Annotated in this window: 51 protein-coding genes; 34 read left to right on the top strand and 17 right to left on the bottom strand. The window is 67.5% G+C overall.

What is annotated here, in order from left to right; genetic code table 11:
• Positions 1-123 precede the first annotated feature (123 nt).
• Positions 124-1,230 carry an endonuclease/exonuclease/phosphatase family protein gene (locus ACAX67_RS10875; protein ID WP_370703866.1) on the top strand — a complete coding sequence of 369 codons (1,107 nt, stop codon included), beginning with the start codon at positions 124-126 and terminating at the stop codon, positions 1,228-1,230.
• 727 nt (positions 1,231-1,957) lie between these two features.
• Entirely contained in the window at positions 1,958-2,344 is a 387-nt protein-coding gene (locus tag ACAX67_RS10880; protein WP_370703867.1) for a GIY-YIG nuclease family protein, read from the top strand.
• 296 nt (positions 2,345-2,640) lie between these two features.
• Here ACAX67_RS10880 and glf read toward each other — a convergent pair whose 3' ends face one another.
• Entirely contained in the window at positions 2,641-3,837 is a 1,197-nt protein-coding gene (gene glf / locus ACAX67_RS10885) for a UDP-galactopyranose mutase (RefSeq protein WP_370703868.1), read from the bottom strand.
• Between the two features lie 68 nt (positions 3,838-3,905).
• Here glf and ACAX67_RS10890 point away from each other — a divergent pair, with 68 nt between their 5' ends.
• Positions 3,906-5,036 (top strand): phosphatase PAP2 family protein, encoded by a 1,131-nt coding sequence (locus ACAX67_RS10890; RefSeq protein ID WP_370703869.1) that lies wholly within the window; start codon positions 3,906-3,908, stop codon positions 5,034-5,036.
• Here ACAX67_RS10890 and ACAX67_RS10895 read toward each other — a convergent pair.
• Both ACAX67_RS10895 and ACAX67_RS10900 read right to left on the bottom strand, forming a co-directional pair.
• Positions 4,936-5,838: a glycosyltransferase family 2 protein gene (locus tag ACAX67_RS10895; RefSeq protein ID WP_370703870.1), complete on the bottom strand. Its 903-nt coding sequence runs from the start codon at positions 5,836-5,838 to the stop codon at positions 4,936-4,938. The genes ACAX67_RS10890 and ACAX67_RS10895 overlap by 101 nt on opposite strands.
• Positions 5,835-6,728 (bottom strand): glycosyltransferase family 2 protein, encoded by an 894-nt coding sequence (locus tag ACAX67_RS10900; RefSeq protein ID WP_370703871.1) that lies wholly within the window; start codon positions 6,726-6,728, stop codon positions 5,835-5,837. The genes ACAX67_RS10895 and ACAX67_RS10900 overlap by 4 nt, the downstream gene beginning before the upstream one ends.
• A gap of 55 nt (positions 6,729-6,783) precedes the next feature.
• Between ACAX67_RS10900 and ACAX67_RS10905 the strand changes: the two genes are divergently transcribed.
• Positions 6,784-7,557, top strand: coding sequence for an inositol monophosphatase family protein (locus ACAX67_RS10905; RefSeq protein WP_370703872.1), 774 nt, complete (start codon positions 6,784-6,786; stop codon positions 7,555-7,557).
• A gap of 16 nt (positions 7,558-7,573) precedes the next feature.
• Here ACAX67_RS10905 and ACAX67_RS10910 read toward each other — a convergent pair whose 3' ends face one another.
• Both ACAX67_RS10910 and ACAX67_RS10915 read right to left on the bottom strand, forming a co-directional pair.
• Positions 7,574-8,998, bottom strand: a complete 1,425-nt coding sequence (locus ACAX67_RS10910; RefSeq protein WP_370703873.1) for an LCP family protein — start codon at positions 8,996-8,998, stop codon at positions 7,574-7,576.
• 102 nt (positions 8,999-9,100) lie between these two features.
• Positions 9,101-10,069: a threonine ammonia-lyase gene (locus tag ACAX67_RS10915; protein WP_370704530.1), complete on the bottom strand. Its 969-nt coding sequence runs from the start codon at positions 10,067-10,069 to the stop codon at positions 9,101-9,103.
• 73 nt (positions 10,070-10,142) lie between these two features.
• Here ACAX67_RS10915 and ACAX67_RS10920 point away from each other — a divergent pair, with 73 nt between their 5' ends.
• A complete protein-coding gene (locus ACAX67_RS10920) occupies positions 10,143-11,030 on the top strand; it encodes a LysR family transcriptional regulator (protein WP_370703874.1) in 888 nt (295 codons plus the stop codon).
• On the opposite strand, the gene ACAX67_RS10925 is transcribed toward ACAX67_RS10920, so the two are convergent.
• Positions 11,022-11,528 (bottom strand): acyl-CoA thioesterase, encoded by a 507-nt coding sequence (locus tag ACAX67_RS10925; RefSeq protein ID WP_370703875.1) that lies wholly within the window; start codon positions 11,526-11,528, stop codon positions 11,022-11,024. The genes ACAX67_RS10920 and ACAX67_RS10925 overlap by 9 nt on opposite strands.
• 24 nt (positions 11,529-11,552) lie before the next feature.
• Here ACAX67_RS10925 and ACAX67_RS10930 point away from each other — a divergent pair, with 24 nt between their 5' ends.
• The gene (locus ACAX67_RS10930) at positions 11,553-12,788 is read left to right on the top strand and encodes an LCP family protein (RefSeq protein ID WP_370703876.1); all 1,236 of its coding nucleotides are present in this window, start codon (positions 11,553-11,555) and stop codon (positions 12,786-12,788) included.
• Positions 12,785-13,660 carry a crotonase/enoyl-CoA hydratase family protein gene (locus ACAX67_RS10935; RefSeq protein ID WP_370703877.1) on the top strand — a complete coding sequence of 292 codons (876 nt, stop codon included), beginning with the start codon at positions 12,785-12,787 and terminating at the stop codon, positions 13,658-13,660. The genes ACAX67_RS10930 and ACAX67_RS10935 overlap by 4 nt, the downstream gene beginning before the upstream one ends.
• 12 nt (positions 13,661-13,672) lie before the next feature.
• Here the strand turns inward: ACAX67_RS10935 and ACAX67_RS10940 are convergent, their stop codons facing one another.
• The 5 genes from ACAX67_RS10940 to ACAX67_RS10960 form a co-directional block, all read right to left on the bottom strand.
• Positions 13,673-13,816: a DUF1059 domain-containing protein gene (locus tag ACAX67_RS10940; RefSeq protein ID WP_370703878.1), complete on the bottom strand. Its 144-nt coding sequence runs from the start codon at positions 13,814-13,816 to the stop codon at positions 13,673-13,675.
• Positions 13,817-13,818: 2 nt separating this feature from the next.
• Entirely contained in the window at positions 13,819-14,283 is a 465-nt protein-coding gene (locus ACAX67_RS10945) for a hypothetical protein (protein WP_370703879.1), read from the bottom strand.
• 306 nt (positions 14,284-14,589) lie between these two features.
• A complete protein-coding gene (locus ACAX67_RS10950; RefSeq protein WP_370703880.1) occupies positions 14,590-15,204 on the bottom strand; it encodes a hypothetical protein in 615 nt (204 codons plus the stop codon).
• 101 nt (positions 15,205-15,305) lie between these two features.
• Complete coding sequence (locus ACAX67_RS10955; protein ID WP_370703881.1) at positions 15,306-16,070, bottom strand: class E sortase; 765 nt, start codon at positions 16,068-16,070, stop codon at positions 15,306-15,308.
• Between the two features lie 20 nt (positions 16,071-16,090).
• A complete protein-coding gene (locus tag ACAX67_RS10960) occupies positions 16,091-16,945 on the bottom strand; it encodes an SDR family NAD(P)-dependent oxidoreductase (RefSeq protein WP_370703882.1) in 855 nt (284 codons plus the stop codon).
• 183 nt (positions 16,946-17,128) lie between these two features.
• Here ACAX67_RS10960 and ACAX67_RS10965 point away from each other — a divergent pair, with 183 nt between their 5' ends.
• From ACAX67_RS10965 to ACAX67_RS11020, 12 genes are all read left to right on the top strand, one after another.
• Complete coding sequence (locus ACAX67_RS10965; protein ID WP_370703883.1) at positions 17,129-18,124, top strand: hypothetical protein; 996 nt, start codon at positions 17,129-17,131, stop codon at positions 18,122-18,124.
• 1,333 nt (positions 18,125-19,457) lie between these two features.
• Entirely contained in the window at positions 19,458-19,838 is a 381-nt protein-coding gene (locus ACAX67_RS10970; protein ID WP_370703884.1) for a hypothetical protein, read from the top strand.
• Positions 19,835-20,779 carry a hypothetical protein gene (locus ACAX67_RS10975; RefSeq protein ID WP_370703885.1) on the top strand — a complete coding sequence of 315 codons (945 nt, stop codon included), beginning with the start codon at positions 19,835-19,837 and terminating at the stop codon, positions 20,777-20,779. The genes ACAX67_RS10970 and ACAX67_RS10975 overlap by 4 nt, the downstream gene beginning before the upstream one ends.
• On the top strand, positions 20,769-21,719 hold the full coding sequence (locus ACAX67_RS10980; protein WP_370703886.1) for a hypothetical protein: 951 nt from the start codon (positions 20,769-20,771) through the stop codon (positions 21,717-21,719). Before ACAX67_RS10975 ends, ACAX67_RS10980 begins: the two co-directional genes overlap by 11 nt.
• A complete protein-coding gene (locus ACAX67_RS10985; protein ID WP_370703887.1) occupies positions 21,712-23,544 on the top strand; it encodes an AAA family ATPase in 1,833 nt (610 codons plus the stop codon). Before ACAX67_RS10980 ends, ACAX67_RS10985 begins: the two co-directional genes overlap by 8 nt.
• 149 nt (positions 23,545-23,693) lie before the next feature.
• Complete coding sequence (locus ACAX67_RS10990) at positions 23,694-23,957, top strand: DUF2604 domain-containing protein (protein ID WP_370703888.1); 264 nt, start codon at positions 23,694-23,696, stop codon at positions 23,955-23,957.
• Positions 23,958-23,961: 4 nt separating this feature from the next.
• Positions 23,962-24,864, top strand: a complete 903-nt coding sequence (locus ACAX67_RS10995) for a putative metal-binding protein (RefSeq protein ID WP_370703889.1) — start codon at positions 23,962-23,964, stop codon at positions 24,862-24,864.
• 13 nt (positions 24,865-24,877) lie between these two features.
• Positions 24,878-25,372: a hypothetical protein gene (locus tag ACAX67_RS11000; protein WP_370703890.1), complete on the top strand. Its 495-nt coding sequence runs from the start codon at positions 24,878-24,880 to the stop codon at positions 25,370-25,372.
• Positions 25,373-25,376: 4 nt separating this feature from the next.
• Entirely contained in the window at positions 25,377-27,059 is a 1,683-nt protein-coding gene (locus tag ACAX67_RS11005) for a ThiF family adenylyltransferase (protein WP_370703891.1), read from the top strand.
• A 436-nt stretch (positions 27,060-27,495) separates the two neighbouring features.
• Positions 27,496-27,771 carry a hypothetical protein gene (locus tag ACAX67_RS11010; protein ID WP_370703892.1) on the top strand — a complete coding sequence of 92 codons (276 nt, stop codon included), beginning with the start codon at positions 27,496-27,498 and terminating at the stop codon, positions 27,769-27,771.
• 214 nt (positions 27,772-27,985) lie between these two features.
• A complete protein-coding gene (locus ACAX67_RS11015) occupies positions 27,986-28,975 on the top strand; it encodes a tyrosine-type recombinase/integrase (RefSeq protein ID WP_370703893.1) in 990 nt (329 codons plus the stop codon).
• A 402-nt stretch (positions 28,976-29,377) separates the two neighbouring features.
• Positions 29,378-30,346 (top strand): sce7725 family protein, encoded by a 969-nt coding sequence (locus tag ACAX67_RS11020; RefSeq protein ID WP_370703894.1) that lies wholly within the window; start codon positions 29,378-29,380, stop codon positions 30,344-30,346.
• 59 nt (positions 30,347-30,405) lie between these two features.
• Here ACAX67_RS11020 and ACAX67_RS11025 read toward each other — a convergent pair whose 3' ends face one another.
• The 4 genes from ACAX67_RS11025 to ACAX67_RS11040 form a co-directional block, all read right to left on the bottom strand.
• Positions 30,406-31,293, bottom strand: coding sequence for a sce7726 family protein (locus ACAX67_RS11025; RefSeq protein WP_370704531.1), 888 nt, complete (start codon positions 31,291-31,293; stop codon positions 30,406-30,408).
• A gap of 282 nt (positions 31,294-31,575) precedes the next feature.
• Positions 31,576-31,851 (bottom strand): CRISPR-associated protein Cas2, encoded by a 276-nt coding sequence (locus ACAX67_RS11030; protein WP_370703895.1) that lies wholly within the window; start codon positions 31,849-31,851, stop codon positions 31,576-31,578.
• Positions 31,852-31,959: 108 nt separating this feature from the next.
• The gene (locus ACAX67_RS11035) at positions 31,960-33,321 is read right to left on the bottom strand and encodes an amidohydrolase family protein (protein WP_370704532.1); all 1,362 of its coding nucleotides are present in this window, start codon (positions 33,319-33,321) and stop codon (positions 31,960-31,962) included.
• On the bottom strand, positions 33,321-33,842 hold the full coding sequence (locus ACAX67_RS11040; protein ID WP_370703896.1) for a hypothetical protein: 522 nt from the start codon (positions 33,840-33,842) through the stop codon (positions 33,321-33,323). The genes ACAX67_RS11035 and ACAX67_RS11040 overlap by 1 nt, the downstream gene beginning before the upstream one ends.
• A 389-nt stretch (positions 33,843-34,231) precedes the next feature.
• Here ACAX67_RS11040 and ACAX67_RS11045 point away from each other — a divergent pair, with 389 nt between their 5' ends.
• From ACAX67_RS11045 to ACAX67_RS11065, 5 genes are all read left to right on the top strand, one after another.
• On the top strand, positions 34,232-35,032 hold the full coding sequence (locus tag ACAX67_RS11045; protein ID WP_370703897.1) for a hypothetical protein: 801 nt from the start codon (positions 34,232-34,234) through the stop codon (positions 35,030-35,032).
• The gene (locus tag ACAX67_RS11050) at positions 35,029-35,682 is read left to right on the top strand and encodes an RNA polymerase sigma factor (RefSeq protein ID WP_370703898.1); all 654 of its coding nucleotides are present in this window, start codon (positions 35,029-35,031) and stop codon (positions 35,680-35,682) included. The genes ACAX67_RS11045 and ACAX67_RS11050 overlap by 4 nt, the downstream gene beginning before the upstream one ends.
• A 113-nt stretch (positions 35,683-35,795) precedes the next feature.
• Complete coding sequence (locus ACAX67_RS11055) at positions 35,796-36,506, top strand: hypothetical protein (protein WP_370703899.1); 711 nt, start codon at positions 35,796-35,798, stop codon at positions 36,504-36,506.
• A complete protein-coding gene (locus ACAX67_RS11060; RefSeq protein ID WP_370703900.1) occupies positions 36,503-41,869 on the top strand; it encodes a hypothetical protein in 5,367 nt (1,788 codons plus the stop codon). The genes ACAX67_RS11055 and ACAX67_RS11060 overlap by 4 nt, the downstream gene beginning before the upstream one ends.
• A 613-nt stretch (positions 41,870-42,482) precedes the next feature.
• Entirely contained in the window at positions 42,483-43,841 is a 1,359-nt protein-coding gene (locus ACAX67_RS11065; protein WP_370703901.1) for a cytochrome P450, read from the top strand.
• On the opposite strand, the gene ACAX67_RS11070 is transcribed toward ACAX67_RS11065, so the two are convergent.
• Both ACAX67_RS11070 and ACAX67_RS11075 read right to left on the bottom strand, forming a co-directional pair.
• On the bottom strand, positions 43,802-44,197 hold the full coding sequence (locus ACAX67_RS11070; RefSeq protein ID WP_370703902.1) for a ClpX C4-type zinc finger protein: 396 nt from the start codon (positions 44,195-44,197) through the stop codon (positions 43,802-43,804). The two genes, ACAX67_RS11065 and ACAX67_RS11070, sit on opposite strands and share 40 nt — an antisense overlap.
• Before the next feature lie 57 nt (positions 44,198-44,254).
• Positions 44,255-44,455 carry a hypothetical protein gene (locus tag ACAX67_RS11075; RefSeq protein WP_370703903.1) on the bottom strand — a complete coding sequence of 67 codons (201 nt, stop codon included), beginning with the start codon at positions 44,453-44,455 and terminating at the stop codon, positions 44,255-44,257.
• A gap of 1,551 nt (positions 44,456-46,006) precedes the next feature.
• On the opposite strand from ACAX67_RS11075, the gene ACAX67_RS11080 reads away from it, so the two are divergent.
• The 10 genes from ACAX67_RS11080 (at position 46,007) to ACAX67_RS11125 (ending at position 56,361) form a co-directional block, all read left to right on the top strand.
• On the top strand, positions 46,007-46,459 hold the full coding sequence (locus ACAX67_RS11080) for a hypothetical protein (protein WP_370703904.1): 453 nt from the start codon (positions 46,007-46,009) through the stop codon (positions 46,457-46,459).
• A 129-nt stretch (positions 46,460-46,588) separates the two neighbouring features.
• Positions 46,589-48,001, top strand: coding sequence for an ATP-binding protein (locus ACAX67_RS11085; RefSeq protein WP_370703905.1), 1,413 nt, complete (start codon positions 46,589-46,591; stop codon positions 47,999-48,001).
• A gap of 932 nt (positions 48,002-48,933) precedes the next feature.
• Entirely contained in the window at positions 48,934-49,254 is a 321-nt protein-coding gene (locus tag ACAX67_RS11090) for a hypothetical protein (RefSeq protein ID WP_370703906.1), read from the top strand.
• Between the two features lie 653 nt (positions 49,255-49,907).
• Positions 49,908-50,390: a TIR domain-containing protein gene (locus ACAX67_RS11095; RefSeq protein ID WP_370703907.1), complete on the top strand. Its 483-nt coding sequence runs from the start codon at positions 49,908-49,910 to the stop codon at positions 50,388-50,390.
• A gap of 14 nt (positions 50,391-50,404) precedes the next feature.
• Positions 50,405-50,848, top strand: coding sequence for an HIT family protein (locus ACAX67_RS11100; RefSeq protein WP_370703908.1), 444 nt, complete (start codon positions 50,405-50,407; stop codon positions 50,846-50,848).
• Positions 50,841-51,413, top strand: a complete 573-nt coding sequence (locus ACAX67_RS11105) for a hypothetical protein (protein WP_370703909.1) — start codon at positions 50,841-50,843, stop codon at positions 51,411-51,413. The genes ACAX67_RS11100 and ACAX67_RS11105 overlap by 8 nt, the downstream gene beginning before the upstream one ends.
• 22 nt (positions 51,414-51,435) lie before the next feature.
• The gene (locus ACAX67_RS11110; protein ID WP_370703910.1) at positions 51,436-51,978 is read left to right on the top strand and encodes a toll/interleukin-1 receptor domain-containing protein; all 543 of its coding nucleotides are present in this window, start codon (positions 51,436-51,438) and stop codon (positions 51,976-51,978) included.
• A 595-nt stretch (positions 51,979-52,573) separates the two neighbouring features.
• Positions 52,574-53,974 (top strand): hypothetical protein, encoded by a 1,401-nt coding sequence (locus ACAX67_RS11115; RefSeq protein ID WP_370703911.1) that lies wholly within the window; start codon positions 52,574-52,576, stop codon positions 53,972-53,974.
• Between the two features lie 761 nt (positions 53,975-54,735).
• Entirely contained in the window at positions 54,736-55,608 is an 873-nt protein-coding gene (locus ACAX67_RS11120) for a hypothetical protein (protein ID WP_370703912.1), read from the top strand.
• 474 nt (positions 55,609-56,082) lie between these two features.
• Positions 56,083-56,361 carry a hypothetical protein gene (locus ACAX67_RS11125; RefSeq protein WP_370703913.1) on the top strand — a complete coding sequence of 93 codons (279 nt, stop codon included), beginning with the start codon at positions 56,083-56,085 and terminating at the stop codon, positions 56,359-56,361.
• Positions 56,362-57,671: the final 1,310 nt, after the last annotated feature.

Consider the following 57,671-nt stretch of genomic DNA (forward strand, 5'->3'; position numbering starts at 1 on the left):
CGCCCCGGCCTCCGCCACGCGATCTCGATCGCGCAGGATTCCGCCGTAGCCCCCTGATGCCGAGTAAGGTTGGTCACTGCACCGCAGCACGACGGTGTGACCACGGGAGGGAAGCCGGGAGAAGTGGGCAAGCACGAACTACCGCGTCGCGCACGCCTGCTCCCTGTCCTCGGCGTCTTCGCGCTCGTCGCGGCGCTGCTGACCGTGGGTCGCTTCGCGATGGCCGACAACCAGCCGGTCGCCAAGGACACCACCGAGGCCTCCCAGCCGTCGGCGAGCGCGTCGGACAAGACCGACGGCACCGACGGCACCGGCGACGACAAGACGAAGCCCCGCGACAAGAACAAGCACGCGACCGACCACAAGACCGACCGCAAGAAGGACCGGCGGCGCTCGCGCGACCTGCGCGACAAGGTCCAGCTCGCGGCCGACGGCCTCGCGGCCGACGACGCCACGTTCCGGATCGCCAGCTTCAACGTGCTCGGCGCCTCGCACACCGCTCCCGGTGGCAACAAGCGCGGCTACGCCCTCGGCGCCTCGCGGATGGGCTGGGCGACCCAGCTGATCCGCGGCAACAACATCAGCGTCGTCGGGCTCCAGGAGTTCGAGTCCGCGCAGCACAGCACGTTCGCGCGGCTCACCGGCAGCGGCTGGGGGCTCTACCCGGGCATGCAGCTGGGCAACCTCGGGGTGCGCAACTCCATCGGCTGGGACACCAGCGTGTGGGAGCTCGTCGAGGCGCACACCCTGCAGATCCCCTACTTCCACGGCAAGCCCGTCCCGATCCCCTACGTGCTGCTCAAGCACAAGGGCACCGGTCGGCTCGCCTGGTTCATCAACACGCACAACCCCGCGAGCACCCGTGGTCCGGCGCAGCACTGGCGCGACATCGCGACCAGCAAGGAGATCGCGCTGATGAACGACCTCCAGGAGCCGCAGACCTCCAACCAGCTCGGCATCCCCACGTTCCTGACGGGCGACTTCAACGAGAAGGCCGACGCGTTCTGCGCCGTCACGGTCCGCGCCAACGCCCAGGCCGCCAACGGCGGCACCGCGAGCCCGTGCCGACTGCCCGCCAACAACGGCATCGACTGGATCTTCGGCTCCCGGCCGGGCGTGTCGTTCTCCCACTACGTCCGCCTCGACGGCGGCCTCGTCAACCGGGTGTCCGACCACCCGATGGTCTACTCCGACGTGACCCTCACCGGCGAAGCCCCCTACGTCGAGTAGACCCACCCCTCGCTCGCTGTCGCCCGTCCCCGCTGGTCGAGGAGGTCGCGCTAGCGACCGTCACGAGACCCCGCGACGTACGCGCCGCCTCATCCCGCCGGTCGCGCGCCCCGCTGGTCGAGGAGGTCGCGCTAGCGACCGTCACGAGACCCGGTGACGTACCCCCGGCCTCACCCCCGCCGGTCGCGCGCCCCGCTGGTCGAGGAGGTCGCGCTAGCGACCGTCACGAGACCCCGCGACATACCCGCAGCCTCACCCCGCCGGTCGCGCGTCCCCGTTGGTCGAGGAGGTCGCGCCCTCCGTTGGTCGAGGAGGTCGCGCTAGCGACCGTCACGAGACCCCGCGACATACCCGCAACCTCACCCCGCCGGTCGCGCGCCCCGCTGGTCGAGGAGGTCGCGCCTCCGCTGGTCGAGGAGGTCGCGCTAGCGACCGTCACGAGACCCCGCGACATACCCCCGGCCTCACCCCCGCCGGTCGCGCGCCCCGCTGGTCGAGGAGGTCGCGCTAGCGACCGTCACGAGACCCCGCGACATACCCGCAGCCTCACCCCGCCGGTCGCGCGCCCCGCTGGTCGAGGAGGTCGCGCCCTCCGTTGGTCGAGGAGGTCGCGCTAGCGACCGTCACGAGACCCCGCGACATACCCGCAACCTCACCCCCGCCAGGCTGTCCACAGGTCCGAAATCCCTCCTGTCGTCCATGCGCCCGGCAACCGATCCTGGCTCGCATGCCCTTCACCTACATCCTCGAGTGCGCCGACGGCTCGTTCTACGTCGGCAGCACATGGGACCTCAACCGACGAGTGTGGCTGCACAACGAGGGGCTCGGTGCTGCCTATACGCGGCGCCGCCGTCCGGTCAGGCTCGTCTGGTCGGCCGAGCTCGCACGCATCGATGATGCGTACGCCCTCGAGAAGCGGCTCCAGAACTGGAGCCGCGCGAAGAGGATCGCTCTGATCGAGGGCAGGCTCGACGACCTGCCAGATCTCTCGAGCCGCAGTTGGAGCGCGCGCCGGGATCGCGGCGCTCTCCGACCGGGCGAGGTGGGGTACGACGCCCAGGAGGCGACGACCGGCGGGGCGCAGGATGAGGAGAAGGAGAACGGGGTCTCGTGACGGTCGCTAGCGCGACCTCCTCGACCAGCGAGGGCTCGCGACCTCCTCGACCAGCGAGGGGCTCGCGACCTCCTCGACCAGCGGGGTCAGGGCGGCGGGTACGTCACCGGGTCTCGTGACGGTCGCTAGCGCGACCTCCTCGACCAACGAGGGGCTCGCGAGCTCCTCGACCAACGGACGCCTCGCGAGCTCCTCGACCTACGGACGCCTCGCGACCTGCTCGACCAGCGAGGGGCTCGCGACCTGCTCGACCGACGGACGTCTCGCGACGTCCTTGGCCAACGAAGGGGGCTGGCTCAGGTCTCGTCGACACCGCCGCTGGCGAACGGGGCGCCCTCGGCGAAGTGCGGCTTGATCTTGTTGTCGTACATCGACAGCGCGGAGCCGATGGCCATGTGCATGTCGAGGTACTTGTAGGTGCCGAGGCGGCCGCCGAAGAGGACCATGGGCTCCTTCTTCGCGAGGTCGCGGTACTTGAGGAGCTTCTCGCGGTCCTCGGCGGTGTTGATCGGGTAGTAGGGCTCGTCGCCCTCCTCGGCGAAGCGGCTGAACTCCCGTACGACGACCGTGCGGCCCGGCTTGTAGGACGCCGCCCGCTCGGGGTGGAGGTGCTTGAACTCCAGCTCGCGGGTGAAGGGGACGTCGGGGTCGTTGGCGTTGACCACACCGGTGCCCTGGTAGTCGTCGACGTCGAGGACCTCGGTCTTCAGGTCGACGGTGCGCCAGGACAGGCGGCCCTCGGAGTTGTGGAAGTACTCGTCGACGGGGCCGGTGTAGACGATCGGCACCTTGCCCTTGTACTCGTCGGCCACGTCGAAGAAGTCCGTGTCGACCCGGACCTCGATGTTGGGGTGGTCGGCCATCCGGGTCAGCCACGCGGTGTAGCCGTCCTTGGGGAGGCCTTCGTACTTGTCGTTGAAGTAGCGGTTGTCGAAGTTGTAGCGGACCGGGAGGCGCGTGATGATGTCCGCGCTCAGCTCCTTTGGGTCGGTCTGCCACTGCTTGGCGGTGTAGCCCTTGATGAACGCCTCGTAGAGCGGACGCCCGATGAGGCTGATCGCCTTCTCCTCGAGGTTCCTGGCGTCGGCGGTGTCGATCTCGCTCGACTGCTCCGCGATCAGCGCGCGGGCCTCGTCGGGGGTGTGGGCCTTGCCGAAGAAGCTGTTGATGAGCGCCAGGTTCATCGGCAGCGAGTAGACCTGGCCCTGGTACTTGCCGAAGACCCGGTGCTGGTAGTTCGTGAACTCGGTGAACCGGTTGACGTACTCCCAGACCCGCTCGTTGGAGGTGTGGAAGAGGTGCGTGCCGTACTTGTGCACCTCGATCCCCGTCTCGGGCTCGAACTCGCTGTAGGCGTTGCCACCGAGGTGGTAGCGCCGCTCCAGGACGAGCACCTTCAGGTCGAGCTCCGCGGCACACCGCTCGGCGATGGTGAGGCCGAAGAAACCGGAGCCGACGACCACGAGGTCAGGGACGAGATCAGGGGTGGACACGGGGCCGGATATTACCGTGCGGTCACCCGGTGCCGAATTCTCTGGCGTTGTCGAATTATCCTGTCTGGGTGGAGAACACGTACGGCGCGCGGCGGGCGGCCCAGCACTTCGGCCTCGCGTGGCTCGCGGGCATCGCGCTGGCGGTCGCCGCTGTCGTCATGTCGGTGACCCAGGACCTTCCCATCCGGGAGCCCGACGGCGTGCTGCCCAGCTACGTCACCTTCCCCGGCGTGCTGCTGCTGACGATCCTCATCGACGTGGTGCCACGAGTGGTCCACCGGGCGAGCCGGAGCCGGGCCTGGTCGCGACCGGGACTGCGCGGCGTGTTCCGCGAGGTGATGGCCGAACGGTGGCCGGCCTCGCACTGGTGGTTCGCGCTGACCGGCCTGGCCGCGTGGTACCTCAGCTATGCCGCGTTCCGCAACGTCAAGAGCATGGCGCCGTTCGTCAACGAGCACCTCTTCGACGACGACCTGGAGAGCTTCGACAAGTTCCTCTTCGCCGGCCACGAGCCCGCGGCCGTGCTGCACGCCTGGCTCGGCGAGGGCGTCGCCGCCCACCTGCTGTCGGGCGTCTACATCCTCTGGATCGGGCTGGTCCCGGTCTCGATCGCGATCGCACTGGTCTGGACCCGGCACACCAACGCGGGCGCCTGGTACGTCACGGCCGTCGCGCTGGACTGGTGCTTCGGCGCGGCCATCTACGTGATGGTGCCGACGCTGGGCCCGATCTACTCCGACCCGGGCACCTTCGCGGGCCTTCCTCACACCTACGTCAGCGACCTGCAGGAGACGCTCTGGACGGATCGGGTGGCGGTGATGGCCGACCCGCGCGGCGCCGACACCCTGCAGACGATCGCGGCGTTCGCGTCGCTGCACGTCGGCATCATGATCACGATCTGCCTGATCGCCCAGCTGATCGGTCTCCCCCGCTGGATCCGGACGTGCAGCTGGGTCTTCCTCGTGCTCACCATCCTGTCCACGGTCTACCTCGGCTGGCACTTCGCTGCCGACGTGCTGGGCGGCCTGGCGATGGGCAGCTTCTCGGTGTGGGTCGCGGGCCTCGCGACCGGCAACCGGTCCGGCTGGCGGGTGCGCCTCAGGTCGCTGACGGAGGAGGAAGCGCTCGCATCCGGCGGGCATCCCGGAGCGCTCGTGTCGCGTTCCGCGCCTCTGCCCGACCACCCCGCAGCGGACTGAGCAGCACCACACCCAGCACGATCAGCCAGGGCTTGAGACGGACCGGCAGGTTGGCGCCGTAGCGGAAGTGCACCGCGAACAGGTTGCGGTACATGTAGTAGCCCTTCCAGCCCGCCAGGTCGTGCTGCTGGTCGAAGTCCAGCTGCCGCACGAGCACGGCGTCGCGCACCGCGAGGATGCGGAAGCCCGCGCGGCGGGCCCGGATGGCGTAGTCGCAGTCGTCGTAGAAGATGAAGAACGACTCGTCGGGCAGCCCGATCGCGGCCACGACGGTGCGGCGGACCAGGAAGCCCTCGAACGCGACGTTCTCGAGCTCGACCGTCGGCGGCATGTCGGCCCGCGTCGGGTAGCTGCTCACGATGCTGGCGGTCTTGGGCTTGACGACCCAGGCGTGGTCGAGGTCGAACCGGGTGGCGGCGTACTCCGCCAGGTTGCCGCGGGTGTCCTCGCGCACCGCCATCAGGCAGTCCTCGTCGTAGGACAGCAGCACGCCGAGACAGTCGGGTGCGGGCACGACGTCGTCGTCCATCAGCCAGATCCGGTCGAAGCCCTCGTCGTACGCCGCCTCGACGCCCATCCGGAAGCCGCCGGCGCCGCCGAGGTTGACGTTCGACACGATCGGAACGAGGCGTGGCAAGGTCGCCGCCGCGATGACCGCGGGCGTGCGGTCCGTGCTGGCGTTGTCGACCACGAAGACCGCGTCGGGGGCCGGGTCGAGGCGACCCAGTCCGGCGAGCATCCCTTCGAGGAGGTCCGCCCGGTTGTAGGTGACGACGACGACCGCCACGCGTTCGGTGGTCACTCCAGGTACCTCTCGTGGCCGGTGAAGTCGCCGCGCAGGCCGGATGCGGCGGCCCGTGCGCTCATCACGATGCGACGCGGTCGCGGCTTGGTCAGCAGGTAGAACCACACGGTCTTGAGCCAGAAGAGCAGCACGTGCGGCCACCCGCGGTAGGCGCGGAGGTTGAGCGTGTTGTTGCGCGCCATGCAGTAGTGCTTGAGGTCGCTGGGCGTGTGGTTGTACGTCGTGCGCCCGAACATCATCGGCGTGCCGAGGTCGCCGACCGACGGGTGGTGGACCACCGCGTCCACCACGGTCGCGATGCGCGCGCCCGCCGCCTCGGCGCGCAGTCGGTACTCGTGGTCGTCGCCCCAGATGAAGAACTCAGCGCGGGGACAGCCGATCTCCTCGACCAGCGCGCGCGTCACCAGCACACCGTTGAACGGGATCACGATCCCCTCCAGCCGCCCGTGGACGGCCGCCGCACGCGCCGTGGCGAGGTCGTGCACCACCCGGGTGCCTCCGGGGAGCCGGATCGGGAAGACCAGCCGCTCCGGGTCGCCCTCGTCGACGACGAGCGGTCCCCAGAAGTCCAGGTCGGTCTCCTCCAGCAGCCGGCCGAGGCACTCGGGGTCCGGCAGGCCGTCGTCGTCCATCAGCCAGACGAGGTCGGCGTCGAGCTCCTCGACGGCCGCGCGGAGGCCGGCGTGGAAACCACCCGCACCGCCGCGGTTGCGGTCGAGGGTGCGGTGGTCGACGCCCGCGGCGGCGAGCCACTCCCCCGTGCCGTCGGTGGAGGCGTTGTCGACGACGTGGATCAGTGCGACCTCCGACACCTCCCGGAGCCGCGCGACGAGGCGCTTCAGCAGGGTCAGGCGGTTGTACGTCACCACCACCGCCACGATCCGCACGGCGGCAACCCTACGGGTTGCGCGGGTCCGACCCGCACACCGATAGCGTGGGCGCGTGGACACCGACGCCGTGCTCGAGCTGATGCAGGACGTCGCGGAGCAGGTGATCAATCCCCGTTTCCGGTCGCTGACCGAGAGTCAGATCTCCGAGAAGAACCCGGGCGACCTCGTCACCGTCGCCGACCACGAGTCCGAAGTGCTGCTCACCGCCGCCCTCCGCGAGGCCTATCCCGACGCCGTCATCCTCGGTGAGGAGGCCCACGCCCAGGACCCGGCCCTCCTCCACCGGTTCGAGGCCGCGGAGCACGGCTTCACCGTCGATCCCGTCGACGGCACGAAGAACTTCGTCCACGGCTCCCCCGACCACGCGGTGATGATCGGCGAGGTGCGCTCCGGCGAGGTCGTGCGCGGCTGGATCTGGCAGCCGCAGCACCACGCCGCCTACGTCGCCGAGCGCGGCGCCGGCGCGTTCCTCAACGGCCGGCGCCTGGACTGGTCGCCGCTCGCGGAGCCGCCGCCGCCGTACCGCACGGCCCGCAGGGCGTGGGTCGGCCGGGAGCTGCCCGGCCTCGGGGTCCTCGAGCTGACCTGGGCCTGCTGCGGCGTCGACTACCCGCGGCTGATCGAGGGGCACGCCCGGGCCATCGTCTACAACCACAGCAAGCCGTGGGACCACCTCGCCGGCTCGCTGCTGGTGCAGGAGTCCGGCGGTTGGATCGGCGCGAGCGACGGCGGCCCGTTCCGGCCGCAGGACCTCGGCGGTGGCCTGGTGAGCGCGCCCGAGAAGGCGACGTACGACGCCGTGGTGGCCGCGCTCGCCGCTGGGTGAGGCCGGAGCGGACCGATCAGCAGGAAGCGCTGAGGTCGTCGGACTCGTTGGCGGCGTAGCCGTCGCTGAGCGAGCCGACCGAGCCGCCGGTCACGACGCCCTTCTTCTTGTGCTTCTTCGCCGGCGGCGCGTCCCCCTCGGAGCGGTCGATGGCGAGCTGGATGTTACGCTGGACCAGGTCGATGTCGGGGTCGGCGGTGTTGATCATCGGAGGCACGAGCGAGAGCGTCGAGACCTTCTGGCTGCGCGCCTTGAGGGCGAGGTCGATGAAGCGGCTCGCCTCGGACGCCGGCATGCTCGTCGAGAACATGTCGCTCGAGGCCTTCGCCAGGTCGGAGAAGTGCGTCAGCACGGTCTCCGGACTCAGCTGGTGGAGCATCGCGTTGAGCACGCACTTCTGGCGCGCCATCCGCGAGTAGTCGTCGGAGCCGTCGCGGGCGCGGGCGAACCAGAGCGCCTCGAAGCCGTTGAGCTTCTTCTTGCCGGGCTGGACGTAGCCGGTCACGTCGTCGCCGAGACCGCCGATCGGGATCGGCTGGCGCACGTTGAGGGTCACGCCGCCGACCGCGTCCACGAGCTGCTTGAAGCCGGCCAGGTTCACCATCGCCCAGTAGTTGATCTTGAGGTCGGTGATGCCCTGGATGGCCGAGATCGTGGCGTCGATGCCGGGGTTGTCGGAGTCGGGGAACAGGTCGGTGTGGTCGCCGGCCCAGGTGCTCACGCCGTTGAGGTAGCAGCCGTCGCAGTCGAAGCCGTGCGGGAACTGCTTGGCCATGACGCTCCCCTTCTCGAAGGGGAAGTTCGCCATGTTGCGCGGCAGCCCGATCAGGACGGTGCGGCCGGTCTTGGCGTCGATCGATGCGATCGTCATGGAGTCGGGGCGCAGGCCCCACCGGCCCGCACCGGAGTCACCGCCGAGGAGGAGCACGTTGTAGCGGCCGTCGTGGGCACCGGTCACCTTGCCGTCGCCGAAGACGGCGATGACCCAGTCGCGGTGGATGTCGACCAGGTGCGCACCGAAGAGGAGGGTGCCGGCGACCCCGAAGCAAAGCACGCCGTTGAGGCCGATCATCGCGCGCCGGTGCTGGATGCGCAGGCTGAGCGGGTTGCCGATCCGCCAGGCGTCGACGAAGAGGGCGGCCCATCCGATCGCACCGCCGATCATGGCCAGCCAGAGCACCAGGAGCAGGTTGGTGTCGGTCGCCATCCGGAACGCGATCCGCCGGTCGAGCACGACAGCGACGAGGACGACCGCGCCCACCAGGAGCGAGCCCAGCCAGATGCGCAGCGCGATCCGGCCGACCTTGCGGTTGCCGGCGACCAGCTGGGCGGAGCCCGGCGCGACCAACGTCATCGCCATCAGCGCGAGCGCCCGCCGGAACCGCACGCGGGCAGCCCGCTCGGCCACGCTCGCCTGGGGCGGCGCCATGAGATCGACCATGCGGGTGTCTCTCCTGCTGGGGGAAGTCGGCAGACGGACTCGCCCAGTATCACCAGTCACACGGGTCACACCCGTCGCGCCACGCCGACGCTTTCGCGACGGTCAGGCGGCGAGGCGCGCGATCTCGTCGGCCGAGGCGTTGCCGCCGGTGCACATCACGGCGACCCGTCGGGGCCGATCGTCGGCGGCGATGGCGAGCAGGCCGGCCAGCGCTGCGGCACCGGCGCCCTCGGCAAGGGTGTGGGCGTGCGTGGCGAGCAGCCGAGCGGCCACGTCGATGTCGTCGTCCTCGACCAGCACGAAGTCCTGGAGACCCGCCCGGAGCAGGTCGTGCGTCGCCGGGTAGCCGTTCGACGTGGCCAGGCCGGAGGCGCGGGTCGCGGCTGCCGCCTGCTGGATCGTGCCCGAGCGCCAGGAGCGCCAGACCGCGGGCGCCGCCGCCGACTGGACCCCCACGACCCGGCAGGTCGGCGCGAGCGCGTCGCGCACGAGGCAGGCCCCGACCGCGCCCGTACCACTGCCGATCGGCACGAAGACCGCGTCGAGCCCCTGGCTCTGGCCGAACAGCTCGAGGTAGGCCGTCGCGTGGCCGAGGATGATCCGCTCGTCCGTCGTGTCGACGTACGCCGGCGTGCCCGGTCCGTCCGCGATCGCGCGCGCCCGCGCCGCCGCCTCCCCCAGGCTGTCGCCGTGGATGATGACCTCCGCGCCGAGGGCGGCAACGGCGTCACGCTTGCCCTGGGGCGCGCAGCGGGGCATCACGACGGTCGCTGAGGTGCCGGCGAGCCGGGCGCCGTACGCCACCGACTGGGCGTGGTTGCCGGTCGAGCAGGTGACCAGTCCGCGGTCCCGCTCGGCGTCGCTGAGGCGCGCCGCCAGGTGCACCCCGCCGCGCACCTTGAACGAACCGGTCGGCAGCACGTGCTCGTGCTTGACGAGCACCTCCGCGCCCACGGCCCGGTCGAGCAACGGGTGGGCGACCACCGGCGTCTCGGGCAGCTCGCGCGCGACGATCGCACCCGCGGCACGGACCGCGTCGAAGGTGAGCGAACGGGGGGCGTCGAGGGTCATCGTCAGCACCCCACCAGGGTCGCCCGCGCACCACCCATCGGTCCAATAGATGTTTTTGGGCATAATCATCGACATGATCGATGTACGACGCCTGGAGGCCCTGGTCGCGCTCCACCGGACCGGCACGGTCTCCGCCGCCGCGGCCGAGCTGCACTACGGGCAGCCGACGATCTCCCACCACCTTCGTCGCCTGGAGGCCGAGACCGGCAGCGTGCTGCTCCAGCGGGTGGGTCGCGGGCTCCGCCTGACCCCCGACGGAGAGCGTCTCGCGATCCGCGGCGCGGAGGTCCTCGCCCTGCTCGCCCGCGCCGAGGCGGAGCTCACCGCGTCCACCAGCCTCCAGGCGGGCCAGGTCCGGCTCGCGGCGTTCCCGTCGGCGGCAGCCACCCTGGTGCCGGCGGCCGTCGCGCTGCTCGCCGAGCGCCACCCCGGCCTGGGCCTCGACCTCGTCGAGGCGGAACCGCCGGAGGCGGCCGCCCTGCTCCGCGCCGGCACCGTCGACCTGGCGCTCACGTTCGCCTACCCCGGCCAGACCGACACCGAGGGCGTGACGTCGGTCGCGGTCCACGACGACCGGCTCTCCCTCGTCGTCCCCCACGAGCTGGATCCCGGTGGGCCGGTGGACGCCCCGGTCGACCTCGCCCGGTTCGCCGGGACCCGCTGGGTGACCGGGTGCGAGCGCTGCCGTGGCGAGCTGATGGCCCTGTGTGCCGAGGCCGGCTTCGAGCCGCGCATCGCCTTCGCCAGCGACGACTACGTGGCCGTGCAGTCGCTGGTCGCGAGCGGCCTCGGCGTGACGGTGCTGCCGGGCCTCGCCCTCCGGGCCCACCTCAATCCCGATGTGGTGTGCCGGCCGATCCCGGGCGCGGCCCGCACGATCCAGGTGACGACCTACGGGGCGCCGCCCCACCCCGCGGCCGTCGACGCGGTCGCTGCCGTGCTCGCCGAGGTCTCAGGCTGAGCGCCCGGCCTCGATCTCGGCGCGCTTCGCCAGCCGGTGGGCGCGCCTGATCTCCGCCTCGCGCAGTCGCCGCTCATCCTCGGCCGTCTCGGGCCGGACCGACGGCACCCTGCGCGCCTGGCCGGCACCGTCGATGGCGACGAAGACGAAGTACGCCGAGCCGACGTGCAGGCTGGCGCTCGTCGCGTCGTCCCACGGCTGGGTCTCCACCCGCACGCCGATCTCCATCGACGAACGACCCGCCCAGTTGATCTGCGCGAAGGTGCGCACGATGTCACCGACCCGGACCGGTTCGAGGAAGGCCATCTCGTCGAGCGCCGCGGTGACGGCGGGCCCGCCGCTGTGCCGCTGCGCCACGACCCCGGCCGCGGAGTCGGCCAGCTTCACGATCTCCCCGCCGTGGATGTTGCCCAGCAGATTGGCCTGCGCCCGGGACGTCACGGTGGCCAGCTCGATCCGCGAGTATCCAGGAGTACGAGCCTCAGACGTTGTGCTCACCCCCAGACGGTAGCGTCGGGCACCATGGCAGAGGGTCCCAGAAACACCGGGGGAAGTTCCGGGGGTCGCGGCGACGACTTCGACTGGATGTACGGCGACAAGTCGGGACCGCGGCAACCGGGCGGCTCCAACGAGCCCGAGCCCACCCGGAGGCTGCCCGTGCAGCCGCCTCCCAGCACCCGGCCGAGCGGGCAGCAGCCGCCCGGCACGCAGCCCCGCACGCAGCCCAGCGCGCCGGCGCCGTACTCCCCACCGCCGCCGCGACCGCCGGCCGGCGGATCCGGTGGCGGCGCCGGCCGCACCGGCGGCCGGAGTGTCTGGTCGCGGCCCAGGACCTGGGTCCGGATCGTGCTCGCGCTCGTGCTGCTCTGGGTGGTCTACCTCGTGGCCGTGCCCGCCATCACGTGGTCGAAGGTCGACAAGATCGCGTTCGAGCCGGACGGCAAGCGTCCTGACGACCAGCCCGGCACGACGTACCTGATGGTCGGCAACGACTCCCGGTCCAACCTGACCGAGGAGCAGCGCAAGGAGTACCACACCGGCAACCCGTCGAGCAGCCTCGCAGACACGATCCTGATGCTCCACACCGGCGACGGTCCCGACGTGCTGTTGTCCTTCCCCCGCGACCTGATGATCGACGGGCACAAGATCAACGGCCTGTGGGACCCCGACGACCCGACGGGACTGGTCAAGGCGCTGGAGGACCTCACCGGGATCCGGATCGACGAGTACGTCGAGATCGGGCTCGGCGGCGTCGCCGGGGTGGTCGACGCCGTCGGTGGCATCCAGATCTGTCCGAAGGAGGACCTCAAGGACAAGCTGGCCGGACTGGACGTCAAGAAGGGCTGCCAGGAGGCCGACGGACAGGTCGCGCTCGCCTACGCGCGGTCGCGCCACTCCTCCGCGCTCAGCGACCTCGACCGCGTCCAGCGGCAGCGCGAGGTCGTCGCCGCGATCGGCAAGAAGGTGCTCTCGCCGTGGTCGGTCGTCAACCCGATCCGCTACTGGCGTCTCAACCAGGCGGTCCCGGACTTCTTCGCCTTCGGCGAGGGCACCGGGCCGGTGGCCATCGCCAAGTGGGCGCTGGCGATGAGCAAGGTCGGCAAGGACGGGAAGTCCTGCACGCTGCCCGTGACCGACGCCAGTGCCGGCAGCGTCGACCACGATCGCGCCGACCCGCTCTTCAAGTCGATCATCGACGACCACACCGACGACATCACCAAGAAGCAGTGCTCGAAGGCAGGAGTACCCGGGACGTGAGCACCTACCAGACCCTCGACTGGACCGTCGGCGAGGATGGCGTCGCCGTGCTCACCCTGAGCCGGCCGGACGCCCTCAACGCCTTCGACCTGACGATGGCCCGCGAGCTCGAGCAGGTCTTCTCGACCGACGCCCGCGACGACGCGGTCCGCGCGGTCGTGGTGACCGGCGCAGGACGCGCCTTCTGCGCGGGCATGGACCTCTCGGCGGAGGGCAACGTCTTCGGCCTCGACGAGTCCCTGACGCCCACCCCCGAGGAGTTCCGGGCGTCCTACGACCAGGAGCCCTTCGACACCGGAGTCCGCGACACCGGCGGCAAGGTCAGCCTCGCGATCCACGCCCTCCCGAAGCCTGTGATCGCCGCCATCAACGGCCCCGCCGTCGGCATCGGCGCGACGATGACGCTCGCCATGGACATCCGGATGGCGTCGACCAGGGCGCGCATCGGCTTCGTCTTCGGCCGGCTGGGCATCGTGCCCGAGGCGTGCTCGACCTGGTTCCTGCCGCGCATCGTCGGCATCCAGCAGGCGCTGGAGTGGGTCTACTCCGCCGACATCCTCACCGCCCAGCAGGCGTACGACGGCCGGCTGGTCCGCAGCCTGCACGAACCCGACGACCTGCTGCCCGCGGCCCTGGAGCTCGCGCGCTCGTTCGTGACCGACCGGTCGCCGGTCGCGCTCGGGCTCGCCAAGCAGATGCTCTACCGCAACGGCGCGGCCGACCATCCGCTCGAGGCGCACCTGTCCGACTCGCTGGCGATGTACGCCACCTCGATCGCCGACGGCAAGGAGGGCGTGTCCGCCTTCCTCGAGAAGCGCTCGCCCGAGTTCACCGGCCGCGCGAGCGAGCTCCCGCGGATCTACCCCGCGTGATGCGGGACGGGCTCACATCGCCATGAAGAGGATCTCGTCGCGGGAGTACTCGCGACCGGGGTGCTCCGCGGCGAGGTGAGCCTGGACCTTCTCGACCAGCTCGTCGTCGTCCTCGCCACGGATCGTGACGTCGCAGGGGCAGCGCAGGGAGGGCATCCTCACACGGTAGCGGGCACGGTGCGGCGACGGCGGGCGTAGACCACCGAGCCGGTGCCGCCACCGACGAGACCCACCCCGAGCAGCAGCCACAGCAGGGCCGGACCACCGGTGTCGGGCAGCAGCCCGCCGGGACCGCCGCCACCGTTGTGCTGGTGGTCGTTGACCGCCTCGACGGCGAAGAGCGCAGCGGCGCTGCACTTGCGGAACGTGTCGTCGCTCGGGTGGAACTTCATGGCCACCTTGTAGTGCTGCGCCGCCTGGAGGGCCGGACCAATCACGGTCTTGGTGCCTCCGCTGTAGTGCACCGTCCTCGACCAGATCTCGGAGAGGTCGACCCGCGCCACGCCGCCGGCGGGGCCGGCGAGGAGCACGAGCGTCACCGAGCCGGTCGGCGGGGTCGGGCTGTTGGCGTCGACCGAGAGCTTGATGTGGACCTTCTGGCCCGCCTCCAGGCTCGTGGACACGGAGATGCTGCAGTCGGTCGTGATCCCCCCGGAGTAGGGGTCCGGCGCTGCTGCCACCGCGGTGGCAGGCGCGCCGAGGAGTGTCGTGGCCCCGAGAATGGCACCGACGAGTAGGGCGGTTCCGCGCATTGGCATCCCTTTCGCTCACTCGGACAACGCCGCCGGGTGAGTCAGGTCACGTGAATTGCGAGAAATGATAATTCACGGGACGCAGGTGATGGTGCCCCCTGACGCAGAAGTCGCCGACCGTCTCACGAGACGGTCGGCGACTTCGTTGCTTCGAGTCCCCCGCAGGGGGTCGTGGCGTCAGGCCGAGGCGGGCTCCGAGGCGCGACGCCGGGCCACCACGACAGCGCCCGCGCCGCCGCCGACCAGGCACACGCCGAGCAGCAGCCACATCAGGGCAGGACCACCAGTGTCGGGCAGGAGGCCGTTGTGGTCGTCGTCGCCGTTGTGGTCGTTGCCGCCGTCGTCGCCGGCGATGACGTCGAACACCCAGCCGTCGCGCGAGCCGCGGAAGTGGTGGTCGTCCGGGGTGAACCGGGCGGAGATCAGCCAGGTGCCGACCTTCGGGAAGGCCGGACCCTTGAGGTGCGTGGTGCCGCCGTCGTAGTTGATCGTCCTGGTCCACCCGGCGGGGCCGGCCGCGGCGACGCGCGCCTGGCCCGCCTTGCCCGTGGCGGTCGTCAGGGTCAGGGTCACCGTGCCGGTCGGCTGGGTCGGGCTGTTGGCCGTGACCTTCACCGAGATGTCGACGCGGGTGTGGGTCTTGATGGGGTCGGGGGTGCGGACCGTCGTGTGGGTCGTCACCCTCCCCGAGTAGGGGTCGGGGGCCGAGGCCGCCGACGCGGCACCGACGGACACGGTCGCCATCGCGACCGAGGCCACCATGGCAGCAGAGAGCCGGCTGAAGAAGCTCATGTCAAAGGTCCCCTTTGGGAGATAAGGAAAGCGACGTCCAGCGTAGCGAAACAGCCGCTCCGGCGCGCGTCCGGGTCGGGAAAGCGATCTCACATGCGATATCAACGCTGGATCGGCTCGGTCGCCACCAGGTGACCGAACACCACCGAGCGCTGCTCGGTGTGGAAGATCTCGGCGCACGTCAGCAGCGTGATCAGGTGCTTGCCCACGTCGGCCGGCGGCTGCACGCCACCGTCCGGGTTCTGCGGGAAGGGCTGGACGACCCACTCGTCGGTGAACGGCACCTCGAGGTCGGTGCCGCCGAAGTCGAGCTGGTAGACGTAGGTCGCCGTGCGGGTCTCGACGAAGACCTTGTCGCCGGAGCGCAGCTCGGGGAAGTCGGCGAACGGCTCGCCGTGCGTCACCCGGTGCGCGGCGAGGACGTAGTTGCCCTTCTCGCCGGCGTCGGCCGTGTCGAGCATGTGCCCGATGCCGGCGGCCAGGACGTCGTCGTCGGTGCCCTCCAGCACCGGCACGGCGTAGTCCTTCCCGAACCGGGGGACGTGGAGGATGGCGGTCGCCTTGCCGAACTTGGTCTGCACGCTGTCGCTGCCGTCGGCCCATCCGTCCTGGAGCTGGCTCGCGACCTCCTCCTGGCGGTGGTGGGAGACCCAGTTGGTGCCCCAGAACTCCCAGGCGACCCAGGCGAGGACCGCGACACCGGCCGCGATCATCACGTAGCCCGCGATCTTCAGGCGCCGGCGGGCCGGCTCCTTGGTCTGGGGACGACTGCGCCGCACCCGCTCCCGGGTGTCGGTCGACGACACGGCGTCGTCATCGGTCTGCGTGATGGTGCTGCCCTCCTGGGTGGTTCTCCTCCGGACCAACGCCGCAGGACGCGACCGGGTCACGGCCGGGCCGCGGTCACCAGCCTCTCGGCGAGACGAGGCGAGACGAGCCCGATCGCGTCCAACAGGGTGGCATAGGCAGGCGTCATCTCGCTGGGGCGGTGCCGCACCGCGTGCACGACCCAGCGTGCGGCGTCGTCGGGGTCGAGCGCGGCTCGGGCGGCGTACGCCCCCGTCGGGGCGATCATCGGCGTGCGCATCAGCGGGAAGTGCAGCGAGGTCAGCACGATGCCGTGGTCGCGCTCCTCCGCCTGCAGGCTGCGGGAGAACGCCGCGAGCGCGGCCTTCGAGGCGTGGTAGGCGGTGAACATCGGCATCAGTCCGCCGGGGACGCCCCAGGTCGAGGAGTTGATGACGTGTCCGTCGCCCTGCTCCCGCATGGCGCCGAGCAGGTTGAGGGTGAGCCGTACCGGCGCGTGGTAGTTCAGCCGCATCAGCCGGTCGTGGTCGTACTGCCGCTCGACGGTGTCCACCCCCGAGCGCCGGATGGAGTGTCCGGCGTTGTTGACCAGCACGTCCACTCCCCCGAACCGGGCGAGCACCTCGTCGGTCAGCGCGTCGATCGCGTCGGGATCCGCGAGGTCGCACGGCAGGGCGTGGGCGGTGCCGCCCCTGCCCCCGACCTCCGTCTCCAGCGCGTCGAGCTCGTCCTCCCGACGCGCGACGGCGAGCACCGTCGCTCCCTCCACGGCCAGGCGTACGGCGGCCGCGCGCCCGACCCCCGACGACGCTCCCGTGACGAGGACCCGCTTGCCGGCGACCGGCACTCCATGGCCGGGCAGCAGCGCGGACGGGGCGGGCAGAGGGTCGAGGGAGAGCCGCGCCAGGCGGCGCTGGAGACCATCGAACGGCATCTCGGCACTATCCCATCGACACGCCCGGCGCGAGCACCGGGCCTCGGCGCGGACCGGGCCGGCATCGTCCCGGCGTCGGTCTGCACCTCCGTCGAGCCGCGCGGCGCAGCGGAGGACCAAGGTCCCCCCGGGTCAGGACGTTCGCGTGCTGCACGGCGGTCGTCCCTCACCGAGGGTGGAGCCATGTCGCTCCTTCCTGCCGCCGTCCCGGTCATCACGCAGCACGAACGGTGGTTCGTCGAGTCCCACGACGCGGGGGACTGGTCCTTCTTCCTCTCACCGCTCCCCCTCGTGCTGACCGCGGCGGTCGTCGTGGTGGCCGTCGCGTGGCGGTTGGTCTCGCTGCGCGTGGACCGTCCCGAGCTGGGCGTCCTGCACCCACTCGGCCGACTCGGCCCCTGGGTGCCCCGGCTCCTCGGGATCCACCTGGGCGTCGCGTTGTTGGCCCTCGCCGCCACCGGAGCGTTCGTCACGCCGTCCAACGACCACCTGCACGGCGCCGCCGGCGGCTCCCTCCTGCTCGTCGAGGCGGCCCTCGGCATCTGGCTGATCTCCGGCTACCAGGTGCGCCACGCGGCGCTCGTCGTCCTGGGTCTGGGCCCGGCGCTCGGGTTCGTCGCCGGGTTCACCGCTCTCGGCGAGTGCGCCAACCTCGCCGCCGTCGCGGCCTTCCTCGTGGTGGTCCCTCCGGGCAGGGACGAGTACGGCGCCGCCCGACCGAGCGCGGCGCGGCTGCGACTCGGTCTGCTCCTCCTGCGCGTCGGCGTCGGCACGGCGCTGATCGTCCTCGCGTTCACCGAGAAGCTGACCAATCCCGCGATGGCGCTCGACACCTTGGACCACTACCCGTCCCTCGACGTGTTCGGGCTCGTCGGCATCCACCTCGCACCCGAGACCTTCATCGTGATCGCCGGGGCGACGGAGCTCCTGTTCGGGCTGCTGATCATCTCGGGCGCCCTGCCCCAGGTCGCCGTGCTGGTCGCGATGGTGCCGTTCAACGCCACCCTCCTGCTCTTCGGGCAGCCCGAGCTGGTGGGCCACCTGCCCGTCTACGGCGTCTTCCTCGCGCTGTTGGTCTACGGCTCGGACGTCTCGACGGCTCCCAGCGTCCGCTGGCTGCCGAGCTTGCGGAGGTCGCACACCGTGCACGCACAGCAGGCGGCGGGCAACCTGGCGTAGCGGCACCGGACCGAGGACGCCCGCGGCTCAGAACCTGGCGATCAGCCGGGCGATCTCGCGCCGGAGACTGCGCTGCGAGCGGCGACGCGCTCGGGACCCCGCGACCACCTCGCGGTAGATCGCGAGCTCTCGGGGCGAGGGCTCTCGCCCAATGAGCCGGACGAACTCGCGCACGTCTTCGTCGTCCGAAGCGCGCCGCGCCTCTGCTGCGGCCAAGAGAGGCTCCCTGAGATCCACGAGGACGGCGCGCCGCTACCTCGACGCACGAGCAGCCTAGGTCCAACGATGATCGCGCGCGGGTGAAATGAGTCTTTCCCTGCCCGGCCGCGCGGCCGGCTCGCCCCGCACCACGCCTGCAGGCTCGCGATCCTCAGAGCTGCGACTGGATGCCGGAGAGGAGCTGGCGGGCCATGACGATGCGCTGGACCTGGTTGGTGCCCTCGTAGATCTGGGTGATCTGTGTATCCATACCCGAATTGTGCTCCTGACCTGCAGCGATGCGATCCGGGTGGCACACAGGCGGCACACCCGAGGTGATTCTGAGCGGCTCGGCATGGGGTTGGCCAGGGCCAGCGCTCGCACGCCGAAGGCGCAACGACGACGTCGCCGACGGCTGTTCGCGCAGAAGCCGAGTGCGACGACCCGCGGCGCAAGCACCCGCCGGTCGCATCATAGGCACGATCCGAGTCGGCATCGTGGGCATCAGTGCACCGGCCCGCCGCCTGCCGGGGCGGCAGACGGGTCGGCAGTTAGCGCCTCGCGCCGACGCAACTTCGCGCCCGGCAACTTCACTGCCGTTGGTCGAGCGACGCGGAGTTCTGAGCGTTGTGCGTCGACAGGGCGACAGCCGTGCCGGCCGCCGCATCCTCGGCGACGTCAGGGCAGATCGCGGCGCTGGCTTCCACGGCGCCTAGGTCGGCTCTGGGAGCGTCCGGTGAACCAGCGCGGACCTTCGGCGGACCTACCCTGCCGACCGACCCAGCCCACAGAGCCAAACTCATTCTTCTTCGGCGACAGGTCCGGCGCCCCACTATCCTCCGACTTCACGCCGAATTTCAGAATCCGGCGTGTCCAGCTCGGCACACCACCAAGTCAGAGTTGCGACGCGAACGACCCTCGTCAGGGAAGTTTTGACGTTGCGGCGCATTCGTCCACTACAGTGAAGTTGCTAGCGCCACGACGACTGATGGCGACGAAACCGCCGGGCGGCACCTGTCGCCGCACCCATCGAACGGCCTGCGGTCGAGTCCTTCCTGACGCCGACGCCGCACGCAATGCCCTGACCACGCCAGGCGCTGAGGACACCGCCCGGCAACGACAGAGTGAGACCACGTTGGACGTTTCCGAGATCCGGCAGCGCCTCAACATCGCACCCCAAGCCGGCATCGCCTGGTTCTGCGTGGACGAGAGCGACGTGGCCTTCGCCCCCCAGAAGGCACCAGGCCCCCGTCGTGTCATCTTGAGGTCCTGGCCCGACGGCACCCCAGTCGCCTGCGTGTTCGCCCGAACCACTACCGGCACCAGCGGGATCCCACACGACGCCCACGACCACCTCGCCGAGTACGACCGGTGCAACATCGACAAGGAAGGCCGCATCGTCCTCGGCGTCCCCCTCACCGCCAAGAAGAGCGTCCTGGACCACAACACCTCCATCTGCGACGAACCCGACGCCGACATCACCCGCCGCGTCCTCACCGCCCCGGGCTGCTCATGAGCACCCCGCCCACCTGGGCCGACCTCAGACTCGAGTACGACAGCGACGTCATCGGCCCCTTGTGGCTCGCCGAAGTCACCGGTGCCGTGCATCGCGTCGCGGAGCGATACCCGCCTGCGGTCTACAGCGAGACCGGCCACTGGAACACAGAAGCTCTGGAGAACCTCGTCCAAGACGTGGTCGTGAGCCAACTGTTGGACGAAGGGCAAATCGACTACATCGCCGCCGTAGCCACCAGCGTCGACAGTGCACGTGGCCTTCTGACTCGCACCGTCAAGCGCACCCTAGCCCGCGGACGCCGTCGTACCGTCATCGACAACCTCTTGGACCGGGCCCACGACATCACAGCATTCGTCCCCCCCGACCATCCCGGACCTCAGGCAACAAACGAAGCGATCCTCGCCTGCGCCAACCAGATTGCCAAGCTTCCCCGAGTCCGGATCATCAACAGCGACCGCGCGCCGATCGTCTACACCACCGAGCACCTCACGCAGGCACTCGCCATCGCAGCGAATACCGCAGGCCCTGCTCTGCGACGACGCGAGATGGAAAAAATTCTCCAGCTGGTGTTGTCAGATTACGTCCCAAGCGCCCTCATCCAATTCGAGGGAGGCTCGGACGAGCCCGACCGGTCGTTCACACCCGACGACGAACTCATCATCCGCGAGACCATGAACCTCTTGACCGACCAGCCAGCCGAAACCTTGACCATCCTCGCACTCAAGATCGCCAACCGATCCGACACCGATGTCGCTCACCGTCTCGGCATCTCTCGCCCGACCGCAGCCAAGAAGTTCAAACAAGCATCTGCCGACGTCGGATCCACGATCCGGGAACTGGCCCCCCACGTGCAAGATGAGGTCCTGGCGCGATTCGCAGACCGCCTCCTCGCAGACCACCTTCCCCACACCGAACCCCTGGAGAAACCCGATGACAGGTGAGCGGGCCCATTGGCTCACTGCCGCCCTCGACCGTCACAAGTCCCCCCAGGCCCCCACGGGCCCGAGCAGCAGCATCCAGCCCGGCGACATCCGGCGCCTGGACCCGATGGACTTCGAGGCCGCACCCTCTCGCCTTGCTCTCATCACCGACGTCGACGCTGTGACGGGCTGTGCCAGCGTCACGCTACTTTCCCCAGAGACCGAGAACGGCTCCAACCTGGACCGTTTCGTGGGCACGGACCTCACCGGACTTCCCTACGACCTCATCGCCCTCAGCGACGTTTCCGGGCCAGCGTGGTTCGTCCAGCTCCACCACCGCGTCGCGTCACTCGATGTCACGCTCGACGAACTACCCGCGGCCGGCGTGGCCCTCAGGGACGACAAGGACGCGCGTTGGACGTGGAAAGAAGACGAACTCGACCAGCTCATCCAACTGACTTCTGAATGTCGACTGCAGCTCATCGACGGCGAAGCGATCACCATCGCAGATCCCGCCGCGCTTGACCTGGACGTCGTCGACGTCATCGACCACTTGAGGGCCTCACAAGCCTTCACCCGGCTGCTGGAGCAGGAGAAGGTGTTGCTGCCGGCCGAAGGACTCCAACAGCTCGACGTCCCGACGGTGCATCCAGCCCACGATTCGATTCAAGCGCTCCGTTTCACCGCCTATCGCCACAAAGAACAACTGCTTCCGGCCAGTCACCCCAGCGACACCGGAAGTCCTTTGAGAACTTTCGACGACGACCCCCTCCAACGGGCCCTCGCATCGCTAACAGGTCGCCTGGCCGACTCCACGCGATGCATCCGCGTCGCCTCTCTCGCCTTTTTGTGGAGTCCGGTCCAAGACGACGATCCACATGTCCGCGAACTACTCATTAGCGGGCGACGTCACCAAATCCTTATTGCACCGCTAGACGCGCCGGAGGACATCTGTGCCTGAGTTCACCTGGTACGACGGACTGACCCTTCGCCGCTGGCGGTTGAAGAACTTCAAGTCGGTGCAGGAAGCCGACGTCGAGCTGGCCCCACTCACGGTCGTTGTCGGAGCGAACTCCGCTGGCAAGAGCACACTCCTGCAATCCATCCGAGTAGCGGCCCAAGCCGCGAACTCCAACAGTGACTCCTTCCCCCTCAATGCCGAACAAATCCGGTTGGGAACGTTCGAGGAGACCCGCTTCGGCGGCACCAAGAGCGACGAACCGATCATGATCGGCGGTTCTTTCCACATGGGCACCGCCGACTTCTACTCCTCACCCGCCACCTACGCACCGCCGATGGCAACAGTTCGACGGCGCTATCGTCGACCAAGAGAGGTCGAAGACAACACCAATCTGGAATGGGACCTCACCCTCCATGGCACGCCGCAGGCTCAAACCGCAGCGACCCGGATCGTGGCGGCGCGGGTGCGGGCCCTGATCGAGAACGAAGAGAAGGCAAGCTTTGCCGCCGCCGAAGCCGCTCATCCATCCCCGGTTTCAAGCTTCGGCCACGAAATCCAGTACGACGGCTACGTGCGGGAGGAGGACGCGCGCCCGACAGGCATCATCGACGCCAGCATCATGGGCGGATTCCCACGCAGCTACCTCCATACCGAACGCGTGGCCGAGATGCTCTTTTGGACGTGGTATGAGTTCCGCGCGGAGGAGGTCCGCGCGAACGTCCGCCCTGGGCGGAACCGCCTAACCTCCACCGGTGAGCCGGTCACACACGAGAAAGCAAAAACGGTCTCAACTGATCGCCTGGCCGGGATAGTTACCGAGGACCTCACGTTCATCTACAACGAGATACCTGAGGAGACCTGGCACGCCCCCAACGTCAGAAGAGCCATCTACCAGGCTCTGCGCGACTACTACACCGCTAACCCCGAGCGTCTCGAAAACGATATCCAGCGGAGTCAAGTTCTCGACGTCTTCGAACGCTTCGTTTCCTCAAGGCCTTTCGGAAACAAGCTGGCGGCTCAGGTCGCTGGCCTACCTGAGCTCTTGAACGATGCCGTGAACGAAGCCCAAGACTTCCTCGCCACCCGAGTCCAACACCTCGGGCCGCTTCGAATGGACCCGAAAGTCGTCTACACCTCCTCCCCTACGGGCAACCTCGGCTTCATCGGGATGAAAGGCGAATACACCGCCTCGGTGCTCCACAACAATGAGTTGTCATACGTCCGAAACCCGCCGCGGCTCCCCAACGGCTCCAGCGGTCAACCGACCCTGCTTCAGGTAGTCAACCGTTGGGCGAAGTACCTCGGTGTCGCCGATGACTTCAGCACCAAGGACCGGGGCCGCTTGGGGCTGCAATTGTCGGTCAAGCAGCCCGATCTCAACCTCGAGCTAGACCTGACCAGCGTCGGCACCGGCGTTAGCCAGATCCTCCCGGTCCTGGTCATGTGCCTCCAAGCTCCGCCAGGCTCCCTGCTGTTGATCGAACAGCCCGAACTGCACCTGAACCCGGGCGTGCAGCAGCGACTCGCGGACTTCTTGCTGGCTGTGGCCGCCAGCGGTCGGCAGCTCATCGTCGAGACCCACAGCGACTACCTGGTCACCCGTCTACGCCGACGCACCGCCGAAGATGAGACCGGCGCTACACAGGACCGCATCGCTTTGGTCTTCGCCGAACGCCAAGGCGCTGCCACCACCTACGTCACCGTGAAGCCAGAACGCGACGGCGCCATGACGAACTGGCCGCGCGGGTTCTTCGACGATGCCGCCGACGACTCCAAGGCGCTCGTTCAGGCGCTTCTGGGCAGCTTGACCAAGCCCGACTCCTAACGACCGCTGCAACTCGAGTTGCAGCACTGTAGTTCTAGGAAGCCGAGAGGTTTACATCCTCCCGCCCAACCGCCCTCCAACGTGATGAGGGCAGGAACCCGCCGCGCGCGGTCCATGCCCGGACAGTCACGACAACCAAGGAGGACGACATGGCCAAGCCTGTCAACTTCGTCGACCTGGTGATCGTCGTCTCGGGCACCCCCGAGCACGTGCGCATCAACATCCACGAGACGCTTGAGCACGCAGCCCGTGAAGCGTTGCGCCAGTCCAACAACACCGGCCAGGCGCCCGACGACTGGGAGCTGCGCACGGAAGGTGGGCAGCTTCTCGCACTCGAACAGACCCCCCAGGCGGCGGGCGTCGGCGAAGGGCAGACGCTCTTCCTCAGCCCGAAGGCCGGAGCCGGCGGATGAGACGATGACCGCCGCGGGCGACGGTCGTGCCCGAGGACCCCTGCTGGTTCCCCCGGAAGTCACGCGCGCCAAGTTCGACCAGCAGATCACCCAGTGGCACGAGCACGCTGAGACCTACGCCCAGCGGGGGTGGCAGCTGCTGTCAGTGGACGACCTTTCCGTCGACGTTGGCATGGTCCGTCACATCCAGATGGGCGGCCGAGCCCTACCGGTGATCACGGTCTGTGTGCGGATCGACTACTGGAACTTCGACCTGTGGCCGCCGTCGGTCACGTTCATCGACCCGATCTCCCGGCAGCCGAGTCCGCCGTTGGTGCGCGCCGTGAGCTTCGACCACACCAGCACCGAGCCACGCGACGCGCTCATCGACGCTCACCCAGACACCATGCAACCCTTTCTCTGCTTGCCCGGCATCCGCGAGTACCACAACCATCCCCAGCACACCGGCGACGACTGGCTCCTGCACCGCCACCGCCACGAGGGCGACCTAGCGACGGTGTGCGAGCGCCTCTGGCTGCGCATGGCTCGCAACGTCGTGGGATCTGCATTCGCAGCGGAGGTGCGCCAGGTTTCCAGCGGCGACGTCGTCTCTATGCCTTTCCAGTTTCAGGTCCAACTGCTCCAGGACGACCCCGACGCGATCGAGCGAAACTTCAGGCAGCAGAAGAGCCACCAAGAAGCGTTCGACAGGCTCGTGGCGGAGCAAGCCGCAGGTCACGGGGCCGACTCGACAGGGACAGGCGGAACAGCGGATCAGGTGCCGCCTGCAGAGACCGACCCAGCCCCCTCACGGAGGGAACGCTATGAGTCGGCCCCGGACGTCGGCGTTTTCCCGACCTCGCAGGACTCAGCGCTACAGCCATCTGCACCTGCTCAGGATGCGGCGGAGCCGGCCGGGCAAAGGTGAGAGTGAGACGAGCGTGAACCTGAACCGGGTGTGCGACCTGAGGATCCCCAACACGGTCCTCGATCCGACCCTTGACTTCCTCCGCGCGGCCGGACAGGGCGGTTACGAAGGCTTCGTCGTTTGGGGCGGTCGACTACTCGACGACACGACGCTGGCCTTCACTAGCTGCTACGTGCCCAAGCAGACGGCACACAAGACAGCCAGCGGGTTGCTGGTGACCGTGGACGGCGAGGCACTGTTCAACATGAACCGCGCCTTCTACAACCAGGGAGAGGTGGCGGCCGGACAGGTCCACAGCCACCCGACCGACGCATACCACTCCGAAACCGACGACCATTTTCCCCTCGTCACCCTGGCTGGAGCGCTGAGCCTCGTCATCCCCGACTTCGCCACCCACGGCCGAGAAGCCATCGACCGGTGGGCGTGGTACCGGCTCGTCGGTGAGGGTGTGTGGGCGCCGGCGGCCGTTACCGGGACACGGATCCATCTCGAATCGCAAGGAGGGTGAGCAGGTGTCACTTCCGTCTTTCTTCTCTCGCGTTGCGGACGCCATCCGGCCTGTCGCGGAGGTCGACCCTGCAACGCTCGCGGCGAAGCTTGATGGAGTCCGCGTCCACCTCCACCTCGCCACCGACGACCCAGCTGCCCGGCGAGCCTTCTCTCTAGCAGCGAACCTCGCTGCCCGCATCTACCCTCACATCCACCTGTCGGCAGACTGTCACGACGCCACCAAGGAGGAGGAGCAGGCGAGAGGGCTGGTACGGCGCATCAACCCGCTGGCCGACGTACAGATCATCAACCGCGCCGGGTCGCCGGCATCCATGACGCCGGACCGCGGACGCGGTGACGTCTCGGTCCGCTTGACCTTCGGAGTCGCCGACCGCCCGCCGGAGCCTGCACGGGGCTCCTCGCCAGGGGGGAGCTGCGAGGGCTCCGAGATCACTGTCTCCGCGGCCGGCTGGGCCGTCTACGTGGACCCCGCCGTCGCTCGAAGTCTCGATCAGCCCTTTGGCGATCATCCACCCGGGCATCCCTTGGCCTGGCTCGCGACTGCGGCGTTCGGCATGGGTGAGGTCTTTCGGTATGTGTTCGCAGACGAACTCGGCGAACGCGGCCGCCGTCAACGACAACCCGGAAGCATCGACCTTCTCACCGCGCAGTCCCCCGCGGGGCGGCCGGCGGAATTCAGCGGTGGCGCACTTCTCGACATCGGGCACGTGCACCTCGCGGGTGCTGGCGCAATCGGCCAGGCGACCGTCTACGCCTTGGCTTCCCTGCCGGCAACCGGCACCCTTCACGTGGTCGATCCGGAAACGGTGACCCTGTCGAACCTTCAACGGTATGTGCTCACTGACAGTTCTTCAGTCGGCGCATTCAAGGTCGAACTCGTAGAGAAAGCCTTCACCGATCTACCCTTGAACGTGGATCCGTTTCGGGGAAAGTGGGGCGAGCAGTACAACCATCTTCACGCGCCGCGGGTACTCGTGGCACTCGACAGCCCTCAGGATCGCGTCGGGGTCGCCGCCACCCTTCCGCGGCATGCCTACAACGCATGGACGCAGGTGCACGACCTGGGTTGGTCGCGTCACGAGCTCTTCGGCGCACAGCCATGCCTCGCCTGTCTGTACCTACCCAGCCGCGAACTGCCGAGCGAACACGAACTCATCGCCACAGCCCTCGACCAGGAGCCACTGCGGATCCTCGGATACCTTCTCTCCCCCGGGGTGCCGATCGGATTGCCGTTGCCCGTCCTGCCCGGGTTGCCCGCCATGCCGAATCCGAAGGAAGCCCAGCGTTGGCTTGAAGTCAGCCTGATGGCTGATCTCGTGACGGCCGGGGTGGTTCACGCTGGGGAAGAGTCGCACTGGGCTCAGCGAACTGTCGGTTCCCTGTACCGTGACGGCGTGTGCGCCGGCGGCCTGCTCCCCGTGGGCGGCCTTTCTGAAGACGTCGTCGTGCCGTTGGCCCACCAGTCCGTCCTCGCAGGCGTGATGCTGGCCGCAGAGCTGATCTGGGCCAGCGATGTCGCGCTTGCCGAGCGCCGCGACCAATCGACGGAGCATCGATTTGACGTCCTTCGCGGTTTTCCTCAAGTTGTGGCTCGCCCACGCCAACCGACCGCGCACTGCTTGTGCTCGGACGCCGCTTACCTCGAATCTAGCGCGGCGGTCACTCCGTCCGGATCGCGCGAATGAGAGCGACTCGAGGAGCACGAGGAGCCCATCACACCCGACATGATGCTTCGCGAACCGCAACGGACTGCGCCCTAGCGCACTCCGGCCGACGACAACAGCGAAGCCCACTGCTCCCATCAACACCTAGCAACGGCCGCCGCCATCGAGGTCGCAGCTAGAAGCACCGGGCTGTACCCGAGCGCCCGCGGCCGATGACGGTCCGGCAGACCCGAATCGAGAGCGCCACGACCCCTTGACTTTGACGTATCTTAGAAGCAACACTCCTCCCGTGGGCGCGACTTGCTTCCAAATCCCCTGCTTCCAAATCGATCGGCCTGAGATATCGACGGGCCGACTCGCAAGGCGATTTGCCGACCTGCCGATGCGTCCGCTCGCGGCCAGAACCCACAACTGCACCTCGACTGCGTGGCGTGCGGCGACGATCACCGTCCGCCGCATGATCGGCCACACCAACCAATGCAACAGGCACTGCATCCTCGACATCGACGGTCTCGCAACGATGCTCGGCATCTCCGAAAGTCACCTCGCCGACGAGCGTCGAGAGAACCCCGAGTTCCCCGCGCCGCGCTACATAGGAAGGATCCCCCGCTGGATCTGCGGGACCGTACTGACCTACATCGCGGCGGCAGCCGACCAGCCCGACACGCCACCCAACCCAACGCAGCCAACGGTCAGGTCAAGTCCGAGCAGAAAGGACCCGCGTCGTGTCTAGCCGGCCGGCGCGATCAGCCCACGTGCGCGACGGCCAACCCGTCCACGTCCTGCCCAGCCACCGCGTCACCTACTGGCCCAGCGGAACGCCCGGAGTGGGGCGCCGTAAGTGGATCCGGCACAAGACCGCAGAAGAGGCCCAAGCGACGGCCGACCGGCTCCGCGCCAGCTGCGGTACAGGCCTAGGTGCCCTTGCCCACAAGACGCTGCGCGACATGATGCGCGCCTTCGTCCAGCACATGGAGAACACCGGGGTCCCCACCGGCACCCGCAACCAATACCGTTCCAACTTCAACGCCCACATCCTCGACGCCATCGGGGAGGTCAAGTGCGCTGATCTGAGCATCCGCAGCTACACCGCACTGATGGACGCGATGACCGCGGCCGGCGACAAAGGACCAACCATCAAGGCGGTCAATCGCACGCTCAACTCGATGGTCAGTTTCGGCGAACCGCGCGGATACTTCCCCACCGAGAACCCCTTCGGAACCGACCGGCAACGCAAATCAGTGTTCAGCGAAGCGATGAAGACCGCGGCGCGGCGTTCAGAGACCCCCCGAACGCAGATCCGGCTCGACCACTGTCCCTCCCGCACCGATGTCGAGAAGTTCGCCGTCGCCTTCGAACGCGCCTATCCCGGATTCGGTTTCCAGCTGGTTCTTCTCGCCTACTCAACAGGGCTGAGGATCGGCGAGATCCTCGCGCTGCGCATCTGCGACATTCTCGACAACGAGGACGGCGACATCGAGATCAGCGTCACGCGACAGCTCGACCGCCACCAACCCTGGCCCGCGACCGTGCCACCGAAAGGCGGCCGACCCCGGACCACGATCGTGTGGGACTACTACCGATGGGTTCTTGAGGACCTGACGGCCAAAGCCCGGGCCCGCACCGGTGCCGAGCACGGTTGGCTGTTCCCCCGGCACCCCTCCTCACAAAAGGCATGGCTACGCTACGCCGGCGGCCTGGCGACCGTCGCCGCCACAGAGTCGGAGTGGGGCTGGAACTTCCACTGGCTACGTCACGCATTTGCGTCGGTCTCCCTCGCACCACAGTCCGCAGGGGGATACGAACTGGAACTGGCATCAGTCCAGCGATACCTCGGGCACCGAAAGCCTTCAACAACCCAGGACATGTACCTCGTGCCGCAGAAGGAGCACATCAAGAACGCCCGTAGGCGGACGAAAGAGGCGCCCGGTCACTGATCGCGGCGTGCTCGTCGGGTCGAGTCACCCAAACAGGGCGGCCCGAAGAGGCCTCGAGAAGGACAGTCGGCTCAGGCCGCGCACCTCAAGTCCTTGTGCCACCGGCCGGCGACGCTGCTCGAGGTCTGAACGGCTGATGCACTCACGAGCGGCAAAGACTCCGTGCGTCACGACGAGTTCGACTTCTCGGCAGACCAAGAGAGAACGCCCTTGAGGAACGCCTCAAGGTGCAGTTGAGGGCGCTCACAGGGCCGGTGGCCGCCAAGCAACGCCGCCCGGCAATGTGCTCGCCGAGTCCATGACCGACCCGCACTAGAAATGCCACGGCACCCGTGTGCGTCAGGTGTATCCTGACGCACCACGTGGCGGCCGCCCCTCACCTCCACCCAAGGAAGGTCAACGGTGTATTCCCCCTACCTCTACGGTCGCGACGCCGAACTCGCCGCGATCGTCGCACGCTCAACGGACTTCGGTGCCCCTCAGCAGATCGTCCCCGTTCTCGAGCCGGCCCTACGCCCCGACGGCGACGTCACCCGATACGTCAACAAGCTCACCAGATCACTCGACGCGCTGAAGGCCAACGGCGCGGTCGCCTACGTGGTGGCGAACCCAGACGTCGGTCGATTCCAGGACCCAACAATCCGCGCGCAATGGCTAGCAGGCATGGCGCAGCCGCTGGGCGATCCCGGGTCGACCCGGCCGACGTTCAAGGTCCGCGCCGGCGCCACGACCAAAGCCGTCTCAGCGTTCGCCGGCGCACACCCAGGGCGCGACCTGGGAATCGTCGTGGCCAACGAAAGAACGTTGCCAGCGGCACACCTAGCCGGCGCGCTCACCGGACGCGACGTGGTCGTCTTCCTGCTTCCCAACGTGGACTCAGCCGACTTCGTCGCTGCGTTCGGCAGCAGCAAAGTCGTGCGCGTCATGGACAACTTCGCCGCGCAGGTTCGCAACGCCGACTACAGCGGCTCGGAACTGTTCGCGAACAACCACCTCACCCACACCGCCTCCGGCCTGGGCGGCTTCGCCGACTTCACCGTCCTGCCGCCAACCGTGTCGTTCAGCGGCGGCCGAACAGGAGCCGCGGTCGTTCATCTCACCTTCGAAGAATCCAACCAGGACTTCTGGGTCGAGCACTTCGTCTCCGATGAGACCGACGTCGCCCAAGGCACGTTCCAGTCGAAACTCCTCGAAGCGCTCGCCCACCTCCACGGAGTCCTCACGAGCAACCCCCATCGATTTGTCGCATCCCCGGCCCTCGCCGACTACGCCGCCCAACTCACCTCAGGCAACGCGACCAGCCAGGGCAAGAACAAGCAACTCCAGATCGAACACCACCTTTTCCTGGTCGCGCGCCACCTCAGATTGTGAGGCCGGCCGCATGCGAAGGCTGAGCTTGCGCCATCGGCGGACCAACGCGGAAGGCCCGGTCAGGTCGCGCTGCGAACAGGCAAGACGAGCGCATCAACGAGGCGACGCGCGCCCACGCCGGAAAGAGGTTGCGCATAAGCCAAGGCCCTCAACGACGCGGGAAAACCGGGAGTCGCAACAAGGGCAGCCGCCCGGCTGCCGCGATTGCGCAGTTGAGCGACCACAGCAGCATTGGACTGCGTCGGCGAGAACGCAGCGAACGCCTCCCGCAGAAGGGGGTAGGCCGCGCCGGTCGGAGCGTCGACGCAGCGACCCGTCGTGAGGGCGACGGCTCGACGCGCCTCATCGGTTCGCAGCAGGTGGAACTGCTGTTCGGCAATGATGCTGTCGAGACGGGAGCGGGGCGCCCGGAGAGTGGCCAGCGCGCCGTTGCGGCGCAGGGCAAGCACACCCACCCATTCGGGCAGAGCCCGCACCGCCTGCTGGGCACGACGCTCGGAAACGACGACGTTGGTGAACTCGGCCCGGGTGCCGTACTGGTCGAGTTGTCCCTCGAGCCGGTCGAAGTTGTCGAGGTCGGTCTTGATCTCATACACGCTGGTCGTGCCGTTGACGACGACCAGGTCGGCGATCGCCGCCCCCATCGCAAACTCGATCAGCGGCGTCGCCGTACGGGGCGAATGACGGCCAAACACCACTTTGGAAACGATCTGTGCCTTGTAGTAGTACTCGCACCGGTACCGCTGGCCAAGAACGCCGAACGCTGCATCGAAGGCACGCCCCAGACTCCGCCCGCCCACCAGCTCCACGCTTCGTCGGGCTTTGGCCGGAGGGTCCGCGACCTGCGTCAGGGTTCGCGCCACCCCCTCGGGGAGACCTCGGCCGTTGGCAAGATCACGAAAGACCGGTCGCGTGAACGCTGCCGCGACGGCTGGACCTTCCTTCATCTGCTCCACGCTGTGTTTCTCCTGCCGTAGCGATCTCAACGGCGCAAGGGTCTCCGTGCGTCGCACACGATAGACGGTGCGCGCGGCCGGCCACGAGACAAGCGGGGACTCCTCGAGGAGGGCGCCGGCGACCGCGCAGCGCAGAGCACTGCACGCGAACCGGGTGCCAACGGAGCTCCGCTGGGCTGCGCTGCGCACCATCACAGGGTGCGGGCACCGTCACGTCTCCTCCCGCGCGGCGCGGCCCGTGCGCGGAGAGCAGGCGACGCCCTCAACGCCGGACTAGTCCCACGTCTCCTTCAACCACTTGCTCCCCGAGGCACTGAACCCTTTCCACGCCCGCGCGTCCTCGGTCACGTCGACCACCAGCAGTTCATCGCCGGAGTCGATGTGCCTGCCCAGCGCGTCGCGGATCGCCGTGCAGGTCAGAGTGGACTTCACCAGCCAGGTGGAGTCCAAGTGGTGCCACCACGCACCGAGATCCTTGATCGCCTCAATGAGCTCGTCGTAGTTCTGCCCTGGACTGTTCAGGTCGTAGGCAATCAACTTCGTCGCCACCCCACACCTCCATCTCGCCACTCCTCGAAACTCATGCAGTTCGCCTTCTCCGATGACCACGGTCCCCGCAAGCCGCGTCGAGGATGCCTGCGGGAGGAGAACGAGGGTTCAGCGCCGCGGCGCGAACCATGTCGCGGGGTCCGCTCCCAAAGCGGTGATCCGGTCCCTCAGTCGGTGCCCGTTCTCATTCAGCACGGTCCCCAAGCCGAGGAAGTCCAACGCCCTCCCGCCGAGCAGACGGTCGTGCTCACCCTCAGGGAACGCGGCCGAGACTGCCTCCACGTAGCCCTCACAGCCCGGATGCTCCAACAGCATCGACCAGTCCGAGCCGTACATGAGCCGATCCCGCATCGCGGCCCCCGCACCGGTCAGCACACCGCGCAGCATCTCGGCATAAGCGTTCGGGCCGGGAGGCTGGAGCAGGTCGGTGTGACAGCCCAGGTCCGCGTAGAGATGGTCGAATCTGGCGAGCCGGGCGATCTCGGTGGGCCAAAACGGCTTGTTCGCCGTCCGGCGGACCCCGCCGAAGTGCCCGAGATTCAGATGAAGGCCCGGATGCTTGTCCAAAACCGTCGCCCACACCGCCGGGTCTGAGCGTTCGTCGTTGCTGGCATTGCTTGCGCCCTGGGTCTTGTTGCAATGAACGGTGATCGGCACATCCTCGGTCTCGCACCAGGAGTAGAGGTCGTCCAGAATGCCGTCGATCTCGGGCTCGTCGTTGCCGAGCGGGGAGAACCCCATCGGCGGATACATCTTCACGCCGGCGAAACCGCGGTGCATCACCGCATCCTGAACCAGCCCCAGCGCTCCCGGAGCGTGCTGCTCTCGACGCGGGTCGAACCCGACGAATGGCAACAGCAACGCCGAGCGTTGCGTGAGCCGACCCATGATCGACAAGCTGCTGATCTTCTCGTGCAGATCGATCTGCTCTGCCACTGTCGTGAGGGGTTTGTCTCCTACGCCGTAAGCCATGTCGACCAACATCGGCGTGAACACATCGACGCTCGGATAGGTGGCGACCAATCGTCGAGCCACGTCGAGTCGGGAACTGGCAAGGTTGCGAGCGAACTTCACGAACGCGCTCGTCTCACCACGATCCAGGCGCCGAACCTGTCGCGGCGCCAAACCAAGGTAGGCGGCAGTGGCTGGATCGTGGGCGGCCAACGCCGCTTCGTCCTGCTCGACCTGAAGATTGAACCGCTCGTCGGCCACCTGCTCCTCAGCGCTCAGCAGCAGGTCGCGCCTCGGATGGTCGAGCATCATTTGCAAGATGCTGCGTTCGGGTTCGTAACCCAGGCCCGGACTTTGAACAAGACCATCAGCCCACCTGGCGAGCCGCGCCTTGACCCACCCGGGCCAGTCCTTGTCACGCAGGACGACCCGACGCACGAATCCTTCCACCGGAAGGTCCGCGCCGTTGAACGTGTGGCAGTGAATGTCGACGCGGGTGGCGGGGCTGTCAGACACCATCACAGGTCCCACCTCTGGGTGAAGGCCAGGGCCAGCGCCGAGAACAGGGCGGCCAATGGAACAAGGAACAAGGCGTAGGCGTCGCCCATGTCCTGCACCACATGCCAACCCGAGGGCCATGCCCCGGGAAGGGCAGTGGCCCAGATGAGGAACGACACCAACGTCAAGGACACCCGGGCGCAAACGCTTGCCCTCGACACCTTGCCCGCGGTCCGGGTCGACGGCCCGCCCGTCCACGCGCCGGCGACGACCAGCGCCGCCGCCAGCCCGGCGCCCAGGAAGAACCAGCCCGGCGACGAGGCATCGATGCGTTGAAGGAGCTGACGCGGAGTCTCGTTCCCGGTGAGCTCTCCTTGAGAAGCACCCAGGCCGAGAACAGCGGCGTAGAAGGTGATCGCCTCCCCCGGAATCCACTTCACGAACGTCGCCGGCGCGCCACTGGCGGGCGCCTTCGTAGGTTGGCGGCCGCCCGCGTTCGAGTGCGTCGTGGACGCTTCGCCTCCGATACTGAATGCGCTCATGTCGCGGCCCGCCTTCAATCACCGACAGCAGCATCCGAAACGTGGCACCCCGCCGGCACCTTTGTCAAGGATCTCTTGCGTCCTTCCGTCGTCGACGACTGACCCGGGCAGCCACATCGCGCCAGAAAACGCGCCGCCCCGCTCCCTGACGAGCCACACAAGGGCCGCCCGGCAACTAGCTGAGCTCATGTCGTCGCCGAGCCAGCCGCGTTGGGAGCTCGCCGTCGTGCCGGCGCCCATCATCTCACGTTGGTCAAGGATTGCTTGACGTCCCGCTCCTCTGCTGATTCTCTTCGTTCTCACCTCGCACACAGTCGTGGACGCCGCTGCGTCCGCCGGCGTACTTGTCAACAGCACAAGGACCCGCACGGAAGGAGGAACGAGCTGACGTGACCTCCCCCCTTGCCGCCACCATCACCGCAACCCTGATCGCTGCCCTGCTCACCGCGTGGGCAGCCGACCTCGACTTCGATGTCGACGACACCGCCTACTGGCGACGCTGGCTCGGCAAGACCGGCTACGGGACACGCCGCTGCCTGCTGGCACTCCTACCCGCGGCTGTGGGCGGCGGAGTCTGCCTGGCCATGACGCCGCTCACCACCGTGCACAACCCGTTGCTGCGCGGCCTCCTCGCGGCCGCAGTCGCTTGGGCCGGCCTGCGCGCCGACACCACTGACCCGTTCAATGCCTCCGCCACCGAGCCCGGCACCGGCGTCCCCACCGGGAGCGCCCTGCCGGTGCTGTCCGCGCTGGTCCTGATCTACGGACGTGTCCAACGACGACTGAACAAGTTGACCGATCGCAAAGTCGACGAAACGCTCGCAGCACAACGCGACAAGGCACCAACCGACCCCGCACGACTACTCATGAGTGCCCAAGAGCTCGCCAGCTACCTGGACCGAGTGGCGTCGAAACCGACGACCGCCAAGAAGGAAGCGGCCCACGCAACCGCTACCAAGACCAACCTCTATGCGCACATGGACGTCCTGATCGACCCTCTCGCCGCCGAACAACAACGCACCCGTGCCGCGTTCGCGCTCTTCGAAGTAGTCGCCGATGAGTTCAAGACGCGCCGTTGGGGCCGCGAGGCCGCACGAGAGGCCGAGACGACCACTCAAGACCCGACACACGACACAAGGAACCGACGCCGGAAACGCCGCAGCGCTCTGCATAGCGCAGGCCGCCGATGACCTCTCCGCCCGGCACCCACCCGCCTGCTGGCCGCAGCGCCTTCGACACCGCCTGCTCAGAGGTCTCGATGCTCCTGCGCCTCCAACAACGCACCACTTTGGACAGCGCGCAAGAAGCGGATTTGGCACGCGCGCTCACCGAGGTTGTCCGCACCCTGCCCCGCCTGATCAGCCGGCGGGTCGCCGGCCATCACCAGGACACCGAAGACATCGCTCAAGAAGCGCTGACCCGCTACATCAGAGCAGTCCAGCAAGGCCACGTGTCCCCCCTCGGCTCACCCAGCGGCTATCTGCTGACCATCGCCGCCAACGTCGTGCGCGACCGACACCGCAAAGCACCTCTTCCATTGCCCGCGGACGACTACATCCTCCAATCGCAAGCCGAGCAAGCCACCGACATCGAGCAAGTCACCGCGCTGCTCGACGCCATCGCGTCAGTTGAGGCGATACGGACTGCGATCGCGGCCGCGTCCGACGCCGACGACACCCTCGTACTCGAGGTCGTTGAGGCCTGGCTCAACATGGCTGGACGCGAGCTCGCAGCGCCCACGGTCCGCGAGGTGGCGCGTGCGCTCGGAATCGGCAAAAGCACCGTCGCCAACACGCTGAACCGCTTTCGGAGCTACATCGCCGCAACCGAAGAAAGGTAGACCGCCGGTGGACAAGTTCGCCGCGGATACGTACGTGGAAGTGAGAGCCCCACAGCTACTGCCACCAACGACGCTGCAGGGGCCCGCCCACCCACGTTCTGGAAGGTCCTGTGATGGAACACGCCCGCCATTTTCGAGCTGCGCCCCCAACCGGCTTGTCAGCTGCGTCCGGCCCCACGATCGATGCCGCCCGGGTCGAGTCGCTGGCATCAAGCCTGCCCGCATCCCTCATTCCTGTGCTGACGACGCTGGCGTACTTCACCGCCGAAGGACAAGCGACGCGGCTGCAGGCCCTCGGGCCAGGGTCCCGGCTGGTGCTGCAGTCGGTTGGCGTCATCCGCACCGACCGGCTCGCCCTTACGCCGCTGGGTCACGCGGTCGTTGAACACCTGCTCGAGGAAGCGGAACCTTCCACACCGGCGCCGCCCCAGGAACCTCGATCCGACCTCGGCAGCCACCTGCGTCCGGTTGCGCGCGTCGTCTCCACCGACCTCAACCTCGCTGCCGCCCACACCGCCAAGCCGACCGAAACACCCCTGGCGACCTACGCGATTGTCCCAGCCGATGAGCTGCCCAGCGAAGTCGCTGCCCGCCCGATCGTTGGCGTCGCCCTCATGGGCAACCGACTCCACGTGTGGCAGGAAGCAGCGCCGACCGACCACCACGTTGCCTGCGTGCTGGAGGAGTCGTCCATGGAGCAACTCCCCCGCCGCGGCGAGAAGCCCCTCATCGTGACCAACACCGACGGCGAACCTCCCGCCACGCTGCTGCGGCGACTTCTCATCGTCAGCCGCCGCGACGGCGGCGAATGCGACAACTCATGATCTGCGGCCTCGCGCTGCAGATGCAGGCACAGCTCCTCGACCTCGACAGGACGGTTCGAGAAATCGACCGCCTGACCCACCCTGCGACCAGTCCCGGCGCCGAGCCGGCTGACCACCAACCGACGACCACCGCGTTGGCCTCTCGCATCGGCGACACACTCGAGGCACTGTGGGGCTCACTGCACCAGTCCGCGACCCACGTCCACGACGTCGTGGACTCCGTGCCCCAATGGCTCGGCGCCGACAGCCGCGAAGGGGGACTCGGACTGCTGCTGCTGCGCACCGCCGACCTCGACAACCCCGCCAGCCCAGCGACCGGCCCGATATGGGCGAGCGTGACAGAGGCCATGCGCGAGCAGCACCGCTTCTGGCGACTCGAAGCCCTCAGCGACGAATGGATCACGCAAGTCCCTACATCGCGCCAGGCCCGCGGAAGCTATGCGCTACATCCCTGCAGCCCCACCTCGCAGGCCACCCCCATCCCGGGAAGCAGCACCGCACCCGAACCGAGGTCGCTCACCGTGTGCTTCCCCGTCGTCCACGAGGTCACCGGAAACGGCATGCTGATCGCAATGGACCTGACCGAAGGCGGAGCCATCACCACCCGCGGCGACCCGACGGCCAAAGCTGCCGACCGCAGCCGGGCCGGTGAGCCACACGGCGTGAGCCTCACCCCTGAGTTCCGCGGGGCCGTCCGAGCAGCCCGCAACGAAGCTATCGCCGTAGCCCAGTCCATGGGCGTCGACGACGCCGACCTCGCCAGCTGGAGTCACATCGAACCCGCGAGGGTGCACGGCGTACCCGACGGCTACATCATCCGAGACGAATCCGCCGGAGCGCCCACGGCGCTGAACGTCCTGGGCGCCATCCTCGGCTTGCCTCCACTGCGCCAAATCGCATCCGGCGCGGTCACCCTTGACGGGACTCTGCTCCCGTTGCCTGAAGGATCACTGCCCGGCAAAGTCACCGCCGCCCGCGATGCCGGCGTCGACCTGCTCCCCCTCACCGATGCACAACCCTTGCGTTCGGTCGCCGAACACGCCTGGGGTCCCGCCTGGGATGAAGCCGAGAAGTCCACCGCCCTCAACGCTTTGAGATCGATAGGCGTCGACGTGCAACTCGTCACCGACATCGATCTGCCCACCAGCCCCAGCGGCGAACACGCAGCGCTCGCCACCACCCCCACCCAGCTCAGATTGCGAAGCCGCGTCTCAGACGGCGACCGGACAGCAATCGTCGGAGGCGCCAACCGCACCGGACGCACCACGGAAGCTCGACGCCTCGCCATGGATTGGGCAACTCCGCGGCACGGAAACGTCATCGAAGTGCGCACCGAGGGCGGAAAATTGCCGGAAGGACGTGACCTCGTTCGAATCTGCGAGCTCGCGAAACGAGCGCTGTCCTTGCCCGAATCCCCGGTCGCGCTCGTCCTCGAAGACCTCATCCCTTATGAGGACGCCACCGACCTTGACGCGTCCCTCATCCCCGCTGCCTCCGAGGACCAACTCGTCGTCGCCGTGTGCCTCTACACCGGCGGGACACGCTGGACCTGCGAGCAAGTCATCAACACACCGACCGTGCGCGGAACCGAACAGGCCCTGCAGTTCGCTCACAACTTCCTCACCGTCAACACCTTGGAGTGCAACGAGGAAGTGACAGCGCTCGCGGTGCGAGAAGCGCAAGGAGACCTGTGGTTGCTGACCAGGCTCCTGATCGATCTCGCCCACCCGAGCAGTGCCAGCCAAGACCTCAACACAGCCGCCGCACTTCTCGGCAACACCCGGTCCGGCGCGGGCGCGACACCTCAAACTGACCGGCCCGCCACCCCCGCCGACACCGACATCACCGCTCGCAGCGCCGACGGCGGCGGGCACGACCCCAGCGCGGGGACTCAGGCGAGACCCGCCGAACGGGCAAACGCCATCGTGAGAGAACACGCCGAACGCACCCAAGCAGGCATGACCGACCTCGAACTGGCTGACGCACGAGCAGTCGCCGCCGCCAGCCTCCTCGGCATCGCCGTCCCTGCAGCGATGCTTCGCCACCTCTCCGTCCAGCAGGTGCGCCGCCTTGGCGGGCACAGCGACCACCTATCTCGGTGGTTCATCTCGCGCGGGGCCACCTGCCGAGCCGTCCTGCACGGATGCGACGCTGCCAGCCGGTCCGCTGACCAACCACAGTGGCGACGCACCGCACAGGAGCAGTTCGCCGCCCTGAAGGCCTTCCTCGACCCGTTCCTGTCCGAGCCCGATGACCAGACGACCCGGCTGGTCACAGCCCTGGTCCGATCAGCGGGCGCGGTCGAGCAGAGGCTGCACCGCCAACTGCTCAATCTCGCAACCGACATGTTCACCCACCACCTGCGCAGCACCTCCTCACCCGCCCTTCTCGCCTACGCCCTCCTGGCCGGCGGACACAACTTCGACCACACAACCCGGCGCGAGCTGTTCGCCACCTTCCTCAGGTCACTGTCGGCTCAAGGGTGGGGCGGCCTGAAGATCCGCGAAGCGACCTCCTGCCTCTACGCACTTCGGGCCCACAGGGACCTGCTGAACAATCCTCGCGATCCCGACCCGGACAACCTCCTCGCCGACTATCGCGACGTGCTGCGCGACGTCAGCACCCAGATGCGCACCACCCTGGCCCAAGCCCCACCCAGCGAAGGGATGCGGTTCATTCACGAACTCGGCCTCTTCTTCGACGAGCTCGCTGCCCGCGACCTGCCCGCCCTTGCGAGCCTTGCCACCGAACGCGCCAACCCTTACTCGATCCAGGACCACCGCGCCGTGGTCAAGCTCATCGACGACGCACTGAAATACAGCTGGGACCGGCGGCAGCACCAAACACTTGAAGCGATGCGCCACTCCCGCGGCATCAAGACCCTCCTGGCCGTCACCGACCACGACGAAGCCGGTCTGGTCCTGGCACAGCACGCGATCCGTCTCCTGCTCTACAGCCCGCCCGACCCCGAACCGCTTCACAAACGCATCGGCATCGCCACAGGTCGCAAGCTTCCCCACTCCGAGGCCCGCATCGTCGCCGAAGGACTCCTGCTGCTGCGAGAAGTCGACCGGTGGGCCGCGCGAGTCGTCGTGAGCACCGCCGGATTCGACACCTGGCTGCGCCGCGACCTGTGGGCTGAAGACTCCCGCGTCGCGCCGTTCGTTTCCGCGCTCACCATGCGCGCCCTGACCCGGGCCCACCCCGCCGTCCTGCTCTCCGCACTGCACGATCCTGACGGCACCCCATCGGAATCGGTGCTGACCTCTCTGACCGACTCGATCACCGCCACCGGCGACCTCAAGGCAGTGGGCCACGTGCTTGGCGCAGTCGCCGCAGTCGACACCACCTACGGTCCCGGCGGGGCCGAAAGCTTCACCCGACAACTCACTTCACGCCTCCTGCCTCTGGTGCGCCACGGCCTCAGCTCCGAACTGCGCAGCACCGTGGTTCTCCACACCGTGAGCGCTCTCCTCGCCGGCGAACTGCCCGCCGACGAGCTGCGCGGTCTCCTCGAACGGTGCTGCCGCGTCGTCGCAGCCGAAGCGCACGACAACGACAAGGACAGCGCCGCGCGTCTCGCTCTTCTGCTGGCACAACACAACGACGTCGGTACAGAATTCCTCACCCTGCTCGATCCCGAGATCAGCAACGACCTGCTGCTGCACCGCATCTGCGAAAGCCAATCGATCACCGCGCGCGGCGCCTACCTTCAACTGTCCTGTGCCTTGGACCGCACCTCAGACCGCACGTTCGTCAGCCACCTCCTCGAACGCCACTGGCTGCCCACCTCCCTGGTCAAGCTGAGAAGCACCGACTGCCTTTCCGCTCTCCAAGCGCTCCACGCCTACGCCGGGTTCCTCACCGAGGCCGGCATCGAATTTCATGTTCAAGCACTACTGGACGAAACACATCCCGGCGGCGACTGGGCCATCAGACTCCGACAGCTGCACCACCCCGGCCAGCTCAGCCAAGCGCTGAGTGTGTTGAGGAAGATGTCGCCCACTGCCGCTCGAAACGCGACCGCGCGTCTCGACACGATCAACACCGCCGGCCACTGGCTCACCGCTCCGCCACGCAACCCGAACCTGACCGTCACCGCCGCGCCATCAAAGGTCGCGCCGACACCCGGTGGGGAAACCACGACGCAGACCACTCCCGCAAGCGCGCCACCGCCCACCCCGCTGTCGGTCGCTCGCGCCCACCGCAACCGCTCCACCCCTGCGCCCGGGCTCACCCGCCTCGTGCAACGCCAGTTCGTCAACCCGGCGAGGGCCGTCGAACTGGTTCAAGCGATCTACAAGGTCGACCCTCCTCGCGCACGGGGCATCGGGCGCGACCTCACTGCACACGAAAGCTGGAACGCTCGAGTCCGCGGCATCCTCGACATGGACACCGCTGCCCAAGTCGGGGCGACGCTCATCATGATGAGCCGGGCCACCATGTGGCTCAACGACCGGCACCTGCACCTGCTGCGACGCGACTGGCTTTCACAGGCCGCAACCGTCAGATCCGTGCGCAGCGCCGAATCGATGCTCCGCGGTTTGGTGGCAGCCTGCCGCGGCGACAGCACCACACTGGCTGCCGAGTGGGCTGACGCCTTGAGAATTCGCGCCATTGGCAGCCGACTGTCCCAAGGGTCTCCAGGAGACCTCGAACGGGCCGCGACCCTCATCAATGCGCTGTCCCTGTGGGGTCCAGACGGCAGCGCAGCTCTCATCGCACAGCACCTGCCCGGCGACGCAACCCAACGCACCACCCCCCGCACCGCGGCACTCCTGCTCGAAGCGATCCACGACATCGACCCCGGCCTCGCCGCCGCCCACGCGAGCGCCGCATCGCAGGCGCTGATCCACCACGCCACCCGAGGATTCGTGGTCAACCACAACCGTCACTGGCACCAACTCGGACAACTCGCGATCACTGTGAATCGCCTCGCACCGGGGACCACCACCCTGCAGGCAACAGCCGCAGCGATGACCATTCCCGACACCCGGACCCGGGCCTGGGCCATAGCCGCGCTCGGAGGTTCGATCGACCCGGCGTGGGCCGACGCCGATAGCAGCTCGCGCGCCACGTGGTCCTCCACCGCGCGGCTGGCACGCGTCCTCGCCCTGTCTCGCGCCGGACTGAGCGCGTCCTTGGACGCCACCGATCTGGCGCGTGAGGTGGCGGCCACCGTACGCGAGGCGGGCCATGGATGGCGCGCCGAGCTCTTGCGTTGCGCAGCCGTCGACCCGATCCTGCGCACCACCCTAACTCCGAGCATCTGCATGGACATCGCCGAAGACGCCGAGTCAGAGCTGGCGGTCGGCGAACCGGAGGCGGCCAGAGTCAAGGATCTGCTGTTCGCGCTGCTGTGAGCCACGGCGAAGTCCGGCTTCGTGCGACGGTAGCCCTGCATCGCATCCGACCTCTTCACCTGCCCGGCGCCCATCCTCGAGGCGCGGGTGACGCAACGTCAGCGGTAGACCCCTACATGTAGGCCTCGTCAGCGGGCGCGATCTCACACAGGCGCGAGATGACACACCCCTCGGGGTCGGCAACCGCCTCGTTGCCGCATTCCCTCCATCACGCCCGGCTGCCTTCCTGGCCCAGGCATCTCTACGGCACTCTTGTTCTGCACCCCCCCGGGGCCGAGGATCCGCGCCACCCCACTAACGCGGCACCGCGCAACTCTCCTGGTTCGGCCGAGAACGACGTGCTGAAGACCGCGCCCTCCCCATACGCCTCGGAGACGGCGGGCAACTGCTGCGACTGCCTAGGACAGAAGCGGCGGCACCGGCCATCGGTGTCGCCGATCGTCTCGAACCGGTTGCGTGACACCGCCACCTGTGTCAAGGTGCCCTTGTCGTTAGTCATACTTACCTTGACAGGAGATTCTCATGCGTTCGTTCAAGTTCCTCTTCGCTCGACTGATCCAGGCGACCCAAGGACGCGACACCGCCGCGCACTACTACTGGGCGTAGGTCCTTGATGCGAACCCCGCGCACCGCCCGTGTTGCTCAGACACGACCACCCGGGCCGCGGGGTTCGCTCCTGTCTGGGAACCTGGCCGCCTACGAGGCCGACCGTCTCGGCTTCCTGACCCGGCTCCGCGACGAGTACGGTGCCGTGGCCAGACTCGCGCCGCGATCGACAGCCATCAACGATGCAGCTCCCGCTCTGGAAATTCTTCGCGACCGATCTGGTGCCTTCGACGTTCGCGACAACTTCCTTCAACAGCGCATCAATAGCCAAGAAATGACAGATCGTCTCGCGCCCCGGCCCTTGCTGAATGCCGCACTGCGGGCCCGCACCTCCCAAGGGGTCGCCGCGCTCCTGGCCGACAAGCTCCTCGACGCGTTCGAAGACGCCCGACCCGCCTCCGGCGGCATGAATCCCACACCGGTGTTGGAGCAGGCCTTCTCCCAAGCACTTTCACAGTTCTACTTCGGCTCCGGGGCGGACAACATCGCCGCGACCGTCGGCGCCCTCCTCGACGAACTCGGCCTCATCATCGGCAACCCCTTCGCCCTGCCCGCGTGGGTCCGCTCACCCACCCGGCGCAACATCGAACACCTCTACCGCGCCGTTCGGGAGCCGGTCGTAGCCGCGCTCGAGGCGAGAGCAGCCGACCCGGGGCGATTCCACGACGCCGCCGCGAAGATGATGGCAAGCAACTCCAGCCACACGATCTCGCGAATCGCCGACATGGTCATCGGAGCCTTGCTGGCCGGCCACCGCGTCCCCGCCGCCGGCGGAGCGTGGCTGCTCATGCTGCTCTCCCAGCACGCTGATGTCCAAGAAGCCGTCCGAGCCGAGCTGCGAGCGATGCCCAGCAAGCGCCACACCGAGATGAACCTCGTTGCGCGCGTCGTCATGGAAGGTCTGCGCCTCTACCCGCCGACCTGGATGATCACGCGAACCGCCCAAACCGACGTGGACGTGCAAGGCTGGCACTTCAAACGCGGGCACAACTTCCTCATCAGCCCCTACGTCATCCATCGCGACGAGTCGTTCTTTGTTGATGCTGCTCGGTTCCTTCCCGACCGTTGGCTTGAATATCGGCCCGCACAGGCCGCCTTCCTTGCCTTCGGCGCCGGCATCCACCTGTGCCCAGGCCGCAACCTGGCTCAGGTTCTGCTGCGCGCCGCCGTGGCCACTGCCGTGACGAACTACAACATTCGGCCGGCGCCAGGCAAGATCAGCGCCAACCCGCGCACCACGCTGCTCCCCGATGGTCTGCGACTGCACCTCACACCGCTGTCAGACCCACTCGCATCTGGGCCGGTTCAGGGCCCAGGACAGCCGCGTCAGGCGCGAACCTTCTTCGGCGACCCGGTGTCCGCCTGACGATTGGCGAACCTTTCCCAAGCCGCCTGCCGCGACACTCCGAGCGCCTTGCCGATCTCGGCCCAAGAGATCTTGCGTGCCCGAATGAACTCGACCCAGTCACGGGCGAAATCTGCGTTCTGCTGCGCCGACTTCAAGATCAACGGCAGCGTCGCGAGCAGCTGCGCGTCGGACATGTCGTTCCAAACCGGGCGGGTCGCATCGGTCACCCGCTTCTGGGATCGCGAATGCTCGTAGTAGGACTCCAGGCATTCAAAGCAGATCATTGCGCCCAACCCACCTGCGAGCCGCCGTTCGGGCGAACCTGGTTCGCCGCAGAACGAGCAGAGCTTCTCCTCAAGAACGCGCTCAACCATGCAAGACCCCTCCTGCCGCCTCCTCGGGGCAGTCAATGACTGCCAAGGACACCCAGACTAGCCCGCCCGACCGGATTCTCGATTCGGCACGTCGTGGAAGCGCTGCCAGGCCGCTTGACGCGACACGTTCAACGCGCCACCTATCTCGCGCCACGTCGCCCTCCGCCGACGCAGCAACGCCACGCACGTGCGCAGGTCCTTCATCGAAGCACCCACTTGAGCTTCCAGCTCGACGAGGAGCTCCAGCAGATCCTCCACCGGCATAGTGCGTAACGCTTGGTCGTCGAGCGTTGCAGGCCGGCCACGGAGCCGATCTGGCCGGTGAACGGATCTCGGCTCGATACCCTTCACCATCCACTCCTTCGAAGTTGAGTGGCAACCGGCCATGCCCCCTCACGAAGGCACGCGCGTGACGCCGGTGCAATGTCCGGCAGTATGTCAAGTATTTCCTGACGGTACAACTGGCGCCCCGCCCGCCGGGGACAGGCCCTGCCGGCTGGGGGCACCACCGGATTGCTATCCGTTGCTATCCACAGCCGTCTGGTGCTATCCCCTGGAGAGAAGGTCTCGGAATAGCGCGTTGCCCACGCCGGCTCCTGGTCGGCGCTGGACGCCCCTGCCGGTTGGTCGGCGAGCCGTTCCCTCGATCGCGCATGACTTCAGCCGTCGCGGCGTAGCGCCAGTGAGGGCAGCGGGCATGGTCGCCGGACGATGATCCTGGGCATCGTCGGCTCGGGACGCATCGCCTGGCCTGCGCCTCCGCCGGGGCCCGAACCCGTGACCGGGTACGCGGCGTCGACCTTCGACCCGACCGACACTGACGCCGTCATCGCGGAACTCCCAGGACCGTTGGCGAAGCGCCCCGCCGGCAGGGTCAGTCCGGCACTCAGCGTCAACGTCTAGCCAAGTGAGGGCAACAAGCCCGCCACCACCGCGAAGCCGGTCGCCGTGAACCACGATCGCAACGTCAAAGGAGAACCGACGGTGTGCAGCCGTTGGCGCCACAAGCGCAATCATCTCAGGCCGCCCGCGCTGGCCGGTAGCGGTTCACGGCAGGGAGCCGACACGTTGGTGAAGGGCGCCGATCCGGCATTGAACGCGGCCTCAGCTCACAAGAGCAAGTTCTTCTCCTCGGCGCACAGGCCCCTACCAAGCTCCGGCGCTCGACGCCTCGCCTCTGGATGCGCGTTGTCACATGTCGTCGAGCGTGTCGTGGTGCGCGACCCGCTCGGGCTGCTCAAGCCGCGGTGAGACACAGGCGCGCACCCACCCCAAGGGCGATTGCTCGTTCGTGGCCCCCCCGACGGCTGCTCATCTTGACGAGGCGGACGCCGTCGTCTCCAACCGGTCAGGCGTGGATGATCGGCAAGGGACTCAGTGCGGCGGGTCGACCAGCGTGAAGGTGACAGCGTCGGGCTCAGCCTCTTCTCTGACATCGGACTCCCCACCTGGCGAGGCCAACGCTTTCTCGAGGAGATCGGCAAGTTCGGGGCACACGTAGCCTCGGATCGGCGCCAGACGGGGATCTGCAGAGGGTGGCATGAGGTTGACAGTCACGATTCGACGGGATGCGCAATCAACTGGGCGAACTTTTTCGATCTCTGCCAGGCGCCCCTCGAAGGAACCGGGTGGGCACGCTCGCCTGCGCTGAACGCGGTCGGTGCCCTCTCCCTCCTCACAAGGTCGCTCAGCAGGCGAGGGCGCGCACCCAAGAGTCGTCTAGCCGGCTGCGCGGGCACATTGCGCCAACCCGGGCTGTCCGCACCGTGGCAGACCACACGCCGACAGCGCCGATCTTGAGGAGACCTCATGCCCGAGTCCACGCCGACGACCCAGAGCCGTGAGGACCACCCGCCGCTCGATGTCTTCGCCGCCGCCCACCTGCTCGATTCACTATGGAACAGCAGCGCAAAGGCCGTGGCGCCTGACGCGATCGAGTGGCGATGCAACACGTGGGGAAGTGGTCGAGGCGCCGCCGACTGGCTCGAGACTGCGACGTTCGACGTCGTCACCGCGGCCCTGGATCTCCACAGCTGGCGCAACCGCGGTGGGCGCGACGAACTGGTCGTCGCCGTCCCGCTGGAACGGGCCGTTCGGGTCGTCCGACTGATCGAACGGCTCGAAAAGCATGAACCGGAAGCGTGGCCGTGGTGCGACGTGGACGTCGAGGACCCCGTGGGCTTGGCAGCCGAGGTGCTCGGACTTTCGCCCGCGGAGGTGGCCGCCAACGACCAGCTGATGGAGGCGCTGCGTCTCCTCTGATCGACCGCCTCGGCTTTTCACGCCGTCAGCCGGACCGACGGTCCGGGTCCGATACTATCGTGAAAGATACTATCGTTGGTGATACTATCTTTGATGATAGTATCGTTGATGTAAGTAGGAGGCCGGCTCATGTTCGTCGGACGAGTGACGCAGTTGAGTGCCTTGGACTCGATGCTGAACCGCGTCCGCACCAAACGTGACCCCAAGCCGGGGGCCGCAGTGCTCATCCGCGGCCGTCGCCGCGTCGGCAAGTCGCGGCTGGTGGAGGAGTTTGTCAGCCGCGCCGGCTTGCCCTATCTGTTTTACGCCGCGGCCGGTCGGCCGGTCGCGGAGGAGCTGCGGCTGTTCGCGAACGAGGTCGCGGCCTCAAACCTGCCCGGAGCTGGCACGTTCCGCGACGTACAACTGGGCTCGTGGGATGCCGCCCTCCGGTTGCTGGCGACCGCGGTCGGCGACGACGGGTGCGTCGTCGTTTTCGACGAGCTGCCCTACCTGATCGAGAAGGACCCGGGGTTCGAAGGCTCCTTGCAGGCGGCGTTCGACCGTGAGCTGTCGCGCCGCCGCGTCCTGCTGGTCGGGATCGGGTCAGACCTGGCAATGATGGAGACGTTGGACTCCTACGGTCGGCCGTTCCACCAACGCGCCACCGAGATGGTGGTGCCGCCGCTGTCGCCGGCCGAGGTCGGCGACATGCTCGACCTGGACGCAGCGGAGGCGTTCGACGCCTACTTGATCACCGGCGGCCTCCCTCTGATCTGTGATGAGTGGCCGACCGGGACGCCGATGTGGGACTACCTCGAAACGGCGTTCAACAACCCGACCTCGGCGCTGACTGTCTCCGCAGAACGGGCGCTCGCTGCGGAGTTCCCCACCGAAGCCCAGGCCCGCGAAGTCCTGGCAACGATCGGCGGCACGGGCGAGAGGACCTTCACCACCATCACGAAGCGGGCGGACCTGACCGCTGCGGCCTTGACGCGCGCCACCGACATCCTCACGACCAAACGACTGATCGCGGCAGAACGACCGTTGTCGGCCAAGCCGTCACGGGAGACCCGATACCGGGTGGCGGATCCCTACCTGCGGTTCTGGCTGACCTTCCTGGAACCCAACATGGGCCTGATCGAGCGCGGACGCGGCGAGACAGTCCTGGCACGCGTCCAGGCGTCGTGGTCGAGCTGGCGTGGCCGCGCCGTCGAACCGGTGATCCGAGAGTCGGTCGAAAGGCTCACACTTGGCCTCGGGCCAGACGGCGCCTCGGGCGTGGTCGGGGGCTACTGGACCCGCACCAACGATCCAGAGATCGACTTGGTGATCGCCGACCGCGAGCCGGTGGCGAAGTCAATCTTCGCGGTGGGCTCGATCAAGTGGCTCGACGGCCCGTTCGGCTCCCGTGACCTGGTCAGGTTGATCACTCATCGGGGCCAACTGCCCGGAGCCGACGACGCGACGGCGCTGATCGTGGTCAGCCGCGCGGGGTATGCCGCCGAGGAACTCAATGGGCTGCGCGTGTTGACGCCCAGTGACCTGCTGGATGGTTGGTGAGGCTTCACTGAGTCCTCGGGGGTACCTCGGCGCCAGCGACAGCAGCCGTGCAGCAAGCGACCCTCCGCACCCCAGCTCGACCCGCACCCGATGCGCCCAAGCGTCCTCCACGCGGCGCGGCCAAGTCGGCCTCGAGCGAGACGAGCCCCGTTCGCGAACACGAACCCCCACCGCTCGCGGGCCCGGGCACTGCACTGGTCCCGGTCCCACGCGAAGCCGGCGCAGCCTCCTCCCAGGTAGCCGGAACGCGGCCCTGCGGCCTGCGCGCTCTGGCCGGTCGGGCAGCGGCGCCCAGCCCGTGCAACACCCCTGAACTGGCCATCCCCTGACCGTGCACCCGCCCGCCTCGTACCCCGGCGTTGGATGCCGATGTGCGCGAACGACCTCAAAACGATCGAACTGGGCCAAGAGATCCGAGGGCAGGCTGCGTCCAGAGCCGCTGAAGGAATGCGATGCGCCCGAGTGGTCAAGACGGGACGCGTGGCTTCGCTGGTCACGGGCACACATCCGTCCTGCCGTCGGAACGCTCGTTAACGTCGGGTTGTTTCAGCGACCGCCAGCAGCGGGGACGCCCTCGGCTCTGACAGATGTCTTGGCCATCCTGGGTCAATGCCCAGATCTGAGAAGTTGCCACTCCACCCGACTGAAGCGGACGGTCGGAGAAGACGTTTGCGCAGACGGCGTGCCCCGGCACCGTCGGGCCCATGACTATCGACCACACCATGCGCGGGTTGCGACCGACCAGCAGGAACGGCGGGGACGCCGCGACCCGAGCTGCAGAGCTCCTCCAGGCGCGCGTCGTGTTCGACCAGCAATCACGGTTGCCCTCACCAGCCGTTGTCCTGTCCTCACATCAAGCCAGAGCCAAGCAGCCCGGTGGCTGCCCGTCGTGGATGCCGCGCGGACCAGTCGGTGAGTGTTTCGGAAACGCGTTGCGTGTCGTCACGAAGGTCGTCACCGACCCGCGGTGGGAGCGCTACAGGTACACGGAGGGCTACGCCTACGACCCGAAGCTCGACCTGCTGCTGGAGCACGCCTGGATCGAATCACCCGAAGGAGTCGTCCACGACCCCACCTGGCCAGAGAACACCGGCTGTGCCTACCTCGGTCTCACCTTCACCCACGAACAGGTCCTCACCGGCTACCTGGAGGCCCCCGAGTCGCTATTGTTCGGCGACTGGGCTCGCGGCTTCCCCCTCCTTCTGAACCACACCGGTTGTTGCGCACCGCTGCCGCCCGCCCGGCACCGGTGAATCGTGGTCTAACCAGCCCGACCGCTCCCGGCTGCTTGCATGGGGTGGGTTCGTCACATCGCCCCCGTGCCATGGCGCCTCGGTGGGACTGCCGCTGACAGGTCGCGTCACCGCGAGACAGGAGGATGACCATAGCCGCCCACGGCGACGCGCCCCACGCTCCAGCATCCTCGAGTTAGGCGGCACAGCCGCCGCCGACCTCCCCCAGGGCTGTCCCGGGCAAAACCCAGGACGCTGACGAAGGCCGCATCAGCGCACGGAGACCAGCGAACCCTGCCCCACATGTGGCGAGGTCAACCGGGACCTCAACATCGGCTCTGCTGCCGTTTGGTTCATTCTGCTGCCATCGGTTGCCGGACCGGGCGACACGTGCTGAAACCACGCCCCACGCGCTGGACCCCGCGGCCACCCAACCTAGGTGTCACTCTCAGCGCCCCACCCCGCGCGCGTTGACGCGGCACGATCACCGACCAGAGGGTCGCGCCTGAAGCAGTGAAGGGGTGTCACTCGCTCTCTGCAGCGGGCACCGAAGCGGCCAGCACAAAGGACTGGCTTTCACTCTCGCCTGGCAAACTGACGAAGATGTGTCCGGCACTCCTTGACAACCGACGGCATTCGCTCATACGTTCGATCATCGACCGAAGGAGATACTCGTGACCAAGCTGTTTACCAGCTTCTACTACAAGGACGACTACTGGCGCGTTCAGCAGGTCCTCAACATGGGTGTTATTGAGGGCCAGCCGCTGATGGACGCTCAAGCCTGGGAGAGTCTGAAGCGAACCAGCGACAAGGCCGTGCAGAACTGGATTGACACGCAGATGGCCGATCGCTCGACTGTCCTGGTCCTTGTTGGATCAAACACTGCATCTCGGCCCTGGGTCCGGTACGAGATCGTGAAGGCCTGGAACGAACGCAAGAAGCTGCTCGGAATCCGCATCCATGGACTCCAGAACTCCGAGAAGAAGACCAGCAGCGCTGGTGCCGACCCGTTCGCGAACATCAAGCTCGACAACGGCAAGAGCCTCAGCGACTACATCCCGCTGCACACGCCGATCGGCGCAGCCAGCACCGACGTGCACGCCAGCATCTCGAAGAATCTGGCCACATGGCTCAGCCAGGCCCCGAAGCGAAACTAGGTCAGACTCAAGGGATGACCGCAGACTCTGCCTGCCCGTTCTGCAACATCGTCGACGGAACCGCGACAGCCGACGTCGCCTACCGCGACGACAACGTGATCGTCTTCCTGCCCGACGAACCAGCGACCCTCGGGCACGTGCTCGTCGTTCCGACGGAGCACGTCCCCGACATTTGGTCGCTCGACGCCCGGACTGCTGAAGCCGTGTCCCGCATCACTATCCGTACGGCCCGGGCAGCGAAGGCCGCGTTTCAGTTGGACGGCCTGAACGTCATCCAGTCGAACGGCGAGGCCGCCACGCAGACGGTTTTCCACCTGCACGTTCACGTCGTTCCGCGCTACTCCAATGACGACATCGCGCCGTTCTGGCCAATTGGCTCAGCTGTACCCGACGCCGATCGTGTCAGGGTTGCCGGCCGACTCGCAGCCCACATCAGCGCAGGTCTGGACGATGACTAGCGAACCCGCAGCAGCACCACCGCGCTCCGCCGAAGACCGCCGCCACCACCTCGACATGATTCAGGCCGTCATCGGACGGATGGCCGACTCCGGAGCCGAAACGAAGCGGTGGACAATCACCGTTGCCGGCGCCGCGTTCGGAGTCTCTGCCCTCAACGGGATGTGGTACCTCAGCGTCATCGGGCTGGTGGTTGTCATCGCGCTGTCCGTCGTGAACATGAACTACCTCCATCAAGAGCACCTGTTCATCAAGCTGTTCGAGGCCGCAGCTCGAGACGGCGTGCCGCTGTACGACATGAAGAAGGACAGGTTCACGAACGACGTCTGCTCGCGGTCAAAGACGTACCTGTCGTGGTCTGTGGTCGGGTTCTACGGCGCGTTCGCCCTCGCAGGCGTCGCCGCAGCACTCATCGGCGCACTGGTGGGGCCAGCGAACCCAGCTGATGACCAGGTTCCCCGCTACCACCATCACGACCACGGTTTCAACGAGGGTCCGAAGGCGGCGCCACCGCAGCAGCATCGAAAGCCGACAGAACCGCAGACCCTTCAGCCGCCGCCCCCCTAACCCCCGAAGAGGAACAGCCCACATGGCATACCTGCGCAGTGCTCAGCTCATAGACGAGGCACGCACCATGGGCGCCTACAGCGCTACAGACGCGACAACGATGCTGCGCAAGACCGCGGCACGACCGTCATACGACTACTTCCTGAGCCACTCGGTCCAGGACCAGCGACTCGTCCTCGCCATCCGCGGACGCCTCATCCGCATGGGCAAGTCCGTCTACGTCGACTGGATCGATGACCAACTTCTCGATCGCACCCACGTCACGCCGGCCACCGCGCGAGTCCTTCGAAGCCGGATGAACGTTTCTTCATCACTCCTGTACGTCACTACGCGCGCCGCCAGCAACTCCAAATGGATGCCGTGGGAACTCGGCTACTTCGACGGCCACAAGGGCGAACAGCGCGTCGGCATCATCCCGGTGGAGGACTCCGCCGGAGGAACCTTCGCTGGCCAGGAGTATCTCGGGCTATATCCGGTCTTCGAAGAGAGCTATCTCCAGAGCGAGTACCTGGCCGCGACCTACAACGACCGCCGCATTGCCGTCGCCAGCCTTCCCACCCGATAGGTGAGGCAGCCAGCAACAACCGTCGCTGGCTCTTGGCGCGGCGACGCCCCAATGGCTGGGCAGCGCGCCTAGCGCGACACCGAATGTCGGGCTTCAAGACCGACGCTCGGTCCGTGGGACCTGGGGTCGGGTTCGACCTTGTGCGTCAGTCCGCCGTGTGGGCGGCCAGTCGAGTGGGCGCGCCCCGAGCTGACTCCACAGCAGTGGCGGGGGATGTGTCGGAGGTCTCGGCGAGGCTGGGCGCTCACCCAAGCAAGGAGGCTTTATGGAGTGGCAATCGTGGGTCTGGCGACTCAGCGCTAGCCAGCGTGTGCGCAAGTCGCTGCTTGGCAGCCTCGGCCTGCTGCTTGTCTGGAGCTTCGCGTGGGAACCTATGGTCGAGTGGCGACAACAGATCTTGCTAGATCGAATGCAGCCGTTCCTCGACGAGATGTCGGACGGCGTCACCCCTCCGTCGAATCAGGAAGAGCCTGGACCGAAGGCCAAGCCCTAGCCTTTCGTCCCCTCCGTGACAGCAACCGAGTTCTTGCGGGAGCCGAGCGCAAGCGTCTTTCCGCTGCCAACGTCTGGCCAGGGCTAGTTTGTGAGGGTGGTTGTGGACTCAGCACTCACCAGTTGCCGGGAGTTCTGCGGCACCGATGGGCCGGACCTGATACGTGCGGTGACGGCGCTGCCGCTGGGCGAACTTGGCCTCTTGGTCGAAGAGATCGTTGGGCTGTCCTTTGTCGGGCTGCGTCAGTTGTCAGGGCCTGGTGCGCCAGTCGATGGTCAGGCCGAGTCCCGGCCGAGTAACCAGTTGCGGCCGCTGGTGAATGCCAGGGCTGCCCTTCTGTCACGTGGCGCGAACTCCATGACCGGTGGCGGCGGTCCACTTGGCGTCAACATCATGTCGGCGATGACTCCACGCGACGTCGGCGCGAACACCTTTTCTTCGGGCGTGCTGCGGGCCCTGCTGTATTGCCACGGCCTTGTATTGGAGGACCCGTTGGCGATGGCTTCGGAGCTCTACCATCTGACGCCGAATGCCACCAAGGAATACGCCCGCCTGTTCGTCGAGGCGGCGCTGACTTCAATGGTGGAGGTCTCGGAGTTGCTCGACGAGGGCGTAGTGGAGACCTACTTCGTGCCAACCGAGGACCGTCGTCAAACAGGCCTGGCGCAGAGGATGCGATCGTCGCTGGCCGCGGGTCCGTTGAGCGTCGACGACGTGTGGGACGCGTTCGAGGCCAACTACATCGACGGCCTGAAGCCGTCTCTACGCGAGTTGTGGAAGCGCATACGTTCCGGCGACCGGGCTCCGTCGATGGACCTGGTCGAGGAGACTGCCGAGGCTGACGTGGAGATGCTCCGCATCTTTGTTGATGTCGTCGCGTCTCTGAGGCCCTCTGCCGTCATCGACAACACCGTGCAGATAGTTGCCTCCGCGCTCGAGGACGTGAGCCTTCTAGGCTGGCGCCCCGACGTGATGTGCAACTCGAGGTTGCACGCCCAACTGCTTTACCTGGGCACCGACGATCCCGTCGCGAGGCAGCGGATTGACGAACTGGCTGCCACCGCGGTCCCTCGGTTGGACGGCTTGGCAGTCAGCGACGTGGTGAAGATCCGCCGGCTCAGCGATGCCTTCGAACAGTGGCGCACCGACCTCAGCCTTGGCCTGGACCGAGCGCATTCAGCTCGAGCCGAGCTGGGTGACGGCGTCGACGTGGCGGCGTTGATCGCCGAGACCTTGCAGGTAGCGCGGCGCGGGCTAACTGACGAGGCTCGTAACCTGACGCCGGCAACCCCGGGATATGTGGGATTCGCGGCTGGAGCGCTCGGTGGCGCCGTCGGGGGCGTGCTGGATGGCTTGAGTGGAGTTGCGCTCGGCGCTGCGGGTAGCGTCGCGGGCAGTATCGCCAGCGGTCTGCATGGCCTCACCCAGCGCGACGTGCGCGGGGTGTTGCAGCGTCACTACGTGCTGTTCGACAGGGTGGAGACGGTTGTCAGGACCAGTTGACACACCGGGCGTCGACCCGAAATCGGTTATCGAACGTTTGTTCGCCGCCTTACACGGCCAGCTCTCGAGGCGGCGAGGTGTGCCACAGCGTGCCAAGGAAGGCGAAACGAGCCGCCGCTGCGGCGTTGCACTGCGCGTTCGTCAGCGCTGGGGTCGGTCCAAACTGGCCGGCCGTGAGACCAACTGTCGTGCGTATCGCACCGCGCGCAATCAGCGAGACCGGCGCCGGGACTCGGTCCACCCAGGCTGGGTCGACCGGAAGTCGATCGAGGCTCGGCGTCGCTCGCGTGCCAGGACGCCGGACCTCTCACCTGATTGCCGCGCCGAAGCGACCTCGGACAGTTCCGGCCGAACGGGCTCCGAAGCTGCCACACAGCTAGCCCGTTCCTGGTAGCGATCGAATCTCATCCTGCAGGCCGTCATCGAGTGCTCTGAGCGCGAGGAGCGAGGCCCAGTCGGCTCGGCTCGGCAGTTCTGCTCGGATGTCGGCCGCGGGCATCAGGAACTCGGCTGCAATCTGGTGCGCCTGCGTCCACTTCTTTCACGCCCCATGTGCCGCACGGCACCACCCCTCCGTCCCGAGCGCCGCGCCCGCACCCTGTTGACCGGATTGATGCATCCTTCGACGCTGATCACATCGTCTCGGCCGTCAAGGGAAACTTGGCAAATTTCTTGCAATCGTCAGACAGGGCAGCGCGCCAGTGGCACTCTTCTCAACTCGAAGGTCGCCAACGAAGCGGTCCAACTGACTGGAGTTGTGAATGATCAAAGTGACATGGCCGATCTTCTCGGGATTGCCTAATCCAACGTGGACGCTCAACGAAAGCGAAGCGCGCGAGTTGATGAAACGGCTCAAGGCCGATCGAGCAAGAGGCAGCACCGGGCTCCGCGTCACCGGACCTGACGTGCACGAGTACGTGATCGAGGCGACCGGGGACGACGCCGCTGCCTTCGCGGCCGCCGGCATCCCCCGAGTCTTCAAGACCTCCTCCCTGCCCGAGCTGGAGCCAGACGCAGGACTCCTGCAATCTCAAACCACGGCCCTGATCGAGGATCCCAGCTCCGACCCCGACGGACGCGACGAAATCGAGCCCCGAACCGGCGTCTGCAGCCTGTACTACACCAGCTGGGACAACTTCAGCTGGTGGAACGGGTTCCGCCAAGAAGACAACAACTGCTATTGCTACGGAGCGAATTACGCCGCGAACCATTTCGCGACGCCTGGTAAGCAGGGCGGCAGTTCGCTCACCGCAGGCCTGACCGTCGACTACACGGACCAGCCCAGCCACGCCCGCTTCACGAACTCGATGCAAGCTGACGGTTGGAAACTGACCTGCACCGGGTCGAGCATCCGCACCATCGGCGTTCTCGGCAAGGTGACTCGCGTGATCGACGGGCTGGAGTTGTGGGACTTTCACTTCTACCGCAAGAGCCTGAACGACTCAGGCGCCTCGCGGTGGTGCCAGAAACAAGGAGGCCTACCAGCCACCAACAAAGACGCCAGCGGCAACTACATCCCCAATGTGGCCAACGCCGACAGAGAATTCTCCAAGGCCGGTTTCCACTACAACTACAACGAGATTGTCGACACGTTCTACTCGCCTCCCGGCGAGCGTAAAATTGTCGTCACATGACGGAGGACCGCATGAAACTCTCTAACCACCGCCGACTCGCACGACGCACGGTGTTGGGCATGCCTGCTGTCGCCGCGGCCCTTGCGGTCACAACTCGAGCCCAGCAATCTCAGGCAGCTGCCCCCAGCGCGACCGCAGCACCAACACCCACGGACGCCCCGCCGGCCAGCAGCCTCGTCAGCTGGCTGGACTTCACCGTTGCGTCGCGCCCCCTGTCAGAAGGCGGGGGCGGTCAGCTTGCCTAAGCACATCGCAGCGACCTGCATGCTGGCCACAGCAGTCCTGATGCTCGTATCCGGATGCGGCGCGACGGCCAACGATCCGGCAGCAGCATCGGATGATTCCTCAAGCGCAGTCAGCCGCAAGTCGGACTCACCTGCTACACAACCCGCGGTGTCCTCCGACCCTCCCCCACCAGGATGGCCGAGCGTGCACGCAGACAACTGCGCCTCGATTCCCCCATTGTCTGCCCCGGTGACCGTCGTGCGGTTGCAGGACATCGACAGCACCTGCATCGCCGCCGCCCCGCTCGACAAGGCGGTCGTCTTCGAAGCAAAGACAGCGAACGTACCGCACGAGCTCGAGCCCGACCCCGGACCAGAGAACCTCCAAGTGTTCCGCGTCGCTGCAGCGGTCAGTTCCTTGGAGGCACGCCTGGTTGAAGGTGCCCCCTCGGGTCGCGTCTACTTGGTCGTGCGGGGTTCCGCCGCCGACGGCGCAACCCTCGACTCGATCGTCGACAACCTGGCCTGACGTCCCCGTCGCCCCGGCAGACCCTCGGCTCCTCACGGGCGCGAGGCACTGCGCCACCTCTGGAGGCCCGGCAGTGGCCGTCGGCGAGCAAGCTCGCTGCCCGCCCCCACGCCTACGCAGCGCCAACAGCCCGCTAGTTGCGCAAGCGCATCCGCCGCGGTCACGCGCGCTGGCTGCCCACGAGAGACCTCCCCGGCACCTTCGTGACAGACGGCCCCGGAACAGCACCGTGTCGAGTAGCCAGCATCCTTACCGGAACGGATCTCTTCATGCTGTACGTCACGACTCCGGGCATGACCGAACCGCTCGACCCGTGCACCGGTGAGCGATACGACCTGAGCGGTCAGTTCGTGGCGTGCAGCGCCGCCTGCCAGGCCCATTGGGACACCGAACAAGCCGACGAACGGTCCTGGGACTGGGACCATCCCCTCAGCAACCACGCGCTCGAGGGATTCGGCTCGCTGGCTGGAACGAGGCCGGCGAACGAACTCCTCCCACTCAATCCGGGAGACGTCGTCGACCTCCGCGACTTCTGCGCCATCTACTACAACGACCCAGAACGTCTTCGACGCCACCGGCTACCTCGTACCCGCTTGGGTGGTCACCTTCTACGAGGAGAACCTCGAGTGGCACCTCGCCGCGCTCTTCACCGCACCGGTCGACGCTGCCGCATTCGCCAAGGACGTCTCGCGGCCGCGACCTCGCCCGTGAGCTCGTCGAGCTGACTGAGGAGGTGTGCTGGATCGGTTCGCCGTCATCAGTGACGCGACGCCTACGACTGGCGACGACCTAGCGGGCCGGTCACCGCTCGCTAGGGCACCTGCCTGTTCGACCCAGCCTAGTGTGAAGCGGCTCGACGAGCCGCAGGTCACCTGCGTCCACTTTGAGCCGATGCCCGCGAACGACCTCAAGGCCAAGGAACTGACACAAGAAGTCCGAGGGCGGGCTGAGAGTCCAGAGCCGCTGAAGGAACGCGATGCGCCCGAGTGGTCAAGACGGGACGCGTGGCTTCGCTGGGCACGGGCACACGTCCGTCCTGTCGTCGGCACGCCCGGACTAACGTGGCTCATGACTACCGCCCAGACCATGTGCGCGTTGCGACCGACCAGCAGGAACGGCAGCGACCCGAGCTGCAGAACTCCTCCAGGCTCGCGTCGTGTTCGACCAAGAATCACGGTTGCCCTCCCCGGCCGTTCTCCTGTATGCCGATCTCCGCAGCGAACTGGACCAGTTCGTCGAGCTTTTCACCCGGCACAACCGAGCTCCGCATAGTACCGGTTCCCTCGACAGTCCCGACGCGCGCTTACGGG

The sequence above is a fragment of the Nocardioides candidus genome (assembly GCF_041321175.1).
Taxonomy (GTDB): Bacteria; Actinomycetota; Actinomycetes; order Propionibacteriales; family Nocardioidaceae; genus Nocardioides.

What these genes read in the sequence shown, in the direction of transcription:
- ACAX67_RS10880 (WP_370703867.1), top strand. Translation starts at nt 1,958, where the DNA reads ATGCCCTTCACCTACATCCTCGAGTGCGCCGACGGCTCGTTCTACGTC.
- ACAX67_RS11085 (WP_370703905.1), top strand. Translation starts at nt 46,589, where the DNA reads ATGTTCGTCGGACGAGTGACGCAGTTGAGTGCCTTGGACTCGATGCTG.
- ACAX67_RS10960 (WP_370703882.1), bottom strand. Translation starts at nt 16,945, where the DNA reads ATGCCGTTCGATGGTCTCCAGCGCCGCCTGGCGCGGCTCTCCCTCGAC.
- ACAX67_RS11065 (WP_370703901.1), top strand. Translation starts at nt 42,483, where the DNA reads ATGCGAACCCCGCGCACCGCCCGTGTTGCTCAGACACGACCACCCGGG.
- ACAX67_RS10915 (WP_370704530.1), bottom strand. Translation starts at nt 10,069, where the DNA reads ATGACCCTCGACGCCCCCCGTTCGCTCACCTTCGACGCGGTCCGTGCC.
- ACAX67_RS11035 (WP_370704532.1), bottom strand. Translation starts at nt 33,321, where the DNA reads ATGGTGTCTGACAGCCCCGCCACCCGCGTCGACATTCACTGCCACACG.
- ACAX67_RS10975 (WP_370703885.1), top strand. Translation starts at nt 19,835, where the DNA reads ATGAGCACCCCGCCCACCTGGGCCGACCTCAGACTCGAGTACGACAGC.
- ACAX67_RS11015 (WP_370703893.1), top strand. Translation starts at nt 27,986, where the DNA reads ATGATGCGCGCCTTCGTCCAGCACATGGAGAACACCGGGGTCCCCACC.
- ACAX67_RS10965 (WP_370703883.1), top strand. Translation starts at nt 17,129, where the DNA reads ATGTCGCTCCTTCCTGCCGCCGTCCCGGTCATCACGCAGCACGAACGG.
- ACAX67_RS11010 (WP_370703892.1), top strand. Translation starts at nt 27,496, where the DNA reads ATGATCGGCCACACCAACCAATGCAACAGGCACTGCATCCTCGACATC.
- ACAX67_RS11040 (WP_370703896.1), bottom strand. Translation starts at nt 33,842, where the DNA reads ATGAGCGCATTCAGTATCGGAGGCGAAGCGTCCACGACGCACTCGAAC.
- ACAX67_RS11105 (WP_370703909.1), top strand. Translation starts at nt 50,841, where the DNA reads ATGACTAGCGAACCCGCAGCAGCACCACCGCGCTCCGCCGAAGACCGC.
- ACAX67_RS11050 (WP_370703898.1), top strand. Translation starts at nt 35,029, where the DNA reads ATGACCTCTCCGCCCGGCACCCACCCGCCTGCTGGCCGCAGCGCCTTC.
- ACAX67_RS10940 (WP_370703878.1), bottom strand. Translation starts at nt 13,816, where the DNA reads ATGCCCTCCCTGCGCTGCCCCTGCGACGTCACGATCCGTGGCGAGGAC.
- ACAX67_RS10995 (WP_370703889.1), top strand. Translation starts at nt 23,962, where the DNA reads ATGACCGCCGCGGGCGACGGTCGTGCCCGAGGACCCCTGCTGGTTCCC.
- ACAX67_RS10920 (WP_370703874.1), top strand. Translation starts at nt 10,143, where the DNA reads ATGATCGATGTACGACGCCTGGAGGCCCTGGTCGCGCTCCACCGGACC.
- ACAX67_RS11055 (WP_370703899.1), top strand. Translation starts at nt 35,796, where the DNA reads ATGGAACACGCCCGCCATTTTCGAGCTGCGCCCCCAACCGGCTTGTCA.
- ACAX67_RS11025 (WP_370704531.1), bottom strand. Translation starts at nt 31,293, where the DNA reads ATGAAGGAAGGTCCAGCCGTCGCGGCAGCGTTCACGCGACCGGTCTTT.
- ACAX67_RS11080 (WP_370703904.1), top strand. Translation starts at nt 46,007, where the DNA reads ATGCCCGAGTCCACGCCGACGACCCAGAGCCGTGAGGACCACCCGCCG.
- ACAX67_RS10910 (WP_370703873.1), bottom strand. Translation starts at nt 8,998, where the DNA reads ATGGTCGATCTCATGGCGCCGCCCCAGGCGAGCGTGGCCGAGCGGGCT.
- ACAX67_RS11110 (WP_370703910.1), top strand. Translation starts at nt 51,436, where the DNA reads ATGGCATACCTGCGCAGTGCTCAGCTCATAGACGAGGCACGCACCATG.
- ACAX67_RS10990 (WP_370703888.1), top strand. Translation starts at nt 23,694, where the DNA reads ATGGCCAAGCCTGTCAACTTCGTCGACCTGGTGATCGTCGTCTCGGGC.
- ACAX67_RS11120 (WP_370703912.1), top strand. Translation starts at nt 54,736, where the DNA reads ATGATCAAAGTGACATGGCCGATCTTCTCGGGATTGCCTAATCCAACG.
- ACAX67_RS11100 (WP_370703908.1), top strand. Translation starts at nt 50,405, where the DNA reads ATGACCGCAGACTCTGCCTGCCCGTTCTGCAACATCGTCGACGGAACC.
- ACAX67_RS11070 (WP_370703902.1), bottom strand. Translation starts at nt 44,197, where the DNA reads ATGGTTGAGCGCGTTCTTGAGGAGAAGCTCTGCTCGTTCTGCGGCGAA.
- ACAX67_RS10980 (WP_370703886.1), top strand. Translation starts at nt 20,769, where the DNA reads ATGACAGGTGAGCGGGCCCATTGGCTCACTGCCGCCCTCGACCGTCAC.
- ACAX67_RS10930 (WP_370703876.1), top strand. Translation starts at nt 11,553, where the DNA reads ATGGCAGAGGGTCCCAGAAACACCGGGGGAAGTTCCGGGGGTCGCGGC.
- ACAX67_RS10950 (WP_370703880.1), bottom strand. Translation starts at nt 15,204, where the DNA reads ATGAGCTTCTTCAGCCGGCTCTCTGCTGCCATGGTGGCCTCGGTCGCG.
- ACAX67_RS11060 (WP_370703900.1), top strand. Translation starts at nt 36,503, where the DNA reads ATGATCTGCGGCCTCGCGCTGCAGATGCAGGCACAGCTCCTCGACCTC.